Source organism: Dactylosporangium sp. CS-047395 (assembly GCF_050942185.1).
Taxonomy (GTDB): domain Bacteria; phylum Actinomycetota; class Actinomycetes; order Mycobacteriales; family Micromonosporaceae; genus Dactylosporangium.
In genome coordinates this window covers 1,027,294-1,084,964 of sequence record NZ_CP192015.1, presented here as the reverse complement: position 1 = coordinate 1,084,964, position 57,671 = coordinate 1,027,294, and the positions used below count along the sequence as shown (strand labels likewise).

The following is a 57,671-nucleotide window of genomic DNA, read 5'->3' as shown; positions in this document are numbered from 1 at the left end:
GCCATGAACCGGCCCAGGCTCGGCTCCGGCCCGTCGGTCCGCTCGACCGTGGACGAGCGGCCCGCCACTTCCCAGCCGCCCTCGGGATCCTTGATCCGTTCGCCGGTACCGTGCACCGCCGTCACGATCCGCGCCAGCTCCTCGGCGCGGTACTTCAGGAAGAAGTGCCCGGCCTCGTCCAGCACCACGAGCGCGGTGGCGCCGGTCAGGAAGTGCCACTCCCGGTAGCGCTCCTGGTAGAACTCGGTCTGCGTGTCCTGGCTGCCGACAACCGAGACGATCGGCGCCCGCAGCGGCGTCACCTGCGCGCCGAGCAGGGCGGTGAAGTACTCCTCGGCCAGCCGCGTGTGCTCGCGCATGTTGCGGATGATGAGGTCGGCCTCGTCCTTGTCGAACTCGGCCATCTCCACGCCCATCGAGCGCAGCCAGTTCTCGTACACCCGGTTGGACAGCAGCGCCTCGCGCCCGGCCAGCTTGGCCAGCAGCCCGCTGAATCGGCCGGTGGGGCGGGCGAACGGGAACACGGCGCCGATGTAGACGGCGTCGACGGTACGGCCGGCCGCTTCGAGCCGCCGGGCCAGCTCGACGGCGACCGAGGAGCCGACGCCGCAGTGGCCGTAGACGATGAGCGGCCCTTCGACCTTCTCCAGGACCTCGGCGGTGAGCCGCGCGGCCAGTTCCTCGAACGGCAGCGCCTCCTCGCGCACGCCGATGTCCTGGCCGGGAATGGCGACCGCGTAGAGCGACCAGTCTTTCGGCAGGGCGTCGGCGAGGGGCTGGTAGACGACCGCGCTGCCGCCGCCGTAGGGCACCGCGACGATCGACGCCGTTCGCGTTCTGGCCGCGGTCAGCTCGTGCAGCAGCGGCCGCGGGCCCCGATCCGGCTCGGACAGCAGGCGGGCGAGGTCGCGGACCGTCTTGTACTGGAACACGTCCAGCACCGACACGCCCCCGCCCGCCTTGCGCAGCCGGGCCACGACCTGGGTGGCGATGAGCGAGTGCCCGCCGAGGTCGAAGAAGTCGTCCTCGGCCCCGACCCGCTCGACCCGCAGCAGCTCCTGCCAGACCCCGGCGACCAGGCGCTCGGCGTCGGTGGCCGGCTCGACGAACGCGACGCCGGCCCGGCGGGTGACGGTCGGGGCGGGCAGCGCACGGCGGTCGAGCTTGCCGTTCGGGGTGAGCGGCAGCGCGTCGAGGTGCACGAACGCCGACGGCACCATGTAGTCGGGGAGCGTCTTCTTCAGGAGGGACCGGAAGTCCTGCTCGGGGCCGACCACGTAGGCGACCAGGCGGTCCTCGAGCACGACGACCGCCGCGTCCTCCGCCGAGACCCGGATCGCCGTCTCGATCTCGCCCAGCTCGATTCGCAGGCCGCGCAGCTTGACCTGGGTGTCGAGGCGGCCGAGGAAGTCGATGGTGCCGTCGGGGCGGCGGCGGGCGAGGTCGCCGGTGGCGTACATCCGGCTGCCGGCCGCGCCGTAGGGATCGGGCAGGAACTTCTCCGAGGTCAGGGCCGGGCGGCCGAGGTAGCCGTTGGCCAGCGCGACGCCGGCGATGAACAGCTGGCCGGGCACCCCGACCGGGCACGGGCGCAGCCGCGCGTCGAGGACGTGCAGGGCCACGTTCTGGATCGGCGCCCCGATCGGCACCCGGGCCAGGCCGGCGAGGGCGTCACCGTCGCAGTGCCAGGCGCTCACGTCGATCGCGGCCTCGGTCGGACCGTAGAGGTTGTGCAGCTCGGCCGGGAGGGTGGCCAGGCAGCGGCGGGCCAGGTCGGCCGGGAGCGCCTCGCCGCTGCAGACGATCGTGCGCAGCGACGTGCACGTGGCCACGTCGTCGGTGGCCAGGAACACCGCGAGCATCGAGGGCACGAAGTGCAGCGTGGTGACCTGCTCGGCGCGGATCAGGTCGCGCAGGTACTCCGCGTCGCGGTGCCCGCCCGGCGCGGCCAGCACCAGCCGGGCCCCGGCCATGAGCGGCCAGAAGAACTCCCAGACGGAGACGTCGAAGCCGGCCGGGGTCTTCTGCAGCACCACGTCGCCGGGGCCGATCCTGAACCGGCGCTGCATCCAGTCGAGCCGGTTGAGCAGGCCGCGATGGGTGTTCGGGACGCCCTTGGGCCGCCCGGTCGAGCCGGACGTGTAGATCACGTAGGCGATGTCATCGGAAATGTCATCGGATACCCGGCGTTCGCCCTCCCGAAGGTCCTCAATGGGCCGGGCGCCGGAGTCGGCGCGCATGAAGTCCAAGCGGTCGGCCGGGTACTCGGGGTCCAGCGGCACGTACGCCGCGCCCGCGCGCAGCACCGCCAGCAGCGTGATCACCAGCTCGAACGAGCGCTCGGCGGAGACCGCGACGAGGCTGCCGCGCGGGATGCGGGCGGCCAGCGCGGCCGAGCGCTCGTCCAGCTCCGCGTAGGTCAGGTGCTTCCCGCCGAACGTGACCGCGACGGCGTCGGGCTGCTCGCGCATCCGCGCCTCGATGAGCGCCGGCACGGTGCCGTCGGGCAGCTCCACCGCCTCGGGCGCCGGCAGCACCAGCACCCGCTCGGCCGGGTCGAGCAGGTCCACATCGGACAGTCGCAGCGACGGGTCGGCGGCGACGGCGGCGAGGAAGCGCCGGAAGTGCCCGGCGAAGCGCACCGCGGTGTCGTGCGAGAACAGGTCGGTGTTGTAGACGACCGTCGCCCACAGCTCGTCGGGCGCCTCCTTGACGTACAGCTCCAGCTCGAACCGCGTCGCCGACACGGGCGCCGGCCAGTGCCCGAGGGTCAGCCCGCCCCAGTCGCGCCCGTCGTACTCGGCGTAGTTCTGCAGCGCGAACAGCGTCTGGAACACCGGCGAGCGGCGCACGTCGCGCGGCACGTCGAGCTCCTGCACCAGCTGCTCGAACGGGAGGTCCTGGTGCGCGTACGCGTCCAGGCACGCCTCCTTCACCCGCCCGAGCAGCTCGGCGAAGGTCGGGTCGCCGTCCAGCGGCGCGCGCAGCGTCACCGTGTTCACGAACATGCCGATCAGCCGCTCCAGCTCCGGCCGCTGCCGCCCGGCCACCGGCGAGCCCACCGCGAAGTCGGTCTGCCCGGTCAGCCTTCCCAGCACCGCCTGGAACGCGGCCAGCAGCGTCATGTGCAGGGTGACGCCGTGGTCGCGGGCCAGCGCGGTCAGCTCGTCGCGCAGCCCGAGGGCCAGGCTGTGCTCGGCCCCCGCGAAGGTCTGCCGGGGCGGGCGCGGGTGGTCGGTCGGCAGGTCGAGCGGCTCGACCCCGGCCAGCGTGCCCCGCCAGAACTCGACGCTCGCCGCGAACCCGGTGTGCGCGCGCTGCCAGGCCGCGTAGTCGCCGTAGCGGACCGGCAGCTCGGGCAGCGTGCCGCCGGCGTACAGCGTGGCCACCTCGCCCGCGAACAGGTCCATCGACCATCCATCGGTGACGATGTGGTGGATCGCGATCGCGAGCAGGTGGTCGTCCGGGCCCAGCGCGATCAGCGCGGGCCGCAGCAGGTGGCCGGCGGCGAGGTCGAAGGGCGCCGCGAGGTGCGCCTCCAGCTCCTCAAGATCCAGAAGCGGCAGTTGTACCGCCTGTGCCTCCTCCACCCGCAGCTCGGGCCGCCCGTCGCCGGGGTCGACGAACCGGCTGCGCAGCGTCTCGTGCCGCGCGACGACACCGGCGATGGCGGTGGCCAGCCGGTCCGCGTCGAGCTCGCCGTGCAGGCGCAGCACGATCGGGATCACCGCCGCCGTGTTGCCCGGGGCGAGCTGCTCCAGGAACCAGAACCGCTCCTGCGCGAACGACAGCGGCGCCGGCGTCCCCGCGGGCCTTCTCGGGATGGTGGCGGTCGCCTTCCCGGCCAGGCGCCGTTCGAGCAGGGCCCGCTTCGTCGGTGAGAGCGTCATCGGGCCTCCCCCAGCAGCAGCGCCGCCTCGTCGTCGGTCAGGGCCTCCAGGTCGGCCACGATCAGCTCCTCCACGGCGGCGGCGAGGTCGGCGAGGACCGGATGGGCGAACATGGTCCGCAGCGGGACCGTGGTGCCGGTCGCCGCGCGGAGGCGGCCGGCCACCTTCATGGCCAGCAGCGAGTGGCCGCCGACGGCGAAGAAGTCGTCGTGCACCCCGACCCGCTCCAGCCCGAGCACGTCCTGCCAGACCCCGGCGACCAACTCCTCGGCCGCGTCGCGGGGCGGGACGTAGGTCGTCGTCGCGCTGGTCACCGCGCCCGGCCGCGCGGCCCGGCTCAGCGCCGCCCGCGCGGACGCGTCGCCGCCGGCGTCGACCGTCGACAGTGGACCGTCCGGGTTGGACAGCAGCGCGGTGGCGAGCGCCTCGAACCGCTGGGTCAGCCCCTCGGCGGTGGCCCGGTCGAAGAGGTCGGCGCGGTAGCCGAGCACCAGCCGCAGCGCGTCGGCGGTGCGCCACACGTCGAGGCTCAGCTCGAACTTCACCTGCCGCACGCCCGGGTCGTGGAAGTCCGCCGCCACCCCGGGCAGCACGTCGGTGCCGGCCGCCTCCTCGGTGTGCAGGGTGAACATGGTCTGGAACAGCGGGGTACGGTCCAGCCGGCGCGGCACGTCGACCGCGCTCAGCAGCCGGTCGAACGGCACGTCCTGGTGCGCGTAGGCGGCCAGCGCGGTGTCCCGGGTGCGGCCCAGCAGCTCCCGGAACGTCGGGTCGCCGGCCAGGTCGGCCCGCAGCGCCAGGGTGTTGACGAAGAACCCGACGAGGTCCGCCACCTCGACCCGCGGCCGGTGCTCGATCGGGGTGCCGACGCAGAAGTCGTCCTGGCCGCTGAGCCGGGCCAGCAGCACCTGGTACACCGACAGCAGCACCATGAACGGCGTGCACCGGGCCTCGGCGGCGAGCCGGCGCACCCCGGTGGCCAGGCTGGCCGGCAGGTCGTGGACCACGAAGCCGCCCTCGACGCCGGTCATCTCCGGGCGGGGCCGGTCGGTCGGCAGGTCGAGGATCGGCACGCCGGTGAGCCGGTCCCGCCAGTACTCCAGCTGGTCGCCCGCCGCGCGGGCGCGCTGCCAGACGGCGAAGTCGGCGTACTGCACCGGCGGCGCCGGCACCTCCTCGCCCGCGTAGGCGGCCCGCAGCTCCCGCACCAGCACGCCGAGCGAGCGGCCGTCGGCGGCGATGTGGTGCACGACCAGGCACAGCACGTGGTCGTCGGGGCCGTTCGGGACCAGCCCGGCCCGCAGCAGCAGGCCGGCCTCCAGGTCGAACGGCTCGTTGGTCCAGGCCGCGACGTCACGTCCGCGCTCCAGCGTCAGGCGGCTGTCGGTCACCTCCTGCACCGGCTCGTCGTCGCCGGCCACGAACCGGGTGCGCAGCGACTCGTGCCGCGCCACGACGACGTTGAGCGCGGCCTCCAGGCGGGCCGGGTCCAGGGGGCCGCGCAGCCGGTACGCGACGGCGATGTTGTACGAGGCATCCCCGGGATCGAGCTGCTGGAGGAACCAGAGGCGCTGCTGGCCGTACGACAACGGGGCCCTGGAAAGCGCGCACCGGATGACCGGGGCCTCCGCGCGGTAGTCGTCCACCGCCGCCGCCAGCCCGGCGACCGTCGGGGCGAGGAACAGCGCCCGCACCGGCACGTCGCGCCCGGTCGCGGCGCAGAGCCGGGCGACCGCCGCGATGGCCAGCAGCGAGTGTCCGCCGAGGGCGAAGAAGTCGTCGTGCGCACCCACGCGTTCGACGCCGAGCACGCCGGCCCAGATCTGCGCGACCAGGTCCTCGGCCGGCGTGCGGGGCGCGACGTAGCCGCCGGTCGCGGTGGCCGGGGCGGGCAGCGCGGCCCGGTCGACCTTGCCGTTGACGGTGAGCGGGATGCGGTCGAGCACCGTCAGGTGGGTCGGCACCAGGAACGCGGGGAGCCGCTCGGCGAGCGCCCGGCGCAGCTCGGCCGGGTCCAGGGTCTCCGGGGCCGCGTACGCCGCGAGGGCGCCGTCGCGGACCACCACCGCGGCCTGGTGCACGCCGGGCAGGCTCCCGAGCACCGCCGCCACCTCGCCCGGCTCGACCCGGTACCCGCGGATCTTCACCTGCTCGTCGAGGCGGCCCAGGAACTCCAGGCGGCCGTCGGGGCGCCAGCGGGCGCGGTCGCCGCTGCGGTACAGGCGGGCGCCGGGCGGGCCGAACGGGTCGGGGCGGAACTTGTCGGCGGTGAGGCCGGGGCGGCCGAGGTAGCCGCGGGCCACGCCGTCGCCGGCGATGCAGAGCTCGCCCGGGACGCCGCGGGGCTGCAGCCGCAGGCCGTCGTCGAGGATGTACACGCGGGTGCCGGCGATCGGGGTGCCGATCGAGGTCTCGGCCGGGCCCAGGGTGCCGGTGGTGGCGATGACCGTGGTCTCGGTCGGGCCGTAGGTGTTGAGCAGCTCGACGCGGTCGCCGACCTCGGCGTGCCAGGCGGCCAGCTTGTCGGCGCGCACCGTGTCAGCGCCGAGGATGAGCAGGCGCAGCGACTCGGGCCAGGTGGCGGTGCCGACGAGCTCGTGCCAGTAGGGCGTGGGGAGGTCCAGGACGGTGACCGGCTCGCGGTCGAGGAGCTCCTGGAGGTCCTCGTCGGGCGGCAGCAGCACCAGGCGGGCGCCCGCGGTCAGCGTCGGCCACACCTCCTCGACGTGCGTGTCGAAGCTGACGGTCGCGAACTGTGCTACCGCGTCCGTTTTGCTGATGTCGTACCGCTCGCGCATCCACTTGGTTCTCGCGTTGAGCGCGTGCCGCGAGATCCCGACCGGCTTGGGGGTGCCCGTCGAGCCGGACGTGTAGATGACGTAGGCCAAGTTGCGCGGGTCCACTGTGGACTCGTGCTTCTCGTGTTGCGTGACCGTTCTGATGACTTTTGTACATTCGTTGGCCAGCAGGTCTTGGCGGGCCTGCGGGTAGCGCGGGTCGATCGGCACGTAGGCGGCGCCGGCCTTGAGCACCGCGAGCAGCGCGACGATCAGGTCGAGCGAGCGCGGCATGAGCACGGCCACCCGGTCGTCCGGGCGCACTCCCTGCTCGTGCAGCCGGCCGGCCATCCGCGCCGCGCGCTCGTTGAGCTGCCCGTAGGTGAGCGACTCCGCGTCGCAGGACACCGCGACCGCGCCCGGGTCCTGCGCGGCGATCAGGCCGACGACGTCGGGCGCCTCGCCGTCGTCCGGGCCGGTGCCGAGCGCGATCAGCTCGTCCCGCTCGCCGCTCGCCAGCAGGTCCACTTTGGACAGCGGCAGGTCCGGATCGGCGGCCAGGAGGCGCTCCAGGCGGGCGAGGAGGCGGTCGGCGGTGGCCGCGTCGAACAGGTCGGTGCGGTAGTTGAGCGAGAGCTGCAGGCCGTCCGGTTCCCGCCAGGCGTCGAGCATGAGGTCGAACTTGGCCTGGGCCAGCCCGTCCTCGGCGTGCTCGGCGGCGAGGCCGGGCAGCGGTTCCGTCGTCGCGCCCGCCTCGGTGTGCAGGATGAGCATGGTCTGGAACAGCTCGGTGCGCGACGGGTCCCGGGCCAGCCCGAGCTCGGCGGCGAGCCGCTCGAACGGGATCTCCGGGTGCGCGTACGCGCCCAGCGCGACCTCGCGCACCCGCACCAGCAGCTCGGCCAGGGTCGGGTCGCCGGACAGGTCGGTGCGCAGCACGAGGGTGTTGATGAACATGCCGATGAGCCCGGCCAGCTCGGGCCGGGCGCGGTCGGAGACGGAGGTGCCGACGCTGATGTCGGTCTGGCCGGTGTGCCTGGCCAGCAGCGCCTGGTACCCGGCGAGCAGCACCATGAACGGCGTGCACCCGTGCGCGGCCCCGAGCCGGTCGAGGGCGTCGGCGAGCTCGGCACCGAGGCGGCGGCGGGCGAACGCGCCGCGCGAGCTCTGCACGGCCGGGCGGGGCCGGTCGGTGGGCAGGTCGAGGTGCGGCACGCCGGCCAGGCGCCGCGTCCAGTACGTCAGGTCGCGCTCGTCCCCGCGGGCCCGCTGCCAGGCGGCGAAGTCGGTGTACCTGACCGGCAGCTCGGGCAGTGCCGCGCCGGCGTAGGCCGCGTGCAGCTCCTCGGTGAGGATGCCCAGCGACCGCCCGTCCCCGGCGATGTGGTGCATGACCAGGCACAGCACGTGCTCGTCACTGCTCTTGGCCACCAGCCCGGCCCGCAGCAGCATCCCCGCGCCGAGGTCGAACGGCGCGTTGGTCCACCGGGGAACGTCCATCTCGCCCCCGGTTTCGAGGACCGGCCGCCGCGCGGTCACGACCTGTCGCGGCTCGCCGTCGGCCTCGAAGAACCGCGTCCGCAGCGTGTCGTGGCGCTCGACGACCAGCTCCAGCGCGCGCCGCAGCCGGTCGACGTCGAGCGGGCCGTCGAGGTGGTAGACGAGCGCCATGTTGTACGCCGCGTCGTCCGGCTCCAGCACCTGCAGGAACCACAGCCTGAGCTGGGCCGGCGTCAGCGGCGCGGGTGCGGACGCGTCCGCGCGCACCGTGACCGGCACGTCGCGGGTGTGGTCCGGGGCGTTGACGAGCTCGTCCACGGCGGCGGCGAGCGCCTCCACCGTCGGGTGCGCGAACACGGTGCGCACCGCGATCTCGTAGCCGGTGGCGACGGAGAGCCGCGCCGCGACGGCCATGGCGGGCAGCGAGTGCCCGCCGAGCGCGAAGAAGTCGTCGTCCACGGCGATGCCGTCGCGCCCGAGCGCCTCGCCCCAGACCTCGGCGACCAGCCGCTCGGTCGCGGTGCGGGGCGCCGCCCCGGTGCTCACGACCGGCGCGGGATCCGGGAGCGCGGCCCGGTCGAGCTTGCCGTTGGGGGTGAGGGGGAGGTCGGGGAGCTCGACGTACACCCGCGGGATCAGGTGTTCGGGGATCTTCTGCCCCAGGTCGTTCCGCTCGGGCCGCCCGACGAGATAGCCGACCAGGCGCCCGTCGCGCACGGCGACCGCGGCCTGCCGCACGCCCGGGAGCGCGGCCAGGTGCGCCTCGATCTCCCCCAGCTCGATCCGGTGCCCGGCCAGCTTGATCTGGTCGTCGGCCCGCCCCACGAAGCGCAGCCGCCCGTCGCCGCCCCACCGGGCCAGGTCGCCGGTGCGGTACAGCCGGCTCCCGGGCGCCCCCCACGGATCGGGCCGGAACCGGTCGGCGGTGAGGGCGGGCCGCCCGAGATAGCCCCGGGCCACGCCGAGCCCGCCGATGCACAGCTCCCCGACCGCCCCGTGCGGCAGCTCGCGCCCGTCCTCGGCACAGATGCGGATGTGGGTGTACCCGATGGGCTCCCCGATCGCCACCTCGTCCACGTCCACGGGCACCGGCCAGCTCGCTGACCAGATCGTGGTCTCGGTCGGCCCGTACACGTTCAGCGTGGCCCGGCTCTTCGCCCGCAGCTCGCGGGCCAGATCGAGCGGCAGCGCCTCCCCGCCGACCAGCGCGACGACGCCGGGCCGGTCGAACCCGGCGGCCAGCAGCAACCGCCACCGCGACGGCGTGGTCTGCACGTGGGTGACGCCCCGGTCGGCGATCAGCGCGTCGAGGCGGTGCCCGTCCCGCTGCGCCTCCTCGTCGGCGAGCACGATCCGCCCGCCGGTGGCCAGCGGCAGGAACAGCTCCAGCCCGGCGATGTCGAAGTTGAGCGAGGTGACGGCGAGCCAGCGGTGCCCGGGCCGCGCCTCCAGCCGCGCGGCCATGTCGAGCACGAAGTTGGTGAGCGCGTGATGCTCGACGACGACCCCCTTGGGCCGCCCGGTGGAGCCGGAGGTGTGCAGCACGTAGGCCACGCCGCCGCCCGGGTCCAGGTGCGCGTCCTCGCGGATGAGCGCCTGCCGGGCCGCGGGGTACTCCGGGTCGATCGGCACGTACGCCGCCCCGGCCCGCCAGACCGCGAGCACCTCCTCGACCAGCTCGGGCGTCCGTCGCAACGCGATCGGCACCAGCGCACCACCGATCGCGGCGGCCCGCCTGTCCACATTGGACATGAGCTCGGCGTAGGTGCGGGTCTGTCCGTCGGCGGCCTCCAGCGCGATCGCGTCGGGCGTCCGCGCGGCCTGCGCCTCGATCAGGTCGAGCACCGTGCGCGGGTCCTTGCGCCAGTACGTCGTCCGCGGCGGCTCGGCCGGCCGCCCCTCCGCCAGCCGCCGCACGTGCTCGGCGAAGTGCTCGAGCGCCCCGTCCTCCAGCGCCGAGGGCCGGAAGGCCAGCTCCGCACCCCCGTCGGGCCGCGGCAGCGCCTCGACGACGAGATCCTGCTCGACGGCGGGCACGTCGTGGTGCCAGGTCTCGACGTCGAGCCCGGCCCACTCCTCGACCGCCCGCGGCTGGTGCAGATGCAGGGCGACGCGGAACAGCGGCCCGGCGCCCCCGACGGTCTCGAACGGCACCTCGTTGGCCAGCGCCGCGGTCACCGTCCGCCGCACCCGCATGGTCACCTCGGCCAGATCGCGCGCGCCGGCGAGGTCGGTGCGCAGCGGAACCGGGTTGAGAAAGCACCCGACGATCGGCTCCAGCTCGACGCGCGGACGCCCGGACGAGATGGTCCCGATCGACACGTCGGTTTCGCGGGTGTACCGCGCGACGGCGTCCGACAACACCGCCAGCAGCGCCGCGAACGGTGTGGCCGGCCGGAACCGGTCCAGCGCGCCCGGGGCCAGCTCCAGCCGCAGCGCCCGGGTCACCGTTCCGGCCGCGCGGTCGCGGGCGAAGGGCAGGCGGGTGACGCCCAGGCCGGCCAGCCGGTCGCGCCAGTAGCGGGTGCGGGACTCCGGCACCGGGCGGCCGGCGATCCAGGCGGCGTAGTCGGCGTACTGCAGCGCGGGCGGCGCCCCGAGGTCGTGGCCGCCGTACGCGCGGGCGACCTCGCCGCGGAGCAGTCCCACCGAGTGCTCGTCGAACGCGATGTGGTGCCCCACGAACAGCAGGACGTGGTCGTCGGGGGCGGTCTCGACCAGGGTGACCCGGAAGATCGGGCCGGTGGCGAGGTCGAAGCGCTCCCGCACGGCCGCGGCGGCGATCACGTGCGGGTCGCCGGTGCGGACGTCCAGCCGTACCTCGGTGCGGTCCAGCACCCGCTGCCACGGCGCGTCGCCGACCACCTCGTACACGGTGCGCATGGCCTCGTGCCGGGCGGCGACGGTGGCGAACGCGCGGCGCAGGGCGGACACGTCCAGGCGGCCGCGCAGGCGCAGGCCGAACGTAGCGGGCGGGGCCACGCCGAGCTGGTCGGCGACCCAGATGCGCCGCTGCGCGGGCGAGCACACCACGAGCCCGTCGCCGCCCGGGCGCGGGGTGATCGCGTCCGGGGCGGCGGCCCGATCGGCGGCGACCAGGCGGGCGAGCGCGGCGCGCTGGGCCGGGTCGAGACGGGCTAAGGCAGGCGTGACCATCAATCGTCCCCCGGAAACGATTCGAGCCGGAATGAGCGCCTTTGATGGGGTTGGGAGCGCTTCCAACCGCTCGCACGCTACGCAGCGCGGCGGCGCATCGTCAAGGTCTACGAATTTCGATGCTCCGATTTCATGAGTCTTGTTTGACGCCCGGCGGGATGGTCATACTCGTCCGCCATGGCCGTCTTCTTGCTCGTCGCGCACGGCTCGGCCGGCGACGTGCTGCCGTTCGCGCGCATCGGGGCGACGCTCGCCGCGCGCGGCCACGACGTGACGCTGGTGAGCCATGCGCCGTTCGCTCGGCACGCGCCCTACGGCTTCGCCGCCATCGACACCGAGGAGCGCTACCGCGCGGACCAGGCCCGCTCGGCCGACCTGCTGGCCGTGCGCCGCCCCGACGACCTGCGCCGGTACTACCAGGACCGCGGCCTCTTCGACGAGCTCGGACGCGAGGTCGCGCTGCTCGCCGAGCGGCACCGCCCGGGCGAGACGGTCCTCGTCGGCCGGCACACCTCGGCCCTGTCGGTGCTGGTCGCGGCCGAGCTGCTGGGCGCGCCGGCGGTCTGGGCGGCGGTCGCCCCGGTGCAGCTGATGGTGGCCCCGGTCGCCCGGATGCACGCGCGCAAGGGGCTGGCCGACGGCATCGACGCGGTCCGGACCGGCCTCGGGCTCCCGGCCGTCGCCGACTGGGCCGAGTTCCTGCGCGTCCCGACGCTGGGCCTGTGGCCGGGCTGGTTCGACGCGGCCGGCACCCGCTCCCGCGCGGCCCTCACCGGCTTCGTCGCCGGGGACGAGGACGGCGAGTCGGTCGACCTGCCGGGGCGGCCGATCCTGGTCACCGGCGGCACCGGGCAGATGCTGCACCCCCGCTGGTACGAGGTCGCGCTGGCCGCCGCCGGGCTGGTCGACCACCCCGTCGTCGTGGTCGCGCCCGAGCCGGTCGACGGCTTCGCGTGGTACCGACGCCTGCCCTTCCCCTCGGCGCTGCCCCAGTGCGGCGCGATCCTGCACCACGGCGGGATCGGCACCGCCGTGCGCGCGCTGCTGTCCGGCACCCCGCAGGTGATCCTGGCCCACGGCGCCGACCGCCCGGACGTGGCCCAGCGCCTGGCCCGCCACGACCTGGCCCGCTGGCTGCCGGCCGAGTCCTGGACCGCCGAGGCGACCGCCGACCGGCTGTGGGCGGCCCTGACCGACACCGGCTACGGCGGCCGCGCGGCCGCCTTCACCGAGCCCACCACGGCGGGCCCGGAACGCGCCGCTGACCAGCTGGAACGCCTCCTGCCCACGAACTGACCGACCCGCACGCCGCGGCCGCGCGCCGGCGGCCGCCCGCGCGGGTCCGCATCAATCGCGGATGGTCGATGCCTCGGGAGCCGTCGCGGGTGTAAGTTTCACCGCCGCCGCCCGGGCTGCCGTGCGGGCCGAGTTCAGGGCGACCTCGGCCAGCATGCCCGGGGCGGCCACGCTGTCGCCGATCAGCCAGACGCCGTCGCCCCGGTCGATCGCGGGGCGGTCGCGCCACGTCGCCCCCGGCGGGTCGACGGCGCCGGTGCGGCCGTTGGCGAAGGCGTCGCGGCGCCAGGTCACCCGCTCGCGCCAGCCCGGCAGCGCGAGATCCGCGAGGGATTCCGCGCGTGCGGTCGCGGCCGGGATCGGCTCGGACTCGTCGGCCGGGAGCTCCAGCTGCACCAGGGCGTGGCCGGGCGGGGCGAGGGAGGGGTCGGGCAGCGAGTACCGCTCGACGAACCCGCCCTCGTCCAGGTCCGACACCACGAACGGGTCGCGCCGGTCCGCGCGCAGGCCGAGGTCGATGAGCGCGGCCCGCCCGCTCGGCCAGCGCAGCGCGTCGTCGCCCAGCAGGCCGCGGGCCGCGTCCAAGCCGGTCGCCACGATGACCGGGCCGTCCGGCAGCGCGTCGACCCGCGAACCGGTGACGACCGTGGCGCCCAGCGCGCGGGCGCGGTCGGCCATCCGCGTGACCATGGCCGACCAGCCGCCGTGCACGTACCGCACCGCCGGCCACGTCGGCGCGACCGCGCGCAGCAGGCGCTCCCACACGAACGCGGCCGAGAGCCGGCCCGGGTCCGCGGTGTACGTGATCACGCCGACCAGCCCGGCCGCGGCCGCCGTCGCCTCCGGGCCGAAGCGGCGGGTGGCCCAGGCCCCGAACGGCTCGTCGACCGGCGCGGCCAGGCGCCGGTGCGCGGTCATGCGCAGCAGCGAGACGGGCGGCAGCGCGCGGATGCGTCCACCGTGCCGGAACCGGAACTTGGCCAGCTCCCCCAGCGTCGGCTTGCTGAACGGCTGCACGAGGCGGCGCTCGGCCAGCCACGTGAAGGGCTCCCCGTCGCTGTACAGCACGTGCGTCCCGTCATTCGCCACGTAGGGCCCCGGCGTGGAGCGCGCCCGCCCACCCAGGCTGTTGTGCGCCTCGTGCAGCGTCACGGCGAGCCCGTGCTCCGCGCACGCGATGGCGGCGGTCAGCCCGGCCACACCCCCGCCGACGATGGTGATGGAGTTCGTCATGCCGAGGCAGACGCGGCATCCCCTCCGGAACGTGACACGTGCGCGAGCTTCTCCGGGTTGGCCACCAGGAAGACGGTGCCGATCCGCCCGCCGTCCAGCGGCTCCACCGAGAACACCAGGATCACCCGCCCGGCCGCCCGCACCACGATGGCCGGCACCCCGTTGACGTCCTCGATCGCCACGCCGAACTCGGCCGGCGTCGCCATCCCGATCGACTCGAGGAAGCGCTGCGCCCCGTCGTCGTTGGAGATGGAGGTGAGGAAGCGCCCGACGCGGTCCGCGCCCTCGATCACCCGCAGCGGCGCCTTGGCCCGGCCGCCGCCGTCGCTGACCAGCCGTACGTCGGCCGCGAGCAGCTCGACCAGCCCGGCCAGGTCGCCGCCGAAGCAGGCGCCGAGGAAGCGCTCGGTGAGCCGGCGCCGCTCGGCCCGGTCGGCCTCGAACCGCGGCCGCGCCTCCCGCACGTGGTCGCGGGCGCGCCGGGTGAGCTGGCGGGTGGCGGCCTCGCTGCGGCCGATGATGTCCCCCACTTCGGCGTGCGCGAGTCCGAAGGCCTCGTGCAGTACAAACGCGGCACGTTCCAACGGCGAGAGGGTCTCCAGCACGACCAGCAGCGCCAGCTCGACGCTCTCGGCCAGTTCGGCGCGGCCCTGCGGGTCGGGCTGGGTGCTCACGAGTTCCGGGAGCCAGGGGCCGGGGTAGGCCTCGCGGCGGGCCCGCACCTGGCGCAGCCGGTCGATCGCGAGCCGGCTGGTCACCGTGACCAGGAACGCCTGCGGGTTGCCGACCGCCGCCCGATCGGCCGCGGACCAGCGCAGCCAGGCCTCCTGCACGACGTCCTCGGCGTCGGTGACGGTCCCGAGGATGCGGTAGGCGACGTCGAGCAGGCGGCGGCGGTGCGGCGTGAAGTCATCGGTGCCCATGCGTGACAAGACGGTACCGTGCCGCGGTTCGTGACATCGGGGTGAGGGGCGCCGCGCCACCCGGTGTCACCGTTGCTGGTCATGGGCATGTTCCTGACCCTCGCGCTCACGCTCGCCCTCGCCCCGTCGCCGGCCGCGTGCGCCCCGAAGCCGACCGTCGTGCTGGTGCACGGCGCCTGGGCCGGCACCTCGAGCTGGAACGGCGAGATCGAGCGGCTTCAGCGCGCCGGGTACGTCGTGCGCGCCTACGCCAACCCGCTGCAGGGCCTCACCTCCGACGCCGCCGGCCTGGCCGCGTTCCTCAAGACCATCGACGGGCCGATCGTGCTGGCCGGGCACTCCTACGGCGGCTCGGTGATCACCAACGCGGCCGCGAGCAGCCCGAACGTCAAGGAGCTGGTCTACGTCGACGCGGCCGCGCCCGCCGTCGGGGAGACCACGGGCCAGCTCAGCGGGGCTGGTTCGGCGCTCAGCAAGCCCGCGTCCACCCTCTATGACAAGGTCGGATCGCAGTTGTACCTGAAGGAGCCGGTCTTCGTGGGCTCGTTCGGCCCGGACCTGCCGAAGAACACCGCGCGTGAGCTGTGGGCCGGACAGCGCCCGGCCAACATGGCCGCCTTCACCACCCCGTCGCAGGCGGCGGCCTGGCAGAAGATCCCGTCCTGGTACGTCATCGGCGCGTCCGACAAGATCATCACGCCGCAGTCGCAGCAGGCGATGGCGAAGCGCGCGCACGCCAAGGTCCGCACCGTGCCGGGTGGGTCGCACCTGACGCTGATCACCCACCCGGACCCGGTGACGGAGCAGATCCTCGCGGCCGCCCGGGCCGCCTGCTGAGGCTCAGCAGCGGACGGTCTTTCCGGCACTGTCGGATACCGTGCGATGTCCTGAACAACAGTGGGGGAGCAAGCTCCACCCACACCCCCTCAACTGCGCACCGGGTCCTGACGCGGCAACAGTCCTTCTGGAAGAAAGCCTAGAGGTCCACCACCTCGCCGAGCTCGGCTGACCTCCGGGCCGCCTCGAGCACCTTGAGCGCGGCGATGGAGTCGGCCGGGTCGACCGGGGCCGGCCCGCCGTCGCGCAGGGCCGCCGCGAAGCCCGCATAGAAGTCCTGGTAGCGCCCGGCCTCCGTCGGCACCGTGCGGTCCACGCCGGCGTAGTCGGTGAGCACGCCGTACGCGCTCTCGGGCTCCAGGCCCCAGCCGGCCTCGGTGGGCAGCCGGCCGGCGCGCAGGGCGTCCTCCTGGACGTCGAGGCCGAACTTCGTGTAGGCCCCGCGGTCGCCCAGCAGCCGCAGCCGGGGCGCGGCCTTGGCCACGAGCGCGCTCATCCACAGGTGCGAGCGCGCGTCGCCCTCGTGCCGCAGCGCGACGAACGTGTCGTCGTCGACGGTGAGGCCGGCGCGGCGGGTGTGCACCTCGGCGTACACCTCGGTGGCCGGGCCGAGCAACTGCAGCGCCTGGTCGACGAGGTGACTGCCGAGGTCGTAGAGCAGGCCGCCCGCCTCGGCCGGGTCGCCGCTCTCCCGCCAGCCGCCCTTGGGCACCGGCCGCCAGCGGTCGAAGCGGGACTCCAGGCGCAGCACCCGCCCGAGCTCACCCGCGGCGACGAGCTTGCGCGCGGTCAGGAAGTCGCCGTCCCAGCGCCGGTTCTGGTAGACGGTCAGCACCAGGTTCCGCTCGGCGGCCAGCGCCGCGAGCTCCGCGCCCTCGGCCGATGTCGGGGTGAGCGGCTTGTCCACGACGACCGACAGCCCGGCCTCGAGCGCGGCCCGGGCCAGCGGCGCGTGGGTGCGGTTGGGCGAGGCGACGACGACGGCGTCGAGGTCACCCGCGGTCCAGAGGTCGTCGGCGCGCTCGACGAGGCGGGCGTCCGGGTACCTTTCGCCGGCACTCTTGCGCCGCTCGGGGTCGGACGTCACGATCGCGGCCAGGCTCAGCCCGGGGGTGGTGCTGATCAGCGGCGCGTGGAACGCCGAACCGGCCAGCCCGTAGCCGACGAGCCCGACGCGCAGGGTGGTGTCGCTCATGGGGCCAGTCTTCCAAATCGGCGGCCGTCGCTTTAGGGTCGACGCGCGATGCCAGTGGGAGCCGGCGTACCGCACCCTCGCCTGCCCCCAAGGAGTTTCTTCCCATGCTTCGCCGTACGTTCCTCCCTGTCCTGATCGCGGCCGTGCTCGCCGCGGTCGCCGCCGTCGCGGTCCAGCCGGCCGGATCATCCGCCGCGGCCGCCCCCGTGCGGATCATGCCGCTCGGCGACTCCATCACCGCCGGCCCCGGCTGCTGGCGGGCCAAGCTCTGGCACCGCCTCCAGCTCGCCGGCTACACGAACATCGACTTCGTCGGCGGCGTGTCCGACGGCGGCGGCTGCAACCCCGGCTACGCGTACGACTTCGACCACGAGGGCCACGGCGGCTTCTCGGCCACCGGGATCGCCGACAACAACCAGCTCCCGCCCTGGCTGGCCGCGGCCCGGCCGGACGTGGTCCTGATGCACCTCGGCACCAACGACATGTGGGGCGGGTACATCCCGCTGGCCACCAAGCTCGCCGCCTTCACCAAGCTCGTCGGCCAGATGCGCGCCCAGAACCCGGCGGTCAGGATCGTCGTGGCCCAGATCATCCCGATGAGCGCGTCCGCCTGCGCCACCTGCCCGGCGGACGTGGTGGCGCTGAACAACGCGCTGCCGTCCTGGGCGGCCGGCCTGACCACGGCGCAGTCCCCGATCACCCTGGCCGACCTGTGGACCGGGTTCAACGCGACGACCGACACCGGCGACGGCGTGCACCCCAACGACGCCGGCTTCGAGAAGATGGCCAACTCCTGGTACCCGGCGGTCGTCCAGGCCCTGAGCGGCGTCGCGCCGTCCACGTCCCCCTCGCGCTCCACCTCCCCCTCCCCCTCGCGCTCCACCTCCCCCTCCCCCTCGCGCTCCACCTCCCCCTCCCCCTCGCGCTCCACCTCCCCCTCGGCTTCCTCCGGTGGCGGCAAGTGCACCGCCACGTACAAGGTGATCTCCCAGTGGGGCGGGAACTTCCAGGGCGAGGTCGCGGTGACCAACACCTCGGCCGCCGCGTCGACCGGCTGGACGGCCACCTTCACGTTCGCCAACGGCCAGCAGGTCCGCCAGGCCTGGAACGCCACGGTGACGCAGACGGGCGCGGCGGTGACGGCGCGCAACGCGGGGTACAACGGCGCCCTGGCTCCTGGAAGCGGCACCTCGTTCGGCTTCCTCGCCTCGTGGAACAACAGCACGAACGCCGTTCCCGCGGTGAGCTGCACGCTGTCGTGACCATGCGGGGCGGGCCGGACGAAGCACCGGCCCGCCCGAGCCTGTATCGTCCGCCGGTACTCTCACCGTGGAGGAGCGGCGACGTGCAGACCGAAGCCATTGGCGAGCCCGCGCTGGCGTCCCCGGCCGCCGACGAGGCGGACCGGAAGGCGACCGGCCGCCGGTGGCACGCCTGGACCGCGGCCGGCCTGGTCGCGCTGGGCGGCCTGATCCGCCTGATCCTCATCGCCTGGGACTGGCCGGAGACCAACAGCGACGAGGGCTACCAGGGCCTGCAGGCGCTGCACATCGCGGCCGGCGCCGAGCGCCCCACGTTCTTCCCGGGCCAGGCGTACATGGGCCCGCACGAGGCGTACCTGGGCGCGGCCCTGTTCCACCTCTTCGGCAACTCACTGTTCTCGCTGCGGCTCGGCCTGGTGCTGATGTTCGTGCTGTTCCTCGTGAGCAGCTACTGGTTCGCCCGCATCGTGTACGGCCCGCGCTGGGCCCTCATCTCGCTCGCCCTCCTGGCCCTGGGCTCACCGTACGTGCTGAGCCGCGAACTGACCGCCATGGGCGGCTACGGCGAGACCCTCCTCTTCTCGTCGCTGATGTTCCTGATCGCGGCCCGCCTGGTCACGACCTACGAGCCCTACCGCGTCCTGCGCGAGCAGCGCTGGCGGCTGGCCCTCTACGCCGCCTGGGGTGTGGCGGCCGGCACCGGCCTGTGGGCCGACCTGCTGGTGGCCCCCTTCGCCCTGGCCTCGGGCCTGGCCCTGCTGATCCACTGCCGCCGCGAGTTCCTCCAGCTGGTGGCCCCGCTGGCCGCCGGCGTGGGCCTGGCCGTCGGCATGCTCCCGCTGCTCGTGTACAACCTGAACGCCCCACCCGGCGGCGACTCCATCTCGACCCTGACCGTCCTGCGCGGCGAGGCCCCGGCGGGCCTGTCGGCCAAGGCCCACGCGCTCTGGAACGCGGTCACCCAGAGCGTCCCGATGATGACGGGCAACCCGGTCTGCCCGGTCGACGAGCTCCCGGCCCTGAACCCGGTCACGTCCTGGTCCTCGTCCTGCTACTGGACCCGCGTCTCCTGGGGCACGGGCTACATGCTGCTGCTGGGCCTCGGCACCCTGCTGGCGGCCTGGGCGGTCTGGCAGGCCTGGCGCCGCCGCGGCTCCGACCGGTCCGCGACGCTGCACCTGGCGATGCTGGTGGGCGGTTTGATCACCTTCTACCTGTACGCCAACAGCGACGCCGCCGTCGGCTACCCCGGCGGCCACTCGCGCTACCTCATCGGCCTGGTGGTGGCCCTGCCCGCGGTCTTCCACCCGCTGGTCGCGGTGGCCAGGCCCCGCTTCCTGCGCGTCGCGGGTGTGACGATCCTGGCGGCGTACACGGCGGCCCTGGCCTTCGGCACGGTGCGCACGTTCACCGAGATCCCGCGCACCCACGCCGACGCCAAGCGCAGCACGGCCCTGGTGGACACCCTGCACGCGCACGGCGTCAAGCACTTCTACGGCGACTACTGGACCTGCGCCCGGATCGCCTTCCGCGCCGAGGAGTCCATCACCTGCGGCGCGGTCACCGACACGCTGGAGATCGCGCCGAACAACCGGTACTACGAGCAGTGGACAGCCACGACGGCCGACCCGAAGGCGGCGTACGTCTTCTCCGACAACCCGTGCCGGTCACTGCCGTACTACAAGTGCGACAAGCCGACCACGTTCCTGGAGATCGCCAACGGCACGTACCGCCTGCCGGTGGTCGAGGCCAAGCTGGAGAAGGCCGGCACCCCGTACCAGCTCGTCCACATCGACGGCTACGTGATCTACCTAATCTCCTGAAACCAGTGCCGTGCCGGCTTTCAGCGCTCGCCAACCCTGGCCGCGCTGTCCGGCGCCTGCGAGTAGCGCCCCGCGCTCAGTCGCGGAAGGTCACCGACCAGAACGCCGTGATCCGGCGGATGTCACCTTGATACCGCACGCCCCCGTCCTGATCCCACGCACACCCGCGGGCCACCGCCACGACCGGCTCGCGCCCGGCGTACTCGAACACGATGGCGTGCTCGGTCCCCGCGCTGAGCAGGCACTCCGAGTCCTTGCGGGGCTCAGCCGGCAGCCCGTTCAGATAGCCGGTGAGCTCGTCGACGCGCTCGCTGACGCGACGCGAGGCACCGATGGCGTACTGCGGGTCGGCGTAACTGCACAGCACCGCGCTGCGCGCCCCGGTGGGGACCAGCGGCCCCTTGCGAGTGGCCTTGGGCGCCTCCCCCGACCAGGCGGCCGGGCATTCCCCCGCGATCGCCGGCCCGTCGGCCACCGCCGCGGCGGCATCGTCATCGGTCGCCATCCGCGCGGCCACCATCCCACCGCCGGCGAGCACGACAACAGCGGCGACGATCGCGATCGGCCAGAGCCTCATGGTCGTCACTTCCCTTCCCGGACTGCCCGGACGGCGCCCGGAAGGAAATCAAAAACGCGGCCCCCGGATTCGGGAACCGCGCTCTGAACTGCACTTCTCTGTAGCGGGGACAGGATTTGAACCTGCGACCTCTGGGTTATGAGCCCAGCGAGCTACCGAGCTGCTCCACCCCGCGTCGGCAAAGCCAACTCTACCGCAGCGTCCCAACCCATTTACCGGCGGGGCAGTAATAGGTGCGGGCCATCGCTACCGTTCAATCGTGTCGACCCCGAGCGATACCCCGCCGAAGCCCCGCCTCCGAAGTGCCCTGGTCCTGACCGCGGCGGCCGCCGTCCTGACCACCGTGGTCCTGGCGGTGCTGCTCGGCGTGGTGGTGCGGACGAACAGCAAGCAGCAGCAGACCATCGCCGATCAACAGGCGACGATCGACGCGCTCCAGGCCAAGGGTCCGATCGTCGTCTACAACCAGCCGGCCGGCCCAGCTCCGTCCGCGTCCGCCTCGGTCGAGCCGCTGCCGCAGGTGGGGCAGCAGCGCCGAGCCGGGACACTCGTGCTGCCGTTCTCGTACTGTGCCGACCTGGAATCCGATGCGGAGGACTGGGCGATGACGAACGCGGACTGCGGCAAGGGCCGCGACATCCTGCTCGGCCAGGACTTCCAGGGCCTGAAGGCAGCCGCTTCGGTGGCGATCGCCGTAGCGCCACGGGAACAGGCCACCTACGCGGGTTGCCCGGCCGGCACGCCCGGCGGATCGGTCCCGTACAGCGACCTGAAGCCAAAGACCTTCGTCTGCGTCCGCCCCGGCGGCGGGGTCGTGGCGATCCTGGAGGTCGTCACGGTCGAGGGCGGACCGACAGCGCCGGCGAAGGTCACTTTCAACGTGACCGTTTGGAATCGGGCCTGACGAACGGCGAAGGCCCTCAGCGCAGGGCTGAGGGCCTTCGATTTGTAGCGGGGACAGGATTTGAACCTGCGACCTCTGGGTTATGAGCCCAGCGAGCTACCGAGCTGCTCCACCCCGCGTCAGCTTGTTCACATTAGCGCACCGGCAAAGCGGGATCCAAATTGCGTGTCCGGTGTCACCCGGGCCGGGAGTCGTTACCCCCGGCCCGGGTGAACAATCAGCCTGCGGAAGGTGAAGGCGAGGCACCCGCCGATGTTGCGTTGCTCGGGGACGCGCCCGGCGAAGCCCCTGGCGAGGGGGTGGCGCCGGCGGCCTTGGTGGCCTCCTCGTATCTTGCGACGGCGTCCTGCAGGGCCTTCAGCGCGCGGCCGTAGGCCTCGAAGTCGCCGGACTGCTGGGCCGCCTTCAGGTCCGCGATCGCCTTGTTCATGGCGGCTACCGCGTCCTGGACCTGCGGGGTGCCCGTCGTACCGGTGCCGGGCTGGCCCGTGTTCTGGTCGGTGTTGCCGTTGTCGGTCTGCGGGACCGGGGCCTGGCCGGTGACCTGTTTGACGAGCTGGTCCAGGCCGTCGGCGAGGGTGTCGGCGTACGCCATGTACTTCGGGCCGTACGCGACGAGGACCTTCTGCAGGCGGGGGAACGCGGTTTCGTTCTTGGCCTTCAGATAGATCGGCTCGACGTACAGCATGCCGTTGGCCACCGGCAGGGACAGCAGGTTGCCGTAGAAGACGTCCGAGTTCTGCGAGCTGAACTGGGTCAGTTCGCGTCTGGCGTCGGCGATCGAGGTCATGCTGCTGTGGGTCTGGTTCGGGCCCTGGATCGCGGTGTTGGCCGGTAGCTCCAGCACTTCGAAGCGGGGCTGGCCGTTGACGTACGACGCCGACATGAGGGCCGCCAGGTTGCCGCGTTTGCGGGGGGCCATGGCCGCCGTCAGCTGGAAGCGGGCGTCGTTCTGGCCGGGCAGCTGGGCGACGAGGTAGTACGGCGGCTGGTCGGCCGTGGAGTTCGCCGGGTCCTTCGGGACCTCCCAGAAGTCCTGACCGGAGAAGAAGCCCTCGGGCGTGGTCACGTGGAAGCGGCTGAGCAGGTCACGCTGGACCTTGAACTGATCTTCCGGGTACCGCAGGTGGTCCATCAGGCTCGCCGAGATCGCCGAGCGCGGCTGGACCAGCTTGCCGCCGAACGCCTTGTTCCAGGTCTTGAGGATCGGGTCGTTCTCGTCGAACGCGTAGAGCTTGACCTCGCCGGTGTAGGCGTCGACCGTGGCCTTGACCGAGTTGCGCAGGTAGTTGACGTCCTGGCGGGGCTCCGGGAAGACCCGGCCGCCGGTCGAGGAGTCCTGGATCGCGGTGTTCCAGTCCAGCTTCTGCGCGTACGGGTAGGTCGCCGACGTGGTGTACCCGTCGATGATCCACAGGATCTTGCCGTCCACGACCGCCGGGTACGGGTCGCTGTCCAGGGTCAGGAACGGCGCGATGTTGCGGACGCGGGTCTCCGGGTCGCGGTTGTACAGCACCTTCGAGTGGTCGTTGAGCACCCCGGAGAGCAGGAAGTTCGTCTCGCGGAAGTAGGCCGCGTAGAGCAGCCGGCGCCAGAAGGTGTTGACGTTGACGCCACCGCTGCCGTCGTACGTCGAGTACTGGTCCTCGTTGCCGGTGCCGCCGGTCGGGCGGTCGAACTCGGCGTTGCGGTCGGCCGCCTTGGACTTGCCGGTGATCGCGTAGACGTCGCCCATCTGCTCCCCGAAGTAGATCTGCGGGTGGTCGACGGGGATCTGGTCGCTGTCCGAGGCGCACTGCTCGCCGGCCTGGTCGTCCGGCTTGGTGTTCTCGCTCAGGAAGCCCGAGACGTAGAACGGCTGACCGGAGCAGACCACCTGGTTGGCCGGGGCGGCGACGAAGCCGTAGCCGTGCGTGTACACACTGTGCCGGTTCTGCCAGTTGTTCTGCTGCAGCTGGTCGTAGCGGATCTCACGCACGCCGACGATGTAGTCCTGGGTGCGCGCCTTGCCGGTCTTCGGGTCGGTCAGCGCGTAGCGGTCGATGTCCAGCTTCGGGTTGAACTCGTAGAAGCCGCGGACCTGCTGCTGCTGGGTGTAGGTGTCGCCGACCACGGCCGGGTCGAGCAGCCGGATGTTGTTGACGGTCGGGTCCGAGCCGTTCGTCAGTGATGCGGGCGGATTCGTGTTGTCCGCGCCGTACTGGACGGTCTGCACATCCTTCAGCCCGTACGCCTCGCGCGTGGCGTCGATGGCGTACTTGAAGTACGGCGACTCCTTCTGCAGCTGGCTCGGCTTGACCGTGAACGACTGCACCGCGGCCGGGTAGATGCCGCCGACCGCCACCGCGGACAGCGCCAGCAGGCCGAGGGCCAGGCCGGGCCAGACGAGGTTGCGCATGAAGGCGTTGGAGAACACCAGGATGGCGATCGCGACCACGATCGAGATCCAGGCCAGGATCTCCTTGGCCGGCAGCAGGGCGTTGATGTTGGTGTACCCGGCGCCGTAGAGGTCCTGGGTCGGGAACTTGTCGAGCAGCAGCCCGCGCCGGTCCAGGAAGTAGGCGGCCGCCTTGAGCAGCACGAACAGCGCGACGAGGGCGGTCAGGTGGGCCCGCGCGGCGGCGGTCATCCGCTCGCCGGCGCCCTGCAGCCGCACGCCGCCGAACAGGTAGTGCAGGGCGAGCGCGCCGATCAGGGAGAAGACCACGGCGGTGAAACCGACGCCCAGCAGGTACCGCCAGAACGGGTACTCGAAGACGTAGAACGACAGGTCGACGTGGAACTGCGGGTCGGTCTGGCCGAACGGGGTGCTGTTGCTGAACAGCATCCAGTCCTGCCAGTGCCCCTGCGCCGAGAGCCCGGAGAACAGCCCGATCAGGCCGGCGACCAGCAGGATCCAGCCGGTCATGTGCGGCAGCAGGAACAGCCGGTAGCGATCCAGCGCGTGCTGCTCGGCCGAGTGCGGCCGCAGCAGCGGACGGGTGCGGTAGGCCAGGTAGAGGTTGCCGGCGATGACGAGCCCGACCGCCACGCCGAAGATCAGGAACATCCAGATCCGGGTCGTGAGCACCCCGGTGAAGACCTGGGTGTACTTGACCTCGGAGAACCACAGATAGTCCGCCCACGCCCCGACCACCCGGTCGAACAACGTGAACAGCAGGAAGACGACCACCAGGACGGCGATCGTGACCCGTCCCCGCCGGCTCACCCTCGTCATCGGATTACGCATTACCACGGTCGGCTCCGCCCGTTCGCGTATGGAAACTCGTCCAGCGTAGTCATCTACTACACAGCGTCGGCGTCCGACCGGCCCGCAGCGTGTCGAGGGCGGTCAGCGCGTCGTCGATGTTGTTCACTTTGATCAATGGAAGGCCCGGCTGCGGGTTGTCCATCGCCTCGGCGCAGTTGGCCGCGGGGGTCATGAACACCTTGGCCCCGGCGGCCTTCGCGGCCACGAGCTTCTGCGGGATGCCGCCGATCGGCCCGACCTCGCCGGCGTCGTTGATCGTCCCGGTCCCGGCGATGATCATGCCGCCGGTCAGGTCCTCGGGCTTGATCGTGTCGATGATGCCCAGGGTGAACATCAGCCCGGCCGAGGGCCCGCCGATCCGGTCGAGCTGGATCGTGAGCTTGAACGGGTGCGGCTGGCTGGTGCCGGCCTGGATGCCGATGCGCGGGTTGCCGTCGTCGCCGGCCTTGGTCGCGACCTCGACGGTCTGCGTCTGCCCGGCGCGCACGATCTCGATCTGGTGGGCGGTGCCGGCCGGCTTGGCCCGCACGAGCTCGGTGAGCTTGTCGGGACTGCTGACGGCGGTGCCGTCGACGGTCTTGATGACGTCGTCCTTCTGCAGCTTGCCCTCGGCCGGGAAGCCGGCGGTGACCTCGGCGACCGTGACCATGACGGGGTAACCGAGCTCACGCAGCGCCACGGTCTCGGCCGAGGTCTGCGACGCCTGGAAGTCGCGCTTGTTGTCCTCGTCGACCTGCTGCTGGGTGCGGTCCGGCGGGTAGATGAGCTCGCGCGGCACGACCGCGCGGTCCTGCTGCCACCAGCCGATCATGGCGTCGAGCAGGGTCATGTTCGGCTGGACGGAGACGGTGGTCATCCGCAGCTGGCCCTTGGACTTGGTCGCTTCGGCGCCCTCGACGCTGATGATCGCGTGGCCGCCGGGCTTGCCCGTGTCCGTGCCGAGGGTGTCGTAGGTCGGGCCGGGGCCCATCTCGACGTACGGCACCTTGACCACGGTCGCCTGCCAGGCCAGCACCAACAGCAGCAGCGCGCCGAACAGCACGGTCAGCCCACGACGTCTCATGGCGGCGAGCCTAGCGCTCCCGGCCCACCGCACCTGGAAGCGAGTACCTTTGTGGAATGCCAGCAGACATCCCGTTCGGCTTCGGTCCGTCCGGCGGCGACGTGCCGGATCCCAATGATCCGCGCCAGATGCAGCAATTCCTGAGCCAGCTGCAGCAGCTGTTCGCCACGCCCGGAGGCGGTCCGGTCAACTGGGATCTGGCTCGACAGCTGGCCCAGGCCCACCTCACCGGGGGCGGCCCGGCGGCCGGCGTCTCGCAGTTCCCGGTCGGCTTCGCGATGCCCGGCGCTCCGGTGCCCACGCCCGACGCGACCGACCCCGATGCCCCGAAGCCCGTCGGCGACCCGTCGGTGACGGCGGTGGAGCGCGCCGCGGTGATCGAGGCGCTGCGCCTGGCCGACCTGTGGCTCGAACCGGAGTCGTCCCTCCCGTCCGGCGTGCGGTCGACCGCCGCCTGGAGCCGCGGCGAGTGGCTCAACCAGACCCTGCCGATCTGGCGCAAGCTGTGCGACCCGGTGGCCGCGCGCATGGTCTCGGCGATGACCGAGCTGGTCCCCGAGGAGATGCGGGCCCAGATGGGGCCGATGACCTCGATGGTGGCCTCGCTGGGCGGCGCGCTGCTCGGCGGGCAGCTGGGCACCGCGCTCGGTTCGCTGGCCGCCGAGGTGCTGTCCGCCGGTGACATCGGCCTGCCGCTCGGCCCGGCCGGGACGGCGGCGCTGCTGCCGGCGAACATCGCGGAGTACGGCAAAGGGCTGGAAATCCCGGACGACCAGGTCCGGCTCTATGTCGCCCTGCGCGAGGCGGCCCACCAGCGGCTCTTCGGGCACGTGCCGTGGCTGCGCGGGCACGTCTTCGCCGCGGTCGAGGCCTATGCGGCGGGCATCCACGTCGACCGGGAGGCGATCGAGGAGGCGATGAGCCGCATCGACCCCTCGACGCTCGGCAACGACCCGCAGGAGCTGGTGCTCGAGGGCATCTTCACGCCCGAGGACACGCCTCAGCAGCGGGCCGCGCTGGCCCGGCTGGAGACCGCGCTCGCGCTCGTCGAGGGCTGGGTCTGCCACGTGGTGGACCGCGCGGCCGGCGACCGGCTGCCGGATGTGGTGAAGCTCTCCGAGGCCTTCCGCCGCCGCCGCGCGGCCGGTGGGCCGGCCGAGCAGACGTTCGCCGCGCTGGTCGGGCTGGAGCTGCGCCCGCGCCGGCTGCGCGAGGCGACGGCGCTGTGGAACGCGCTGACCGAGCACCGCGGGGTCAGCGGGCGCGACGCGCTCTGGGGGCACCCGGACCTGCTGCCGGACGAGGAGGCCTTCGCCGACCCCGACATGTTCGCGCGCACCCAGCTGGACCTCGGCGACCTGGGCTTCAGCGAGGAGTTCGGCGAAGAGCCGACGACCGGCGACGAAGAGAAGAAGACCGGCGACGAAGAGAAGAAGCCCGACGAGGACTAGGCGCCCGGTTGCGGCATGACACGCCGCCGCCCGTAGGACCCGGTGCGGTGTTGAGGGGGTGTGGGTGGAGCGAAGCTCCCCCACCGCTTTTCAGGACATCGCACGGTAGCCAACGGTGCCCGAAAGACCATCCGCCTTCTACGTCAGCATCGCGCGAGTCGCTTCCCAGCCGTCGAGGCCCGGGTCGAGACGGCGGAGGTCGTCGGGGCCGCGCAGACGGTGCCAGCCCGGCGCCGAGACCACCATGGTGGGATCGGGGGCCGGGCGGCGGGCCGCGGCCACATCGCCCTCCACGGCGTCGAGCTCCGGCACCCACGTGGGCAGCGGGAGGTTCGCCGACGCGCCCAGCAAGCCGCCGTTGTGCGCCGGGGCGACCGCCAGTGCGCGCGTGGACAGCGGCCGCAGCAGCTTGCCGATGAGCATGGCGGGCAGGTCGGGGGCATCGGCCAGTACAACTGCGGCTTTGTCGTGTCCGTCATCGAAAGCGGCCGTCAGCGCGGCGCGGATGGTCGGGGCCGGCACCTCGTAGATTCGCGTCGACGGCCAAGCGATCTTGGCGGCCAGCGGCAGGTCGGCGGCGACCGCGGCGATCGCGGGCTGGACGCGCGGCAGCGGTGTGAGGAGGTCGACCAGGTCCTCGGCCATGGCGGCGCGCCAGGCGGCCAGGTCGGAGCCGGGCGGCGCCCACTCCACCGGGACCAGCAGGGCGACGACTGCGGCCACGGTCATTCGGTGATCCCCAGACCGGCGGCCGCTGACACCCCCTCAAGATACCCCCGGGCCCGTTCGGCCTTCGGGTAGCGCGCGACCAGGGCCCAGAAGGCGGTGCTGTGGCTGGGGATGACCAGGTGTGACAGCTCGTGCAGCAGCACGTAGTCGATCACCCAGTCGGGCATCTCCTGCACGCGGTGCGAAATCCGGATGGTACCGTCTGCCGGCGTGCAAGATCCCCAACGGCCGTTCTGGTTCTGCACCCACCGCACGCTGGCCGGACGGCCGGCTTCCGGGTGGTCGGGCAGGTAGCGGGCGGCCAGGCGCTGCGCCCGGGAGGCCAGTTCGACATCGGTACGCCGGGCCCGCTGCTCCCGCACCGCCAGGCGCTCGAGCATGCGGTCGACCCACTCGCGCTCCTCGGCGCGGGAGAACTGCGCCGGGATCAGCACCACGACGCGCTCGCCGTCGCGGTAGGCCGACACCGTGCGTCGGCGGCGCTTGCTGCGCCGCACCTCGATGACCGGCTTGCGGGTCATGCCGCCCCCCTCGGGTCCCGCTCACGGAGGAACGCTAGCCGGAAGCGGCCATCCCTTCGCAAGGCCCAATCTCCGCGAGCGCGTCCGTAAGTCACCCATTCGTGGGCACTCGCCGGAAAGATTCCGCCGGAAGTCCGGCCTGCTCCGGGTCCTTGTGCGATTTCATCCACAGCAACCCACACCGTTGCCCACACAGTTATCCCCAGGCTGTGCATAGTGTGTACGGTGCGGTTGGAGGAAGATCTTCCGATTACGCTCGGCGTGTCCCGTCTAACCGCACTTTCCCCGAGTGTCCGACAAGGCACACTCACCACGTTGGCCTAGCTGGTCAGCACCGGTGCGCGGAACGTGCCGGACCGAGATGAGGAGGGCATCGTGGCCGAGACCTACAACGGCTACTGCGTCAAGTGCAAGGAGAAGCGGGACTTCGAGGGCGAAATCGCCATCTCGAAGACCGGCATGAAGATGGCGAAGGGCGCGTGCCCGGTCTGCGGTACGACGGTCAACCGGATCCTCGGGAAGGCCTGAGCTAGCGAGCAGCTCCGCTTGCCGATCTACCTCGCACGACGACACGACCTCGGACTGGCTCGCGGCGCAGTACCGCGGCCGAGTGCGCACACCCGCCCGGCATTCGGCCCGGATGAGTCCGCCCGTCGGGCGGACAAATCCGAAATTCCGGTCAAGCGGCAATCGGCAAGTCGAGTACATCCACCCCGGGGGGACCGAAGCTTCACCTTCTCGCGCGAACCCCGCGCGGTACGCGGCCTTTGCACCTTTCCCTGTGGATAACCGGCTCGCAGGCTGTGGATAACGCCGGCCGACGGTGGACCGTCCTGTGGACAACCGCCGTCGGCCCGGCGCCGGCGTGCAAGCGTGGCAGCCATGCGACCGAGGCTGCTTCCGGGGCTACGGCGCCTCTGGCGCGGCGAGCGAACCATCCAGCTGGGCACCGACCCGGCCAGCGCCGTCGTGCTCGAACTGCGCCGCCCGGAGCTCGCCCGGGTGCTCGACCTGCTCGACGGCTCGCGCACGCTGCCGCGCGTGCTGGCCGAGACCCGGCCGTTCGGGCTGGCCGGGGCCGATGTGCTGGACCTGGTGCAGGCCCTGCGCGCCAGCGGACTGGTCGTCGCGGCCCACGCCCTGGTGCCGACCGGCCTGGCACCTGAGATCGGCGCCGGACTCCTGCCCGAGGCGGCCGCGATCAGCCTCCGCCTGCGCAGTGGCGCGCGGGCCCCTTCGGATCAAACTGCCGCGGGTGTACTGCGCAGACGCAACGGATCCCGCGTGCTCGTAGCCGGCGACGGCCCGCTCGTGGCGCCCCTGGCCACCGTGCTCGCCGGGGCCGGCGTCGGGCACGTGGAGCCACTCGTCGAGGGCAGCGCGACCGATGCCGACGTGGCGGTCGGCGGCCTCGCCCGCGACGACGTCCAGGCCTCGCGCGCCCTGGCCACCTCGACCGCCATCGCGCGGCAGGCACCCTGGATGCGGCTCGAAGCGGCCCGCGGGGACGGCATCGACTTCGTCGTGCGCGTCGGCGAGCGCAACGGCGACGCCCTGGCCCGGCGCGGAGTGCGGCTGCATCTTCTGCCACGACTGGAGGTACAAGTGCGGCTTGGAACTGTTCTTGTGGGTCCGCTCGTGCGTCCGGCGCGCTCGCCGTGCCGGATCTGCCTCGACCTGCACCGCCGCGACCGTGATCCGGCGTGGCCCGCCCTCGCCGCGCAGTTGGCCACCGCACCGCCGGGCCTGGGCGAGCCGTGCAGCCTGACCACGGCCATGGCGGGTGCGGCCTTCGCGGCCGACGAGGTGCTCTCCTACCTCGACGGCGGGGCCGTGCGGACCGAGGCGGCGATCGTCGAGATCCCGCGTCCCGGCGAATTTCGGCGGCGGGAATGGGCGGCACATCCCCGCTGTGACTGCCGTCGCCGTCGTCGAGGTGGCAAGAGCGGGTAAGAATGACATGTGACCGAGATCCCTAGGGGCGCAGTCGCCCGCACCGCACGACTGGCGTCGCTGCCCCTCGGGCTGGCCGGCCGGGCCGCGCTCGGGCTTGGCAAGCGCGTCACGGGCATGGCCGCCGAGGTCGTCTCCGCCGACGTCCAGCGCCGCACCGCCGAGCACCTCTTCAGCGTCCTCGGGCAGCTCAAGGGCGGCGCCATGAAGATGGGCCAGGCGCTGAGCGTGTTCGAGGCGGCGCTGCCGGAGGAGCTGGCCGGGCCGTATCGCGCCGCCCTGACCAAGCTGCAGGAGGCCGCGCCGCCGCTGCCCGCCGCGAGCGTCCACAAGGTGCTCGCCGAGTCGCTCGGCCCCGACTGGCGCGACCTGTTCACCGAGTTTGACGACAAGCCGGCCGCGGCCGCCTCGATCGGCCAGGTGCACCGCGCGGTCTGGACCGACGGCCGCCCGGTTGCGGTCAAGGTGCAATATCCCGGCGCCGGCGAGGCCCTGCGCTCCGACCTCAACCAGCTCGCCCGCTTCGCCGGCCTGTTCAAGGCGATCCAGCCGGGCCTGGACGTCAAGCCCCTTGTGGCCGAGATCCGCGACCGCGTCACCGAGGAGCTCGACTACGAGCTGGAGGCGCGCTCGCAGACCGCCTTCGCCGAGGCCTTCGCCGACGATCCCGACATTTTCGTACCGCCAGTGCTCGCCTCGTCCCCGCGCGTCCTCGTCACCGAGTGGGTGGAGGGCACGCCGCTCTCCACGATCATCGCGAGCGGCACCCAGGAACAGCGCGACCGGGCCGGGCACCTCATGGCGCTCCTGCACTTCTCCGCCCCCGCGCGCGCCGAGATGCTGCACGCCGACCCGCACCCGGGCAACTACCGCCTGCTCGCCGACGGCCGCCTGGGCGTGCTGGACTTCGGCGCCGTGGCCCGCCTCCCCGGCGGCCACCCCGAGATCATCGGCCGGCTGACCCGCCTGGCCCTGGCCGGCGACGCCGAGGCGGTCCTGGACGGCTTGCGGCAGGAGGGCTTCATCAAGGGCGACGCCAAGGTGGACGCCGCGGCGGTGCTGGGCTACATCCGCCCGATGCTGGACCCCCTGGCCGAGGACGAGTTCCAGTTCACGCGGGCGTGGCTGCGCTCGGAGGCGACGCGGCTGGCCAACCCGAAGAGCCCCGCCTATGCGCTGAGCCGGCAGCTCAACCTGCCGCCGTCCTACATGCTGGTGCACCGCGTGACGCTGGGCTCGATCGGCGTGCTGTGCCAGCTGGAGGCGCGGGCGGCGTACCGGTCGATCCTGACGGACTGGCTGCCGGGCTTCGCCGAGCCGGTGGCGGCCGCGCCGGTCAAGAAGGCGACCCGCCGCAAGAAGAGCACAGCGCCGGACGACGAAACCGCCTGAGCGGCCTTCTCAGGACACGGGAACGGGCCCCTCGCGTCGGCGAGGGGCCCGTTTGCTCGTGGTGGATCACTATCGGGTCAGGAAGCGCTCCTGCTCGCGGCGTGCGCGCATGGCGACCTGGCGGGCGGACGGGTAAGCCTCAGAGTGGTTCGCAGTCTGAGGCCGACGCATTCGCGCTCGTGATAGGGCTTCGTGGAGAAGTTGCAAGGTCATCGCGGAACTCCTGGGTCGGGTCGGAACGAAGTCGGTGGAACGAAGAAGCCGGGTCGGCTGCGCGGCGCGCAGTCCTCGGCTGGCCGGTCGGCGATGTGCGCTCATCTCAGGCCGCCACACCGGCGACCACGGCCGCCGTGCGGGCAGCGACCTCGCCGCGCAGGACGGCGTCGCGGGCGACGTCCTCCTTGCGCGGGCGGCCCCGCGGACGCTTGCGCGGCACGACGGCGCCGCGCTCGAAGATCTCGCCACCCCAGACACCCCAGGGCTCGGCGCGCTCGATGGCGCCCGCCAGGCACTCGGCGCGGAGCGGGCACTCCACGCAGAGGGACTTCGCGAGCTCGAGCTCCGCCGGCGAGTCGGCGAACCACAGGTCCGGGTCGAAGGTGCGGCACGGCAGGTCGGACTTGACGCCCCGTGCAGCCGCACGCAGACGCTCGTCCGAGGCCGGGTCGACGCGCACGTCGATCGATGCCAAGGCCAGGCTCATCCCGGTCACCCCTTTCTGTTTGTCGATCGTTTGGTGTGATCGTTTGGTGCAAATGAATGAGGCCGCGGATCCCGGTGTCGGGTTCCGCGGCCTCGAGGTGAGCCGGTGGTGAGTCGGTCTTGTTAGACCGGCCTGCCTCGAGGTGGTATGCCGCGGACTCCGCCATTGGGCTTCGGAGCCGTCATGCTGTGCTTCGCGCTGAATCCAGTGGTCCCCTGAACCCGGATTCCGCGCTGGTCGAGCAGAGCCGCCGAGGCGACGTGGATCTCATCGGTGGTAACGGTGGCGACGACGTCGGTCCGGTCCGCCGATTCGGTCACCCGAACCGTCAGATCGCCCCGGACCGACCCGGTAGCGCCCGCGACATGCGCGGCCGGAACCAGAGCGGACGGAACCAGAGCGGACGGAACAACCAGGGCAGCCGGAACCCGGGCCGGGGCCGGGGCAGCGGCGGCGACGGTCAGGACAGACTCCTGCCATTGCGGGGCAGCAGTCGGCGACAGACGGCGGGCCGAGCAGAGGGCAGGCGTTAGCGCGCGCCGCTCCAAAGTCAGATAGAGCTTCACGTGGACCCACCTCTTCTCTAGCAACTCGTCGTGCGTCGGCCACCGGTCGTCCGGCGTCGTGTTCGCAGGCTATGCCGTGCCTCAACGGTAGGGCAAACGATTTTCCGGGGAAAGTTTTCTGTCAGTTTCCAGCCCCCGGGCAACCACGTGCACCGGCACTCAGTGTGCCATGTCGGCGCAGCTCATGGTGCCCCGAATCGATAGATAATCTTCAGTCACTCTCGCGGGCGAGGGCATCCACGCTCGTGCCGCGGACGAGGGCGATGACGTCGTCGCCGTACAGCATCAGCTTCCGCGGCCCGATGCCCGCGATCGCCGCGAGCTCCTCCCGCCGCGACGGCCGCCGCTCGGCGATGGCCGCCAGGGTCACGTCGGTGAAGACCACGAACGCGGGCACCTTCTGGATCGCGGCGAGCCGGGCGCGCCAGTCGACCAGCCGGGCCAGCAGGTCCTCGTCGAGGTCGGACGGGCAGGTGGAGCAGCGCCCGAGCTTGCGGTCGGCCCCGTTGACCAGGCCGGTGCCGCACACCCGGCAGGACACCGCCATGATCCGCTTGGCCCGGCCGGCGACCGTCGCCTTGTCCAAGGATCGGCGCGGGTAGCCACCGGCGCTGTGGCCCGCGGAGGTGGCGGCCGCCACGCCCGCGGGGGTCGTCGAGGGCACGAACCGGCTCTGCCGGCGCATGCGGCCGCCCGGGGTGCGTGCCGCCGCGTGCGACAGCCAGAGCGTGTGGCGGGCGCGGGTGACTCCGACGTACAAGAGCCGCCGTTCTTCTTCGACGGCGTCCGGCGTGCGGGCGTGGATCACCGGGAGGGTCCCCTCGGAGAGCCCGACGAGGAAGACCGCATCCCACTCGAGGCCCTTCGCCGAGTGCAGCGACGACAGGGTCACGCCCTCGACGGTCGGCACGTGCTGGATGGCCGCGCGCCGCTGCAGCTCGGTGTTGAACTCGTCGAGGGTGAGGGTGGCCATGCCCTCGGCGAGGCTGACGAGCGCGGAGACCGCCTCCCACCGCTCGCGCTGGGCGCCACCGGCCGGCGGGTTGTCGGGGCGCCAGCCGACCCGGTCGAGCGCCGTGTGCACGGTCTCGATCAGACCGGTGTCCTCGCCGCGGTAGGAGCGCAGGGCGATCATGGCCTCGCGGACCTCGGCCCGCTCGAAGAAGCGCTCGGTGCCGTGCACCACGTAGGGGATGCCGGCCTCGGCGAGGGCCTCCTGGTAGACCTCGGACTGCGCGTTGACCCGGAACAGCACGGCGATCTCGCGGGCCGGGGTGCCGGCCGCGATCAGCTCCGCGCAGCGCGCCGCGACCGCCGTGGCCTCCTCCGGCTCGTCGGCGAAGGTGCGCACGGTCGGCTCCGGCCCGGCCGGGCGCTGCCCGACGAGCTCCAGCCGCAGCCGGGACAGCTCGCCGCGGGCCCGGGAGATGACCGCGTTGGCCAGGTCGACGACCTGCGGGGTGGAGCGGTAGTCGCGGGTCAGCCGGACCACGGTGGCGGCGGGGTGCCGGCGCTTGAAGTCCACCAGGTACGACGCGCTCGCCCCGGTGAACGAGTAGATCGTCTGGCTGGCGTCGCCGACCACGGTGAGGTCGTCGCGCTCGCCCAGCCAGGCGTCGAGGAGGCGCTGCTGCATCGGGTTGACGTCCTGGTACTCGTCCACGACGAAGTGCCGGTATTGCGCCCGGACCTGCTCGGCGACGTCGGGGTGCTCCTCCACGGCCCAGATCGCGGCCCGGATCATGTCCTCGAAGTCGATCACGCCCTGAGCCCGCTTGGCCCGCTCGTAGTGCGCGTAGACCTTGGCCACCAGCGCCCCGTCGAACGGCGGCTCGCGCAGGGCCTTCCTGGCCGCCGCGGCGTAGTCGTCCGGCTCGATCAGCGAGGCCTTGGCCCACTCGATCTCGCTTGCGAGGTCGCGGGAGACCTCCCGGTCGGTCTTCAGCCCGGCCTTGGTGGCGGCCAGGCCGACCAGCCGGGCCTTGCTGTCCAGCAGCTGGGGCATGTCCCGGCCGGAGAAGAGCCGGGGCGCGAAGTACCGCACCTGCCGCAGCGCCGCCGCGTGGAACGTGCGCGCCTGAACTCCGGCCGCCCCGAGCAGGCCCAGCCGCTCGCGCATCTCGGCGGCCGCCCGGGCGGTGAACGTGACGGCCAGCACGTGCTGGGCCCGGACCTGCCCGGACCGGACACGGTGGGCGATCCGGTGCGTGATCGCCCTGGTCTTGCCGGTCCCAGCACCGGCGAGGATGCACAGCGGTCCCGCCGGGGCGGTCACGGCGATGGACTGGTCCCGGTCCAGTCCCGCCAGAATCTCTGAGGAGTCCGCCACAGCTGGACATCATTCCAGTTGGGTACGACGTTATGCGGTATCGCCTTGTGTGACCCCGCCGATGCTTTCTGGAGGAACCACCCCATGCTCACCATGTACTCCACCACCTGGTGCGGTTACTGCCACCGGCTCAAGACCCAGATGGACCGCGAGGGCATCCAGTACCAGGTGATCGACATCGAGCGGGACCCGGAGGCGGCCAAGTTCGTCGAGACCGTCAACGGCGGCAACCAGACCGTGCCGACCCTGCGCTTCGACGACGGTACGTCGATGACGAACCCGACGATCGTGCAGGTCAAGAAGCACCTGGAAACCGTCGGTAGCTGAACGGGAGCAAATCCGTTACGGTGGCTGGCTAGAACGCCGGGACGCGCCTGGGGAGGCCGGCCACCATGCGGGTTGCCCGTCTGTACGCGGTACGCAACGCGCCCGAGCGCCCGCGGGTCGCCGACCCCGAGCGGCGCCGGTTGATCGCGGAGTACCTCGCCGGCGGCACGACGATCGGGCACGGCCACGGACCGGCGGTGCTGCACACCGACGGGCAGTGGCTGTGGCCCGAGCGCTTCGTGGGCGAGATCCTCGACGAGGGCCTGGCGCCCGAGCCGGACCTGCTCACGCGCATGCACGCGCTCTCCTACCGCCCCGACTCGCCCAAGCCCGGCGAGCAGCTCAACGACGAGGCGATGCACTCCTGGCGGGCCGGACCGCCCGGGGATCCGAGACTGCTGATCTCGTACTTCGTGCGGGTCAGCCCGGAGACCACGGCGGAACGGCCGCTCTCGCTGCTGCGGCGCACGGTGACGCCGGCGGGCGAGGTGACCGAGGAGGCCGTCTGGCGCGACCTGGCCTGGCACCCGACCAACGCGTTCGGCAGCCCGCGCATCGACGACGAGCTGCGGGAGGTCTCCCCCGCGCACGCCGCCGACGTGCTGGACCGCTGGTGCTCGACCTGGCATCGCGAGGCTTTGAGCCGCACCGCGACCCGCCGCTGAAATCCGGACAAAACTCGCAAAACGCCCAGATCGCAAAAAATCACGAAATTGGCGATAAGTCGCGGCGCGCCAGCGCCCGACTTATCGCCCCAACCAATGAGTGATCAAGAAATGCGCGATCGAAGCCGGAAACGGCAGCCCGAACTCCTCGGAAGACCCGTCGAGCACAGCGCCGATCTCCCGCCGGGTCAGCCACCGCGCCTCCGCGATCTCGTCCTCGTCCACGGTGATCGCCGCACCTTCAGGCGCATGCGCGTGGAACCCCAGCATCAGCGACCCCGGGAACGGCCACGGCTGGCTGGCGAGGTACGTGACCGAGTCGACCCGCACCCCCACCTCTTCCAGCACCTCCCGCGCCACCGCCATCTCCGCCGACTCGCCCGGCTCCACGAACCCGGCGAGCGTCGAGAACCGCGGCACGGTCGCCCCGAGGGCCTTCCACTGCGCGTTGAACCCGAGCAGGCAGCGCCCCTCCGGCCCGGCGACGCCGTCGTGCACGAGCATGATCACCGCGGGGTCGGTGCGCGGCCAGAGCGTCTCCTCGCCGCCCTCGGTCACCCGCACCCACCCGCCCTGCGCCGCGCGCGTCAGCTTGCCGCTCAGCGGGCTGTACGGGTGCCGTGAGTGCCAGTTGGCCAGCGCGACCGAGGTGATGAACAGCTCCGCCGACAGCGCGTCCAGCGCCGCACCGACCTGGCGGATGGTGACCCGGCTGGTGTCCTCGGCCTCGGTGACGTCGGCGGCGACCGCGAAGTACACGGTGCCGTCGGGCTCCTCGCCGAGGAAGAACCGCTCCCCGTCGGGCGCGTCGGCCGGGTCGATCAGCACGAGCTCGGGCTGGTCGCCGGGGTGGACCAGGACGTGGCCGTCGTCGACCACCACGACCCGGGCCCGCTCGAAGGCGGCCTTCAGCCACTCGTCGTCGGTGCGCCGGTGCGCGGCCCGGTCGAGCGGGCCGCGCGCGAACGGCGGAGCGCCAGGCGTCATGACCCCTCGGCGCGCTGGACCGGGGTGAGCGCCGCGAGCGAGGCCTCGACCCGGCTCGCGTCGCCGAGCACGACCGCAGCGGCCCGGGACGGGGCCAGGTATTGCGCGGCCGCCGCGGCCACGTCGTCCTTGCCCGCCTTGGCCAGCCGGGCGGCGTGCTCGGCCAGGTAGTCCAGCCGCAGCCCGAAGCCCGCGTAGGTGGAGACCAGCCCGGCCAGCCCGGCCTGGGTGGACATGCCGAGCTGGAGGGTGCCCAGCGCGTACTGGCGGGCCTGCTCCAGCTCCTCGTCCTTCGGCGGGAGGCTGGCGATCCGGCCCAGCTCGTAGAGCGTCTCCAGCAGGGCCGGGCCGGTGACCTCGGTCGCCACCTCGGCCGAGACGACCAGCGCGGAGCCGGCGACGGCGTGCTCGATCAGCGAGTGGGGGCCGTAGGTGTACCCCTTGTCCTCGCGGATGTTCTCGACCCAGCGGGAGGAGAAGTAACCGCCGAAGATCAGGTTGGCCAGCTGCAGCGCGGCGTGGTCCGGGTGCTGCCGCGAGACCGCCGGCAGGGCCAGGCGCAGCGAGGACTGCACCGAGTCGGGCCGGTCGACCAGGGTCAGCGGGCCCGGCTGCAGGGCCGGGGCGGGCGGGAGCTCGGCCAGCGTGCCGCCGCCGTTCCACTTGCCCAGCATCCGCTCGGCCGAGGCGATCGCCGCCTCCGGCTCGAGGTCGCCGACGATCACCAGGATGGCCCCGTTGGGGTGCAGCCGCTCGGCGTGCAGCCCGCGCAGCTCGTCGGGGACGACCGCCTCGACCAGTTCCGGGGCGGGGGTCTGGATCGCGTACGGGTGGCTGCCGTACATCCGCTTGAGCAGCGCGACCCGGGCCAGGTGGCTCGGCTGGCTCTGCGCGACGCGGATCCGGTCGACGAGGCGGGCCCGCTCGGTGTCGACCTCCTCGGCCGGGTAGGCGGCGTCGGTGAGCACCGAGGAGAGGATGTCCAGCAGCCGGTCGAGCCCGTCGACCAGCGCGTTGCCGGAGATCATCAGCCGGTCGGGGTCGGCCCCGGCGGACAGCCCGCCGCCGACCTTCTGCAGCTCGGCCGCGATGTCCACGGTCGACATGGTCGAGGTGCCGGACAGCACGGTCTGGGTCAGCAGGGCGGCCCGGGCCAGGTCGGCCTGGGCGAAGGGCACCCGGAGGCGGACCTCGACCAGCGGCACCGACGAGCGGCGCAGCGCGATCACGGTCAGCCCGTTGTCGAGCGTGCGCTCGACGGTGCCGGGCACCTTGAGGGCGCGGTTCGGCCCGAGGATCGGCAGGGCGCGCAGCGGGGTTGTCACAGTCACTTGGCTCCTCCGGCGATGACCTCGACCGCGGCCCGGCGGGACGGCACGAGCCGCGCGGCGGCCGCGACGATCTGCTCCTCGGTGACGTCACCGATGAGCGTGTGCAGCTGGTTGAGCAGCTCCGGCTCGCCGCGCTGCTGCTCCAGCACGGCCATCTGCAGGGCGCGGCCGAGCACCGCGTCGGTGTCGCGCAGCAGGTGGGTGGCCATCCGGGCCTGGGTGCGGCTCAGCTCGTCGGCGGCCAGGCCGTCACTGGCCATCCGGGCGCACTCCTCCTCGATCGTGCGCAGGACCTTGTCCACGTCGCCGCCGGGAGGGAGATGGGCCTGCAGCACCAGGGCGGTTGGGTCCCGTACCGCGAACGGCTCACCCATGAACCCGATGTAGCCCCCGACGCTGGTCACCGACCGGTCGCGCAGCACCAGCCGCTCGACCAGCCGCGAGGCGTCGCCGTCGGTGAGCACCTCGGCCAGCACGACGTACGGGAGGTAGCCCTCCAGGTCGCTGATCGGGTCCGGCACCCGCCAGGCGGCCGCGATGGCCGGCAGCGGGGCCAGCCGGTCCTCGTAGGAGGCGCGCCGCTCGGCGGTCAGGTCTGGCTCGGTGAAGTCCGGGCGGACCGGCGCGGGCCGGGCCGGGACGTCGCCGAAGTGCCGCTCGACCAGCTGGGTCGCGGTGGCCACGTCGAAGTCGCCGGAGACCGCGAGGACCGCGTTGCCGCAGGCGTAGTACCGGTCGAAGAAGTCGGCCGCGTCGGCCACGGTCGCCGACTCGAGGTCCTCGAACGAGCCGTAGCCGTCGTGGGCGTTGGCGAACGTGTCGAACATGACCGGGGGCAGCCGCAGCCAGGGGAAGCCGCCGTAGGGCCGGTTGAGCACGTTGACCCGGATCTCCTCCTTGACCACGTCGATCTGGTTGCGGAGGTTCTCCTCGGTCAGCCGCGGCGCGCGCATGCGGTCGGCCTCGAGGAACAGCGCCCGCTCCAGCGCGTTGGAGGGCAGGGTCTCGAAGTAGTCGGTGTAGTCGAAGTGCGTCGAGCCGTTGAAAGTTCCGCCCGAGCCCTGCACGTGGCGGAAGTGGGCGAGCTTCTCGAGGTTCTCCGAGCCCTGGAACATCAGGTGCTCGAACAGGTGGGCGAAGCCGGTCCGCCCCTGAGGCTCCGATCTGATGCCGACGTCGTAGACCACCGCGACGCCGACGACCGGCGCGGCGCGATCTGGGGTCAGCACCACCCGCAGGCCGTTGGGCAGGGTGAAGCGCTCGACGGGGTACTTGGAAGCCGGGATCCGCACAGCAGGGCTACGACTGGACACCCACCGAATCTACTTCGTTCCGGCCCGAAAGCCTGACTCGGCGTTCTGCCAGTCCCGCGTAGACGCCGACTCCGGCGAGGACGGCGAGCAGCGGCAGGCCCAGCAGCCAGCCGTAGGGCCCGCGGGAGCGCGGGGCGGCGGGCGCCGCCAGCGGCGTGGCGGACGGCGACACGCCGGGATTGACCGCGGTGGCCCGCGAGGGTGACGGCGAGGGCGCGGGCAGCTTCCGGGTGAGCGCCTGGACCAGTTCGAGCCGGCCGAGTCCGTTGTCCGGGTCGGGGCCGGCCGGTCCGGCGTCGACCGCGGTGATCGTGAGGCGCCGAACGACCTCGTCGGCCTTGGCCCCGGGGAAGGCCGAGCGCACCAGGGCCACCGCGGCGCCGAGCACGGCGGGCGAGGCCGAGCCGTCGTCCACGCGGTACCGGTTGCCGCTGTTGGTGGTCATGATCTGGAACCCGGGGACGCCCAGGCCGAGCTTGCGCCCGCTGCTGGAGGGCACCCGGACGTCGCCCGAACGGGTGAGCGGGACGGCGGCCAGCACGCCGTCGTAGGCCGCCGGGTAGGGCTCGAACGCGCGGCCGGGCTGGTCGCCGTCGGCCGCCACGATGATCGCGTCGGCCGCCTGCGCGTCGCGGACGGCCTGCTGGAGCCGGTCGCTGCGGGCCACCGAGTAACCGATCACGATCACCGCGGTGCGCTGGACGACCGCCGCCTCGATGCCGGCCGCGATCTCGTCGGCGGTGGGCTCTTCGCCGGCCGGGGTGCTCAGCACGACCGGCAGCACCTTGGCGCCGGGCGCGATCCCGACGACGCCGTCGGCGCGGTCGGTGCCGTGGCCTTGACCGGCGATGACGCCCGCGAGGGCGGTGCCGTGGCCGTCCGGGTCGACGGGCTCGTCCTGCGCCGCCGGGCCGTTGACGAAGACGGGGTCGAGCACGGCCCCGCCGAGGTCGGCGTGCGAGCGGTCGACGCCGCGGTCGATCACCGCGACCGTCACGCCCTCGCCCCGGGTCACGCGGTTGGCTTCGGGGACGCTCAAGTACCGCAAATGCCACTCATTGTCGCGAATGACATCGGCCCGGGCGACGCCGGCGGGCGCCACCAGTGCCAGACCTGCGCCCAGGACCACCGCGGCCAGCCGCTGCTTCATGCGGGCTAGCGTGCCGGATCAATGCAAGTGGCGCCACTCTCCTGGTCAGCCCCGCCTGATCAGCGCGAGCGTCAGACCGGCCGGATGCTCTCCGGGGCCTCGTCGGCGACGTAGTCGAACTGACGGTGCGTGTCGGGGATCGACACGTACAGGATCGCCGCCTCCGGCTTGCCCAGGTCGACCAGCGCGATGGAGACCAGCTCGCTCTTGGCCCGCAGCCCGCTCTGGCTGAAGTGCAGCCGGAACTTGATCAGCCGGCCCGGGCGGCCGCCCAGCGTCAGGTCCCGGGCCTCGAGCTGCTCGAGCTGGTTGCCCTTGGGGTAGAAGCTGACCCGCACGTCCGCCGCGATCTGGTCGCCGACGCAGTGCAGGTCGAGCACCATGCCGTCGTTCACCGCGGCCGGCACGTGGCCCGACAGGATCGTGGCGTGGTAGTCCGAGCCCACCCCGTCGTAGTTGGGCTCGGTCACGAAGTCCTGGCCGATGCGGTACGTGATCTTCAGTTCGCCCTGGTCGCGCCAGTTCTCGGCGAGCGGGCGCCACGGGTCGCCGAAGGACTTGTAGCTGATCCCGGACTCGCTGTCGGAGGTCCGCGGCCCCGGCGGCACCTCCTCGCCGCCCTGGTTGGGGTTGTCCGGCGGGATGGTCGGCGGCGGGCAGCGGCGGGCGAGCTCGGGCCGGGTGTCGCTGGGCCCCTCGGCCTGCCGGTTGAACAGGCCGCCGGGCGTGGTGGCGTTGTTCGTCATCACCGACACGAGGATCACGATCAGGCCGATCGCGACGACGAGGATCGCGCCGCCGCCGAGCCACTTCAGGATCCGCTGGTTCCGCTTGATCGGATCGTCGTCGTCGCTCCGGCCATATTCCAGAAGATCCGGCGGCGGTACGACCGGTGGGGTCCCCGACCGCCCCACGCGCCCGGACGCGTAGCCCGCCGCCGCCCGCCGAGGGGCCGGCTGCAGCGGTTCGGAGGGTGCGGCGGACGGCGACGCGGGCACGGTGACCGGCTGAATCACGGTCTGTGTGTCCGGCGTCGCCCACGGCGAGGGCTGCTCGGTCATCTCGCACCCAGTGTCGCAGCCGAATGCGACGACGGCCAGCAGCCCCCGCCCCGCTCAGCTGGGGGTTTGCTGGGCATTCCGGGTCACGGTTGCGGGTGCGGCGGCGGGTGCAGCTGCGTGACCTGCGGATACCGGTGCGAATCGGCGGCCGCGACGGGCCCGATGACGATCAGCGCGGCGGTCAGCACCCCGGCGGTGGCCACGCCCACCACCAGAGCGACCTCGCGAACCTGCGGTGCCTGCATGTTGAGCACTCCCCCTCGCATGCCCTCTTGGACAGCTTCGAGGAGGACCCGGTTCCACCGACAGCCGCATGTCGGAACCTTGCCAAATCATTGAGACAAAGCCGTGATCCAACTGTCGTGATCTAGGTGGCGGGCACGCTCGTGATCAGCGCCAGCAGACCGTCCTGGTCGAGCAGGTCGGCCGGGCGGACCGTCTCGCCGCTGCGCACGTAGAAGAACGCGGCCCCGACCGTGTCCAGCGGCACCCCGCGCAGCTCCGCCCAGGCCAGCCGGTAGGCCGCGAGCTGCACGGCGGCCGCGGTGGCGTCGGCCCCGCCCGGGCGCCCGCCGGTCTTCCAGTCCACGACGTCGTAGCGGCCGTCGGCGTACCGGTAGACGGCATCCATCCGCCCCCGCACCACGACCCCGGCGATCACGGACGCGAACGGCACCTCGACGTCCAGCGGCACCCGGTCGGCCCACTCGCTGTCCAGGAACTTCGCCTGCAGGTCGGCCAGGGCCGAGTCGGGCGCGGCGTCCTCGTCGGCGGCACCGGGCAGCTCGTCGAGGTCGATCAGCCGCTCGGCCCGGAAGCGCTGTTCGAGCCAGTGGTGGAAGGCGGTGCCGCGGCGCGCGTACGGGTCGGGGCGGGCCGGCAGCGGCCGGCGCAGCGAGCGGGCCAGCCGCTGCGGGTCCCGGCGCAGCGACACGAGCTGCGACACCGAGAGGTGCCCGGGCAGGCTGACCTCGACCGCGCCGCCGGCCCGGGGTGCCAGCCGGGCCTGCTCGGCCAGCAGCAGCTCGGTCTCGGCGGCCCAGCGGTCCACGAGCGGGTCGGCGGCGAGCTCCGCGTCCGGGTCGGCCGTGCGGACCAGGGCGGCGGCCGCCTCCAGCAACGGGCGGCGATGGCCGAGCGGGTCGGCGGGCCAGCTCGCGGACGGTACATCCGCGGCGGTTGGATTCTGCGCGTCGGCATCGGGCTTGGGCGCCCAGACGTCGACGACCCCCGCCCCGGCCACGCAGCGCTCGCGGATCTCGTCCAGGAACACCGAGGCGCCGCGGGCCCGCTTGACGCCCTCGCCCCACCAGTACCCGCTGGCCAGCAGCAGGCGGCGGGGGCGGGTCACGGCGACGTACGCGAGCCGCCGCTCCTCCCGGACGTCGTGCTCGCGCCAGTCCCGGGTGAACTCCTCCAGCGCGGTCACGACGCCCTTGATGTCGTCGGCGGCGCTCAGATCCAGCTTCGGCAGCCCGTCGTGGTCGCCGCGCAGCGGGAACGGCAGCACGCCGAGGCCGCGCAGCCAGTGGTCGCCCGCGTTGCTCGGGCCCGGGAACACGTCCGCGCACAGCCCGGCGACCGCGACGACGTCCCACTCCAGGCCCTTGGCGGCGTGCGCGGTGAGGATCTGCACGGCGCCGTCGAAGACCTCGACCTCACCGGGGGCGAGCCCGCGCTCCTCGTTCTCGGCCGCGGCCAGGAAGGCCAGGAACGCGCTGAGCGTGGCCCCCTCCGACTCGGCGGCGAACCGGGCGGCGATGTTGCTGAACGCGTCGAGGTGGCCGCGGGCCAGGCCGGCGTCGCCGGGGCGGGCCGCGACCTCGACGTCCAGGCCGGTGACCCGCTCCAGGTCGGCCACCAGGTCCGGCAGCGGCTGGTCGAGGCGCCGGCGCAGGGCGCGCAGCTCGGCGCCGAGGCGGACGAAGCGGCGGTGGCCCTCCTCGGAGTACCGCTCGGGGTCGCCGAGGTCGTCGAGCGCCTCGACCAGCACCGCCTCGTCCAGCCGGTCGGCGAGCTCCGGCTCGGCCGCGCTGTCGCCGGCGCGGCGGGCGGCGGCCAGCGAGCGGGCCCGGCGGTACAGGGCGACCAGGTCCCGCGGGCCGATCCGCCAGCGCGGGCCGGTCAGGATGCGCAGCAGCGCGGCGCCCTCGGCCGGGTCGGCGAGCACCCGCATGGTGCTCACCACGTCGCGGACCTCGGGCGTGTCCAGCAGCCCGCCCAGGCCGACCACCTCGACCGGCAGGCCGCGCGAGCGCAGCGCGTTCTCCAGCGCCGGGATCTGGGCCCGGGTCCGCACGAGCACCGCCGTCGACGGGCGGTCCTCGACCGGGATGTCGTAGGGGAACGTGTCCGGATCGACCTTGGCCGCCAGCCGCCACGAGGCGAGCACCCGGTCGGCGACCCAGGCCGCCTCCTCGGTGTACGTGTCGAGCAGCGCGCAGTGCACGGTCGCGGTCGAGGCGGGCTCGGCCAGCACGTCGGCCGGGGCGAGCTCGCGCACCCGCGCGCCGTAGGAGCGCAGCGGGGCGGACAGCGTGTTGGCCACGTCGAGGATCTCGGGCCGGTTGCGCCAGCTCGTGGTCAGCTCCCGTAGCGGCGCCGGCTCGCCGTCGGCGAGCGGGAACTCGGTCGGGAAGCGGTCCAGGGTGCCGGCCGAGGCGCCGCGCCAGCCGTAGATGGACTGGCACGGGTCGCCGACCGCGGTCACCGGGTGGCCGCCGCCGAACAGCGCCCGCAGCAGCACGACCTGGGCGTGCGAGGTGTCCTGGTACTCGTCGAGCAGCACCACCCGGAAGCGGTCCCGCTCGACCTGGCCGACCTCGGGATGCGCGGTCGCGACCCGGGCCGCCCGGGACAGCTGGTCGCCGAAGTCCATGGCCTCGAGCAGCGCCTTCTTTTCGCCGTACTGCCTGATCAACGGCAACAGCTGCAGCCGCGCCTGCTGCCGGGACAGCACGTCGCGCACCGGCTTGGCCATCTTGCCCGTCCGGCCGCTCACCTCGGCGAAGAACCGGCCGGTCCACGCGGCCACGTCGGCCGGCTCGCGCAGGTGCTCGGCCAGGTCGCCGGAGAGGTGCAGCACGGCGTCGACGACCGTGGACGGCGCGGACGAGACCGCGGTCATGTCCCCGTCGTAGGCGCGCACGACCGTGTCGGCGAGCTGCCAGCACGCGGCCTCGGTCAGCAGCCGGGTCGACGGCTCGAACCCGGCCCGCACGCCGTGCTCGCGCACCACCCGGGCCGCGTACGAGTGGTAGGTGGCCACCGTCGGCTCGCCCGCGATGAGGTCGTCCCGCCCGAGCCGGCGCACGAGCTGGCCGAGGCGCTGGCGGATGCGGTGCGACAGCTCGCCGGCCGCCTTGCGGGTGAAGGTCAGGCCGAGGATCTGCTCCGGCCGCACGTGCCCGTTCGCGACCAGCCACACGACCCGGGCCGCCATCGTCTCGGTCTTGCCCGAGCCGGCCCCGGCCACCACGAGCAGCGGCCCGACCGGCGCCGCGATGACCTGGGCCTGCTGCGGCGTGGGCGCGGGGAGCCGGAGCAGCCTGGACAGTTCCAGCGGGGTCATGTGACGTGCCGGCCCTTGCCGGAGACCGGGCAGGACGTGCGCACCGGGCAGACCCGGCACTTGTTGTTGATCACGGCGCTGAAGGTGGAGGCGGCCATGGTCTGGGCGGTGCGGCGGACCAGCGCCTGGGCCCAGTTGGGATCGTCGGCCTCGCCGAGCGGGGGCTGGACCTGCTCGCGGGCCGTGTTGGTCTCGCCGCCGAGCTGCACCAGCGAGGCCCCGCCGGCGACCGTGGACTCCTCGAACGCGCCCAGCTCGATCGCCGCCTGGTAGGCCGCCAGCTGGGGGTGCTCGGCCAGGTTGGCGTTGGCCGGGATCGACTTGCCGGTCTTGAGGTCGACCACGACGAGCCGGCCCTGCTCGTCGAGCTCCAGCCGGTCGACCCGCCCCTTGATCTCCACCGGCGCCTCGGGGTCGGCCAGCTCGACCAGGAAGTCCTGCTCGATCGCGACGAGCCGGCGCGGGTTGCCGGCCAGCCAGCCGATGAGCTTGTCGAGCATGGTCTCGGCCCGCTCCCGCTCCCGCCCGGCGAGCCAGCGGGCGGAGAGCTCGATCGCGTCGAAGCGGTCGGCGACATACGCCACCAGCTGCGCCCGGTCGGCCGAGGCGTCGGACGCCAGCATGGCCGCGGCGTGCACGAGGTTGCCGATGGACTGCTCCGGCGACGGGGTCAGCGCGCCGCCGTGCCGCTCCAGCAGCCAGCGCAGGCTGCACCGCTCGACGCTCTCCACGGTCGACGGGGTCACCTGCACCGGCTCGCCGGGATCGACGAGCGGCCGCTCGTCCGAGAGCACCGGAAGGCCCCACCACGAGTCCGGATCCGCACCTGGTACTTCCCGTTGCGCGAGCTTCGCCAGCAGCGCCGCGGCCGAGCGGCGCCGGGGCTCGGGCGCGTCGGGATCGACCAGCGCGACCCGCAGCTCGGCGACGAGCGTCGGCAGCGTGAGCGCGCGCGGCGCCTCGAACGCGGGCTGCTCGTCGTCGATCGAGAGCTCGGTGAGGAACCGGCTGGGCTGCTCCTCGCCGTCCCCGGAGGCGACCGCGGTGACCAGCACGTGCTCCCGGGCCCGCGTGACGGCCACGTAGAACAGCCGCCGCTCCTCGTCGAGCAGGGCCGACAGCCGCCCGATGGTCTCCATGCTCCGCCCGGCGAGCACCTCGACCAGCAGCTCGGAGCCGAGCACGCTGCCGCGCAGGCGCAGGTCGGGCCAGACGCCCTCCTGCACCCCGGCCACCGCGACCACGTCCCACTCCAGGCCCTTGGCGGCGTGTGCGGTCAGGATGCGCACCGCGTCGCCGCGGTCGGCCGACGGCGCGAGGTTGTCCGCCGGCAGGTCCTGCCCCTCGACGTGGTCCAGGAAGACGTCGGTGCCGGCCCCCGGCAGCCGGTCGGTGAAGCGCGCGGCCGCGTCGAAGAGCGTCACGACCGCGTCCAGGTCCCGGTCGGCGGCCGCGCCCCGGTGCCCGCCGCGGGCGCTCAGCGCCGACCAGCGATCGGCCAGCCCGCTGGCGTGCCACACGGCCCACAGCACCTCCTCGGCCGTCGCGCCCGGCCGGGCCGCGGCGTCCCGGGCCTGCTGCAGGAGCCCGGCCACGGCCCGCGCCGGGGTGGCCCAGCGCCGTTCGATCATGGCCAGCTCGGCCGGGTCGCGCAGCGCCGCGAGCAGCAGGATGCCGGACGGCCGCCGGTCCCCCGCGGCCAGCGCGAGCGCCCGCAGCCCCTGCCGCAGCCGCCGCTCGGCCAGCGGATCGGCCCCGCCCAGCGGCGAGTGCAGCAGCGCCACGGCGGCGTCCTCGTCGAGCCGCGCGCCGTCCAGCGCGCAGCGGAGCAGGAGCAGCAGCGGGGCGATCGCCGGCTGCAGGTGCAGCGGGAGATCCTCGGACTCGGTCGTCGTCGGTACCCCGGCCGTGTGCAACGCCCGCTGCAGCGGCGCCAGTTGCCGGGCCGTCGAGCGCACCACGACCGCCATCCGCGACCACGGCACGTCCCGCAGCAGGTGCGCCTCGCGCAGCCGGTGCGCGATGAACGCGGCCTCGGACGTCTCCGACGCGAACGTCCGCGTCTCCACCGCGCCGCTGTCCCTGGTGGGCCGCATCGCCCGGTGCCGCGCGGGCCCCCGCAGCCGGACGGCGACCCGCTTGACGGGGGCCAGCAGTCCTTCGCCGAGCCGCTGCGAATGCGGAAGCGTCACTTGTACCGCGCCGGGGAACCGCAGCTCGAAGTCGCTCACGATCGCGGGGTCGGCGCCGCGGAACGCGAACGTGGAGGAGTCCGGATCGGCGAACCCGACGAGATGCTTCCCGTTGCCCGCCACGAGTTCGAGCAGTTCCACCTGGGCCGGGTCGGTGTCGTGCAGCTCGTCGACGTAGACGTACCTGACCCGCCGCCGCTCGCTCTCCAGCAGGTTGGCGTCGTCGGCGAGCATGCTCCCGGCCGCCCGGACCAGTTCGGCGTAGTCGTAGGCGACGGACCCGCGGCCGGTGGCGTCGCGCAGCGCGAGCACCTGGAGGTACTCCCGGAAGAACGCCGCGGCGGCGTCCCAGTCCGGCCGCCGGTGCACCCGCGCCAGCTCCTTGAGCCCCTCGGGCGAGACCCCCCGCTCGACGGCGCGCAGCAGCAGATCGCGCAGCTCGGTCGCGAACGCCCGGGTGTTGAGCGCGGAGCGCAGCGCCTCGGGCCACGGCGCCGCGGACTCCTGCAGCAGCTCCCGGATCACGAGGTCCTGCTCGGGGCCGGTGAGCAGCCGCGGTGACGTCTCGCCCCGCTCGACGGCGGCCCGCCGCAGCAGCCCGAAGGCATATCCGTGGAACGTCCGGACCATCGGCTCGGCGGTCGTGCGCAGCCCGCTGGACCGCCCGAGCCGCCCCTCGATGCGATCCCGGAGCCGGACCGCGCCCCGGCGGCCGAACGTGAGGACCAGGATCGACTCGGGGTCCTCGCCGTCCACGACCCGCTGCGCGACGGCCTCGACGAGCGTGCTGGTCTTCCCGCTGCCGGGGCCGCCGACCACGAGCAGCGGCCCCTGCGTGTGCTCGACGACGAGCCGCTGCCAGGGGTCGACCTGCACCGGGACGGCCTTGACCGGGGCCCGCCGCACGAGCCGATAGGCACGGCGAGGGCCCGCGGGGGAAGCGGTCGCGGTCACGGCGCCAATGCTATTGCCGGGACGCGCCGAGCAGTGACGCCTCGATGAGGTCCAGCGATTCGTGGACATTGCGCGAGGTGAGCAGCATCGCCAGGGCCGAGCTGCGGACGAACTCCTGCTGCGTCTTCTCCCGCAGCCAGCCCAGCAGGCCGCCGTAGAAGCCGTCGTAGTCCAGCAGCAGGATCGGCTTGCGGTGCAGGTCGAGGGTGGCCGTGGTCCAGACCTCGAACAGCTCGTCCAGCGTGCCCAGCCCGCCCGGCAGCGTGATGAAGGCGTCCGCCCGCTCGATGAGCAGCGTCTTGCGGGAGGCCATGCCGTCGGTGACAACGAGCTCGTCCGACTTGGTGTCGGCGACTTCGAGGTCCACGAGGGTCTGCGGGATCACGCCGTACGTGCGGCCGCCGCCCTCCCGCGCGCCGTCCGCGACCGCGCCCATCATGCCGACGCAGCCGCCGCCGGAGACCAGCTCGTGGCCGCGGCGGCCGATCTCCATGCCGAGGTCGTGGGCGAGGTCGAGCCAGCGCCGGTCGAGCCGCTGCGAGGAGGCGCAGAAGACACAGATCCGCGCCATCAGCTGCCGCCGCCCAGCTTGTGCTCGTCGACCTGCTCGGCCGATTCCTTGATGTGCTGCACGGCGTCCTCGACGTCGTCGGTGAGGTAGAGCAGCTGGAGGTCCTCGGGGCCGATCTTGCCGTCGGGCAGCATGGTGTTGTTGATCCAGTCGAGCAGGCCCTGCCAGTAGGCGGTACCCATGAGGACGACCGGGAAGCGGGTCACCTTGCGCGTCTGGACCAGCGTGACCGCCTCGAACAGCTCGTCCAGCGTGCCGAAGCCGCCGGGGAGCACGACGAAGGCCTGGGCGTACTTCACGAACATCGTCTTGCGTGCGAAGAAGTACCGGAAGTCGATGCCGATGTCGACCCAGTCGTTGAGGCCCTGCTCGAACGGCAGCTCGATGCCCAGGCCGATGGAGAGCCCGCCGGCGTCGGCCACGCCCTTGTTCGCGGCCTCCATGACGCCGGGGCCGCCGCCGGTGATGACCGCGTAGCCGGCCCGGGCGAGGGCGCCGCCGAGCTGCTCGCCGAGGCGGTACTCGGGGCTGTCGGGCTTGCTGCGCGCGGAGCCGAACACGCTCACCGCGGGCGGCAGGTCGGCCAGGGTGTCGAAGCCCTCGACGAACTCGCTGAGGATGCGCAGCGCGCGCCAGGCGTCCTTGGTCTTCCACTCGTGGCGCAGGTGGGAGTCCAGCAGTCGCTGATCCGCGGTGCTCGGCGGGATGGCGTCGCGTCGGAGGGTCACCATGCCCCGATGCCGCTCCCGCGGCCGGCCGCGCTTGGGCTCGCTCATGCTGTCACCGTACGTCGATCACGACCATCAGGGCCCACCGGCACGGCCTTCCCGTGGTCCAATACCGCCATGGGGAGACGGGTCTGGCTGCCGATTCTGGCGGCGTGCGCCCTTCTGGCCGGTTCTTCCCTGATTTGGTACTCCCTGAGCGCTTCCTCCGCCACCGGTTCCATGGTCGCTGAGGCGCCGTCGCCGGACCTCGCGTCCTCGCCGGCCGCTGCGGAGTCGCCGTCGGCCACCGCTCCGTCGGCCGCCGCCTCGCCGTCGCCGGCCGGGTCGCCGACGCCGGTCGTGGTGCCGGCCAAGGGCAACGGCAAGTTCGACCTCGCGGCCAGCGGCGGCGACCGGGTCGGCACCGCCGGGCACCTCGTGCACTATGTCGTCGCGACCGAGCAGGGTTCGGGCGTCGATCCGGAGGTCTTCGCGGCGGCGGTCCAGCACACCCTCGGCGACAACCGCAGCTGGATCGCGGGCGGGAAGTTCTCGTTCCAGCGGGTGCCGGCCGGCAGCGCCTCCGAGCTCACGGTGCACCTGGCCACGCCGTCGACCACCGACACCATGTGCGCGAAGCGCGGCGTGCGGACCAAGGGCGAGGTCTCCTGCCGCGGCGGGCGGGACGTGATCATCAACCTGAAGCGCTGGCTGCTCGGCGTCGCGTGGTATCCGAGCCTCGCGGCGTACCGCGACATGGTCGTCAACCACGAGGTCGGCCACTTCCTCGGCAACGGCCACGCGATCTGCCCGCGCAAGGGCGCGCCCGCCCCGGTCATGGCCCGCCAGTCGTTCGGGCTGGAGGGCTGCGTCGCCAACGCCTGGCCCTATCCGGACGGTAAGACCTTCGTCACAGGTCCACCCGCGCCGCGATGATCGGACATTCTCGGTAGGAAAACGGGTGCAGAGCGCAACGTTTCCGCCTACCGTCGCGTCCTACCCGATATACCGGTGGTCACGGCGTGGGGGGTGTGACCGACATGACACGTACCGATCAAGATCGTCAGAAGCGGCAGATGAACCGGCGGATCCGCGAGGTGCTCGCGGTCCGGCGGATGCTGCGCACGCTCGACCCAACCGCCGAGGAGCAGCCGCCCTCAGCCCCGTAGCCAGCGGCGCAGCACTTCGGCCCCCTCGGTGATCTTGTCGATCTCGACGTGCTCGTCCTGCTTGTGCGCGAGGTTGGGGTCGCCCGGGCCGAAGTTCAGGCCGGGGATGCCCAGCACCGCGAAGCGGGCCACGTCGGTCCAGCCGAGCTTGGCCCGCGGCGGCTTGCCGATCGCGCCGAGCAGCTCCTGCGCGGCGGGCGCGTCCAGGCCGGGCCGCGCGCCGGGGGCCGAGTCGACGAACTCGAGCTCGAACCCATCCAGTACCTCACGCACGTGCGCCTCGGCCGCCGCCTCGTCCCGGTCCGGCGCGAACCGGAAGTTGACCTCGACCTCGCAGCCGTCCGGGATCACGTTGCCGGCCACGCCGCCGGAGATCCGCACCGCGTTCAGCCCCTCGTGGAACTCGCAGCCGTCGACCACGACCGTGCGGGCCTCGTACTCCGCCAGCCGCCGCAGGATCGGCGCCGCCTTGTGGATGGCGTTCTCCCCCAGCCACGACCGGGCCGAGTGGGCGCGCTTGCCGGAGGTCCGGGCCAGGATGCGCTGGGTGCCCTGGCAGCCGCCCTCGATCAGGCCGTGGGTCGGCTCCAGCAGCACCGCGAACGAGGCGTCGGTCAGCAGGTGCGGGCTGCGCCTGGCCAGGATGTTCAGCCCGTTGCGCGCGGAGTCGACCTCCTCGCACTCGTAGAAGACGTACGTCACGTCGTGCCGCGGCTCCGCCTCGGTCACCGCCAGGTGCAGGGCGATCGCGGTGCCGGCCTTCATGTCGGCGGTGCCGCAGCCCCACAGCAGGTTGCCCTCGGTCCGCGACGGGAAGTTGTCGTGCAGCGGCACGGTGTCGAGGTGCCCGGCGAGCACCACCCGCTGGGCCCGGTTGAGCTCGGTCCGCGCGACGATCGTGTGCCCGAAGCGCTCGACCTTGAGCGCGGTGCCGGCCAGCGCCTCCTCCACGCGGTCGGCGATCTCGGCCTCGTTGCCGGAGACCGACTCGATGTCGACGAGCGCCCGGGTCAGGGCCACGGGATCGGTGAGAGTGGCGCGCGTGAGCATGACTCGACCTTAGTCGGACGGGCGATCGAGCGCGTGCGGTAGCGTTCGACCACGTGACGACCGCACACATCGACTCGCCCGCGTGGGGGCTTGGCCTGGCCACCGTGACCGCCTCCGGCCAGGTGCTGGACGCCTGGTTCCCGGCCGGCAACCTCGGCCTCGGCCCCGCACCCTTCGCCTCGGCCGACGCGACCGCGACCGGGCTCGACCCGGCCACGTCCGCCGCCGCGACCGCCGCCTCCGTCCTCGATCCCGGCAGCGCGGCCGCCGCGGTCTCCGCCGCCGTGGCCGCCTCCGGCCCGACCGGCGTCGGTACGCAGTTCGCGGACCTGCCCGAGGGCGACGGCCCGCTCGGCTCGCGCACCGAGGTGGTGCGGGTGGAGATCGGCTCGCTCGGCGACGCGCCGGGCAGCACGGCCGAGGCGTACCTGCGGCTGCACCTGCTGTCGCACCGCATCATCCGGCCGCACCAGGCCAACCTCGACGGCCTGTTCGGGCTGCTGCCCAACGTCGCCTGGACCTCGGCCGGCCCGTGCCTGCCCGAGCAGGTCGACGAGCTGCGCGTGGCCGAGCGCCGGGCCGGCCGCCGGCTCAACATCTTCGGCGTCGACAAGTTCCCGCGCATGGTCGACTACGTGACCCCGTCGGGCGTACGCATCGCCGACGCCGACCGGGTCCGCCTCGGCGCGCACCTCGCCCCCGGCACGACCGTCATGCACGAGGGCTTCGTCAACTTCAACGCCGGCACCCTCGGCAACTCCATGGTCGAGGGCCGCATCTCAGCCGGCGTCGTGGTCGGCGACGGCACCGACGTCGGCGGCGGCTCGTCGATCATGGGCACCCTCTCCGGCGGCGGCAAGGAGACCATCGCCCTGGGCGAGCGCTGCCTGCTCGGCGCCAACGCGGGCATCGGCATCTCGCTGGGCGACGACTGCGTGGTCGAGGCCGGCTGCTACATCACGGCGGGCTCCAAGCTGACCCTGCCGGACGGCCGCGTGGTGAAGGCCCGCGAGCTCTCGGGCGTGCCGAACCTGCTGTACATCCGCAACTCGGTCTCGGGCCGCTTGGAGGTCCGCGAGCGCCAGGGTCGCGGGATCGAGCTGAACGCCGCGCTGCACGCGAACTGATCGCTTCCTTTCGGGCGGGTCCTTTTGGGCCCGCCCGTTTTGGCATGATATGTCGGGCGCTGACGCGCCGCGACATATCCGGATTTATACCCCGACAGGGGACATGTCGCTTTCAAGCTGCGCAGCGATCTTCATAGCCGCAGGTCAGAGCCGCGATGCCGCCGAATCGACGCGCTCGTCGGTGGCCGTGAGCGCCACCCGGACGTACTCCGCGCCCGCCGGACCGTAGAACGCCCCCGGCGCCGCCAGGATCCCGCGCTCGGCGAGCCATTCGACGGTGGTCCAGGAGTCCTCGCCGCGGGTCAGCCAGAGGTACAGGCCGGCCTCGGAGTGCTCGACGGTGAACCCCGCACGCTGGAAGGCCTCGCGGAGGACGGCGCGGCGCCGGGAGTACCGTTGCCGCTGTTCTTGCACGTGTCCCTCGTCCCCGAGGGCGGCGATCATCGCGGCCTGCACCGGTGCGGGCACGATCATGCCGGCGTGCTTGCGTGCGGCGAGGACCTCGTCGATGAGTGCGGGGTCGCCGGCCACGAACCCGGCGCGGTAACCGGCGAGGTTCGAGCGCTTCGAGAGCGAGTGCACGGCGAGGACCCCGTCGAAGTTCCCGTCGCAGACCGACAGGATCGACACGGGCTCCGACTCCCAGGGCAGCGGCAGGTAGCACTCGTCGCTGACCACGATCGCGCCGCGCTCGCGGGCCCAGGTCACGACCTTGCGCAGGTGCGCCTCGGGCAGCACCTTGCCGGTCGGGTTGGACGGCGAGTTGACCCACACCATGCTGATCCGCTGCGGCCCGAGGGCGGTGAGCGAGTCGGCCCGCACCACGCGCGCGCCGGCGAGCAGGACGCCGACCTCGTACGTCGGGTAGCACACCTGCGGAATCACCACGGTGTCGCCCTCGCCCAGCCCGAGCAGCGTCGGCAGCCAGGCGACGAGCTCCTTGGAGCCGATCGTGGGCAGTACGCCGAAATCCTGGGACGCCGGCCCGCACGAGCGCGTCACCCAGTCCCGGATCGCCTCGCGCAGGCGTGGGGTGCCGGCGGTCAGCGGGTACCCCGGCGCGTCCGACGCCTCGGCCAGCGCCGCCCGGATCAGCGGGGGCACCGGGTCGACCGGCGTGCCGATCGAGAGGTCGACGAGGCCGTCGGGGTGGCGGGACGCGGTGGCCTTGGCCGGCTCGAGCCGGTCCCAGGGAAAGTCGGGAAGCCCGGCCGCGAGTGCGCGCCGGGCCCCGAAAGCCGTGCCGGTCAGTGTTCGCGCTCCTGCGGCGGGAGGGAGGCCACGAACGGCGCGTCCTTCTCGATCTTGCCGACCTTCGACGCGCCGCCGGGCGAGCCGAGGTCGTCGAAGAACGCGTAGTTGGCGCCGGTGAAGTCTTTCCACTTCTCCGGGACGTCGTCCTCGTAGAAGATCGCCTCGACCGGGCACACCGGCTCGCAGGCGCCGCAGTCCACGCACTCATCCGGGTGGATGTAGAGCATGCGGTTGCCCTCGTAGATGCAGTCGACAGGGCACTCCTCGATGCAGGCCTTGTCGAGCAGGTCCACGCAAGGTTCGGCGATGATGTATGTCACGGGTCGCCCTCTTTCGCGCCTGAGGCTGCCAGCCTGGGGCTGGCAAGCCCCGCCGCATCCCTACCGCGGCGGTACGAGCCTAGTATCCAGGTTCACGGGAGGTCGATCGTGCTCGGGCCACAACATGTGGGACAACGCGTTGTGGTACGCCGAATCGTCGGGATGCGCGACGCACGACCCGTGTTTTCGGACATTCTGGGCCAACTTCTTGAAGCGACCGAGACGCATATCACAGTCCGTGCCCGCACCGGCGCGGTGCGCGTTCCATTGCATGAGATCGTCCGGGCCAAGCCGGTCCCGCCGCGCCGCCGTTTCACCCCCACGGAGGCCCTCGAAGCGGCCGCCGCCCAGGGCTGGCCGGCCCGCGAGCAGTTCCGCCTCGGCGACTGGCTCCTGCGCGCGACCGACGGGTGGACCCAGCGCGGCAACTCGGTGCTGGCGATCGGCTCCCCCGACCTGCCGACGGGCGAGGCGATCGATTTCGTGCGGCATTGGTACCTTGCGCGCTCCCTCACCCCCGCCTTCTCCATCCCGGTGCCGCTCTTCCAACGCCTCGACGCCGAACTGGAGCACCGCGGCTGGACGGCGATGCCGGTCTCGCAAGTGATGACGATCGCGCTCGCGAAACTGACCGCAGCCGTCCCGGTCCGCGCCGACGAGCCCACGGGACGCTTGGAGCTGGCCACCGAGCCCACCGCGGCGTGGCTGGCATCGGTCGCGGGGCGCAAGGGCGAGCTGCCGGAGTCGGCGCTGCACGTGCTGACGGCGGTGCGGCACGTGCGATTCGCCCACTGGTACGACGAAGCCGGCGCCCTCCTCGGCACCGCCCGCGGCTGCGTGGCCGACGACGACTCCCGCTGGCTGGGCCTGTCCCTGATCGGTGTGGACGAAAGCATGCGCCGCCGCGGCCTGGCCCAGCGCATGATGGCGGCCCTGGCCGAATGGGCGCTCACGGTCGGCGCGCGCGACGTCTACCTGCAGGTGGAGCAGCGCAACACGGCCGCCGTGGCGCTGTACGAGCGCCTCGGCTTCACCGTGGACCACGCCTACTCGAGCCGCCGCCTGCTGACCTAGGGCCTCGGCAGGACAGGGCCTAGCGGCGGACGGCCTTGCGGGGCTTGGTGTCGGTGCGCTCGATGTACCGCTTCCAGGACTGCGACTTATAGTCCAGCCCGGTCGTCATCAGGATCCCGAGCCCGATCACCGCGCCGATCGCCGACAGCCCGACGAAGTAGAAGAACTGGCGGAACACCAGTCCCACGCCGTTCTCGAACGGGCCCACGCCGGACACGAACGGGCCGATCAGCACCGCGAACAGGCAGGCGACCACGACGGCCAGCCCGAGCTCGCCGACGACGCGGATCATCGGGACGCGCCGGCCGTACCAGAAGGCGACCGGAATCATCACCGCCCCCACCGCGAACAGCGCCCACAGGCCGATGGTGATCTGCTTGGCGTCATCGTCGCCGGCCGCGAGCCGCACCACGAGCCGCGCGATGACATTGACCACGAAGAGGCCCGCCGCGACGAGCCCGACGGGCAACCACCGCTCCTTCATCGCCAGCCTCCGTCATGACTAGTTCCCCGATTCGCCGAACCCTGGCAATCCCGGCGCGGGAACGTGTTTACCCGTCTACACTGCGTGCGCGCAAGACCTGCCGCCTCAAAGTTCGCTGAACCCCGTCTTCCCGACACTTGACCGCGCGCACGAGCCCGCGCACACAACCCGGCCCGAGGCGCCCACCCACCACGGGCCGGAACCGTCAGGGCGCGGCCGGCGCAGGCGGAGCGGCATCCGGCGCCCGAGGCGGAACAGGCCGCGGCCGCATCGACGAGATGTAGATGCCGATGGCGAACGCGAGCGGCCCCGCGAACAACGTCATCAGCCCCACCCAGTTGTCCTCGGTGATGATCAGGTCACCCTCGGACGTACGCCCGGCCGCGAGAATCCACACCACGCACCACCCCGCCGCCGGCAGCAGCGCGGCCAGCCGGCTCCGCGTGGTGGTGAACGCGAACCACCCCAGCAGCGGATTCGTCACGACCGCCATGAGCAGCGACACCGGCACCCGGACCCCGTGCACGCGCAACGGCGAGTAGAGCGCCTCCACGATCGCCAGCCCGATCCCCAGCAGCGTGGCCACGATCAGCCCGCCGACCGTGATCGCGATGTCGAAGGCCCGCTCCAGCTCCGGCGAGAGCCGCCTCCGGGGCGGCGCCGCCTCGACCTCCGGCCAGACCACGCCCGCCGACTCCAGGGGCTGCTCCAACGCGGGAGACAGCGCCGGCGCCACCGGAGCGGGCCGCGGCGGCCCGTTGCGCTTCGCGCTCACGACGCCCCCGGCTCCAGCCCCGCCGACCCCAGCGCCGAGGTCCCCAGCACCGCGTGCGACGCCTCGGACGCCTCCAGCCCCGCGGAGCCCAGCGCCGCCGTCTCCACCCCCGCCCGCGGCTCGGGCGCCCGCACCGCGTCCGGCACGTCGAGCCCCGCGAACAGGTCCTCTTCCCAGCCGAACGGCCCCACGCCGGGCCCCTTGGTGCCGCGGGCCAGCTGGTAATACTCCACACCCATGAACTCGGCGCCGAAGTTCC

General features: G+C 72.9%; 44 protein-coding genes and 2 tRNA genes (2 of these 46 only partly in view). 15 read left to right on the top strand and 31 right to left on the bottom strand.

Going from position 1 to position 57,671, the window contains the following annotated elements; all coding sequences use genetic code 11:
• Nucleotides 1-3,890 carry the 5' portion of an amino acid adenylation domain-containing protein gene (locus ACQP00_RS05005; RefSeq protein WP_433214969.1) on the bottom strand. Its footprint begins 1,312 nt before the window's first position, so 3,890 of the gene's 5,202 nt are visible here — the first part of the coding sequence; its start codon is at nt 3,888-3,890; the stop codon falls past the left edge of the window.
• Entirely contained in the window at nt 3,887-11,323 is a 7,437-nt protein-coding gene (locus ACQP00_RS05000; RefSeq protein ID WP_433214966.1) for an amino acid adenylation domain-containing protein, read from the bottom strand. Before ACQP00_RS05000 ends, ACQP00_RS05005 begins: the two co-directional genes overlap by 4 nt.
• A gap of 177 nt (nt 11,324-11,500) precedes the next feature.
• On the opposite strand from ACQP00_RS05000, the gene ACQP00_RS04995 reads away from it, so the two are divergent.
• On the top strand, nt 11,501-12,619 hold the full coding sequence (locus tag ACQP00_RS04995) for a glycosyltransferase (protein ID WP_433214963.1): 1,119 nt from the start codon (nt 11,501-11,503) through the stop codon (nt 12,617-12,619).
• A 51-nt stretch (nt 12,620-12,670) separates the two neighbouring features.
• On the opposite strand, the gene ACQP00_RS04990 is transcribed toward ACQP00_RS04995, so the two are convergent.
• Nucleotides 12,671-13,852 carry an FAD-dependent oxidoreductase gene (locus tag ACQP00_RS04990; RefSeq protein ID WP_433214960.1) on the bottom strand — a complete coding sequence of 394 codons (1,182 nt, stop codon included), beginning with the start codon at nt 13,850-13,852 and terminating at the stop codon, nt 12,671-12,673.
• Nucleotides 13,849-14,775: an RNA polymerase sigma factor SigJ gene (gene sigJ / locus ACQP00_RS04985; protein ID WP_433214957.1), complete on the bottom strand. Its 927-nt coding sequence runs from the start codon at nt 14,773-14,775 to the stop codon at nt 13,849-13,851. Before sigJ ends, ACQP00_RS04990 begins: the two co-directional genes overlap by 4 nt.
• Nucleotides 14,776-14,856: 81 nt before the next feature.
• On the opposite strand from sigJ, the gene ACQP00_RS04980 reads away from it, so the two are divergent.
• Nucleotides 14,857-15,612, top strand: a complete 756-nt coding sequence (locus tag ACQP00_RS04980) for an alpha/beta fold hydrolase (RefSeq protein WP_433214954.1) — start codon at nt 14,857-14,859, stop codon at nt 15,610-15,612.
• Nucleotides 15,613-15,751: 139 nt separating this feature from the next.
• Here the strand turns inward: ACQP00_RS04980 and ACQP00_RS04975 are convergent, their stop codons facing one another.
• Entirely contained in the window at nt 15,752-16,807 is a 1,056-nt protein-coding gene (locus ACQP00_RS04975; protein ID WP_433214951.1) for a Gfo/Idh/MocA family protein, read from the bottom strand.
• A gap of 104 nt (nt 16,808-16,911) precedes the next feature.
• Here ACQP00_RS04975 and ACQP00_RS04970 point away from each other — a divergent pair, with 104 nt between their 5' ends.
• Both ACQP00_RS04970 and ACQP00_RS04965 read left to right on the top strand, forming a co-directional pair.
• A complete protein-coding gene (locus ACQP00_RS04970; RefSeq protein WP_433214948.1) occupies nt 16,912-18,069 on the top strand; it encodes a cellulose binding domain-containing protein in 1,158 nt (385 codons plus the stop codon).
• A gap of 83 nt (nt 18,070-18,152) precedes the next feature.
• Complete coding sequence (locus ACQP00_RS04965; RefSeq protein ID WP_433214945.1) at nt 18,153-19,892, top strand: ArnT family glycosyltransferase; 1,740 nt, start codon at nt 18,153-18,155, stop codon at nt 19,890-19,892.
• A 76-nt stretch (nt 19,893-19,968) separates the two neighbouring features.
• On the opposite strand, the gene ACQP00_RS04960 is transcribed toward ACQP00_RS04965, so the two are convergent.
• Together ACQP00_RS04960 and ACQP00_RS04955 are read right to left on the bottom strand one after the other, a co-directional pair.
• Nucleotides 19,969-20,469, bottom strand: a complete 501-nt coding sequence (locus ACQP00_RS04960) for a hypothetical protein (RefSeq protein WP_433214942.1) — start codon at nt 20,467-20,469, stop codon at nt 19,969-19,971.
• Nucleotides 20,470-20,570: 101 nt separating this feature from the next.
• Nucleotides 20,571-20,644 (bottom strand) — tRNA-Met (locus ACQP00_RS04955).
• 84 nt (nt 20,645-20,728) lie between these two features.
• Between ACQP00_RS04955 and ACQP00_RS04950 the strand changes: the two genes are divergently transcribed.
• Entirely contained in the window at nt 20,729-21,373 is a 645-nt protein-coding gene (locus ACQP00_RS04950; protein WP_433214939.1) for a hypothetical protein, read from the top strand.
• A gap of 45 nt (nt 21,374-21,418) precedes the next feature.
• On the opposite strand, the gene ACQP00_RS04945 is transcribed toward ACQP00_RS04950, so the two are convergent.
• The 3 genes from ACQP00_RS04945 to ACQP00_RS04935 all read right to left on the bottom strand — a co-directional run bounded on the left by ACQP00_RS04945 (nt 21,419) and on the right by ACQP00_RS04935 (nt 25,686).
• Nucleotides 21,419-21,492 (bottom strand) — tRNA-Met (locus ACQP00_RS04945).
• A gap of 98 nt (nt 21,493-21,590) precedes the next feature.
• A complete protein-coding gene (locus tag ACQP00_RS04940; protein ID WP_433214936.1) occupies nt 21,591-24,590 on the bottom strand; it encodes a UPF0182 family membrane protein in 3,000 nt (999 codons plus the stop codon).
• Nucleotides 24,591-24,651: 61 nt separating this feature from the next.
• Nucleotides 24,652-25,686: a YlbL family protein gene (locus tag ACQP00_RS04935; protein WP_433214933.1), complete on the bottom strand. Its 1,035-nt coding sequence runs from the start codon at nt 25,684-25,686 to the stop codon at nt 24,652-24,654.
• Nucleotides 25,687-25,742: 56 nt separating this feature from the next.
• Between ACQP00_RS04935 and ACQP00_RS04930 the strand changes: the two genes are divergently transcribed.
• Nucleotides 25,743-27,137, top strand: coding sequence for a zinc-dependent metalloprotease (locus tag ACQP00_RS04930; RefSeq protein ID WP_433214930.1), 1,395 nt, complete (start codon nt 25,743-25,745; stop codon nt 27,135-27,137).
• 138 nt (nt 27,138-27,275) lie between these two features.
• On the opposite strand, the gene ACQP00_RS04925 is transcribed toward ACQP00_RS04930, so the two are convergent.
• Together ACQP00_RS04925 and ACQP00_RS04920 are read right to left on the bottom strand one after the other, a co-directional pair.
• Nucleotides 27,276-27,866 (bottom strand): hypothetical protein, encoded by a 591-nt coding sequence (locus tag ACQP00_RS04925; protein WP_433214928.1) that lies wholly within the window; start codon nt 27,864-27,866, stop codon nt 27,276-27,278.
• Entirely contained in the window at nt 27,863-28,387 is a 525-nt protein-coding gene (locus tag ACQP00_RS04920) for a M48 metallopeptidase family protein (RefSeq protein WP_433056583.1), read from the bottom strand. Before ACQP00_RS04920 ends, ACQP00_RS04925 begins: the two co-directional genes overlap by 4 nt.
• Before the next feature lie 372 nt (nt 28,388-28,759).
• On the opposite strand from ACQP00_RS04920, the gene ACQP00_RS04915 reads away from it, so the two are divergent.
• From ACQP00_RS04915 to ACQP00_RS04905, 3 genes are all read left to right on the top strand, one after another.
• Nucleotides 28,760-28,915, top strand: coding sequence for a DUF5679 domain-containing protein (locus tag ACQP00_RS04915; RefSeq protein ID WP_425516560.1), 156 nt, complete (start codon nt 28,760-28,762; stop codon nt 28,913-28,915).
• Nucleotides 28,916-29,269: 354 nt separating this feature from the next.
• Nucleotides 29,270-30,340 carry a hypothetical protein gene (locus ACQP00_RS04910; RefSeq protein WP_433214925.1) on the top strand — a complete coding sequence of 357 codons (1,071 nt, stop codon included), beginning with the start codon at nt 29,270-29,272 and terminating at the stop codon, nt 30,338-30,340.
• A gap of 9 nt (nt 30,341-30,349) precedes the next feature.
• The gene (locus ACQP00_RS04905; protein WP_433214922.1) at nt 30,350-31,732 is read left to right on the top strand and encodes an ABC1 kinase family protein; all 1,383 of its coding nucleotides are present in this window, start codon (nt 30,350-30,352) and stop codon (nt 31,730-31,732) included.
• A 319-nt stretch (nt 31,733-32,051) separates the two neighbouring features.
• Here the strand turns inward: ACQP00_RS04905 and ACQP00_RS04900 are convergent, their stop codons facing one another.
• The 3 genes from ACQP00_RS04900 to ACQP00_RS04890 form a co-directional block, all read right to left on the bottom strand.
• A complete protein-coding gene (locus ACQP00_RS04900) occupies nt 32,052-32,435 on the bottom strand; it encodes a WhiB family transcriptional regulator (protein WP_433214919.1) in 384 nt (127 codons plus the stop codon).
• Between the two features lie 122 nt (nt 32,436-32,557).
• Nucleotides 32,558-33,001 (bottom strand): hypothetical protein, encoded by a 444-nt coding sequence (locus ACQP00_RS04895; protein WP_433214916.1) that lies wholly within the window; start codon nt 32,999-33,001, stop codon nt 32,558-32,560.
• Between the two features lie 211 nt (nt 33,002-33,212).
• Nucleotides 33,213-35,330, bottom strand: coding sequence for an ATP-dependent DNA helicase UvrD2 (locus tag ACQP00_RS04890; protein WP_433214913.1), 2,118 nt, complete (start codon nt 35,328-35,330; stop codon nt 33,213-33,215).
• Between the two features lie 84 nt (nt 35,331-35,414).
• Here ACQP00_RS04890 and ACQP00_RS04885 point away from each other — a divergent pair, with 84 nt between their 5' ends.
• Entirely contained in the window at nt 35,415-35,657 is a 243-nt protein-coding gene (locus ACQP00_RS04885; RefSeq protein WP_433083479.1) for a mycoredoxin, read from the top strand.
• Nucleotides 35,658-35,722: 65 nt separating this feature from the next.
• Nucleotides 35,723-36,322 (top strand): hypothetical protein, encoded by a 600-nt coding sequence (locus ACQP00_RS04880; RefSeq protein ID WP_433214911.1) that lies wholly within the window; start codon nt 35,723-35,725, stop codon nt 36,320-36,322.
• Nucleotides 36,323-36,403: 81 nt separating this feature from the next.
• Here ACQP00_RS04880 and nudC read toward each other — a convergent pair whose 3' ends face one another.
• The 10 genes from nudC to ACQP00_RS04830 form a co-directional block, all read right to left on the bottom strand.
• Nucleotides 36,404-37,309 (bottom strand): NAD(+) diphosphatase, encoded by a 906-nt coding sequence (gene nudC, locus ACQP00_RS04875; protein ID WP_433214908.1) that lies wholly within the window; start codon nt 37,307-37,309, stop codon nt 36,404-36,406.
• On the bottom strand, nt 37,306-38,640 hold the full coding sequence (locus ACQP00_RS04870) for a M16 family metallopeptidase (RefSeq protein ID WP_433214905.1): 1,335 nt from the start codon (nt 38,638-38,640) through the stop codon (nt 37,306-37,308). Before ACQP00_RS04870 ends, nudC begins: the two co-directional genes overlap by 4 nt.
• Nucleotides 38,637-39,932: a M16 family metallopeptidase gene (locus tag ACQP00_RS04865; protein ID WP_433223704.1), complete on the bottom strand. Its 1,296-nt coding sequence runs from the start codon at nt 39,930-39,932 to the stop codon at nt 38,637-38,639. The genes ACQP00_RS04870 and ACQP00_RS04865 overlap by 4 nt, the downstream gene beginning before the upstream one ends.
• Before the next feature lie 7 nt (nt 39,933-39,939).
• On the bottom strand, nt 39,940-41,103 hold the full coding sequence (locus ACQP00_RS04860) for a S8 family peptidase (protein ID WP_433214902.1): 1,164 nt from the start codon (nt 41,101-41,103) through the stop codon (nt 39,940-39,942).
• 71 nt (nt 41,104-41,174) lie between these two features.
• On the bottom strand, nt 41,175-42,164 hold the full coding sequence (locus ACQP00_RS04855) for a hypothetical protein (RefSeq protein WP_433214900.1): 990 nt from the start codon (nt 42,162-42,164) through the stop codon (nt 41,175-41,177).
• 83 nt (nt 42,165-42,247) lie between these two features.
• Nucleotides 42,248-42,430: a hypothetical protein gene (locus ACQP00_RS04850; protein WP_433214897.1), complete on the bottom strand. Its 183-nt coding sequence runs from the start codon at nt 42,428-42,430 to the stop codon at nt 42,248-42,250.
• Nucleotides 42,431-42,531: 101 nt separating this feature from the next.
• The gene (locus tag ACQP00_RS04845; RefSeq protein WP_433223702.1) at nt 42,532-45,786 is read right to left on the bottom strand and encodes an ATP-dependent helicase; all 3,255 of its coding nucleotides are present in this window, start codon (nt 45,784-45,786) and stop codon (nt 42,532-42,534) included.
• A complete protein-coding gene (locus ACQP00_RS04840) occupies nt 45,732-48,833 on the bottom strand; it encodes an ATP-dependent helicase (protein WP_433223700.1) in 3,102 nt (1,033 codons plus the stop codon). Before ACQP00_RS04840 ends, ACQP00_RS04845 begins: the two co-directional genes overlap by 55 nt.
• Before the next feature lie 58 nt (nt 48,834-48,891).
• Entirely contained in the window at nt 48,892-49,452 is a 561-nt protein-coding gene (locus tag ACQP00_RS04835; protein ID WP_433214894.1) for a TIGR00730 family Rossman fold protein, read from the bottom strand.
• Nucleotides 49,452-50,228 carry a TIGR00730 family Rossman fold protein gene (locus ACQP00_RS04830; protein WP_433214891.1) on the bottom strand — a complete coding sequence of 259 codons (777 nt, stop codon included), beginning with the start codon at nt 50,226-50,228 and terminating at the stop codon, nt 49,452-49,454. Before ACQP00_RS04830 ends, ACQP00_RS04835 begins: the two co-directional genes overlap by 1 nt.
• 69 nt (nt 50,229-50,297) lie before the next feature.
• On the opposite strand from ACQP00_RS04830, the gene ACQP00_RS04825 reads away from it, so the two are divergent.
• A complete protein-coding gene (locus ACQP00_RS04825) occupies nt 50,298-51,095 on the top strand; it encodes a DUF3152 domain-containing protein (RefSeq protein ID WP_433214889.1) in 798 nt (265 codons plus the stop codon).
• 104 nt (nt 51,096-51,199) lie between these two features.
• The gene (locus ACQP00_RS04820) at nt 51,200-51,328 is read left to right on the top strand and encodes a hypothetical protein (protein ID WP_433214886.1); all 129 of its coding nucleotides are present in this window, start codon (nt 51,200-51,202) and stop codon (nt 51,326-51,328) included.
• Here the strand turns inward: ACQP00_RS04820 and dapE are convergent.
• Entirely contained in the window at nt 51,317-52,378 is a 1,062-nt protein-coding gene (gene dapE / locus ACQP00_RS04815; protein WP_433214883.1) for a succinyl-diaminopimelate desuccinylase, read from the bottom strand. The two genes, ACQP00_RS04820 and dapE, sit on opposite strands and share 12 nt — an antisense overlap.
• Before the next feature lie 53 nt (nt 52,379-52,431).
• Here dapE and ACQP00_RS04810 point away from each other — a divergent pair, with 53 nt between their 5' ends.
• A complete protein-coding gene (locus tag ACQP00_RS04810; protein WP_433214880.1) occupies nt 52,432-53,505 on the top strand; it encodes a DapH/DapD/GlmU-related protein in 1,074 nt (357 codons plus the stop codon).
• A 144-nt stretch (nt 53,506-53,649) separates the two neighbouring features.
• Here the strand turns inward: ACQP00_RS04810 and dapC are convergent, their stop codons facing one another.
• Together dapC and fdxA are read right to left on the bottom strand one after the other, a co-directional pair.
• Complete coding sequence (gene dapC / locus ACQP00_RS04805; RefSeq protein ID WP_433223698.1) at nt 53,650-54,756, bottom strand: succinyldiaminopimelate transaminase; 1,107 nt, start codon at nt 54,754-54,756, stop codon at nt 53,650-53,652.
• Entirely contained in the window at nt 54,753-55,079 is a 327-nt protein-coding gene (gene fdxA, locus ACQP00_RS04800; RefSeq protein ID WP_433214877.1) for a ferredoxin, read from the bottom strand. Before fdxA ends, dapC begins: the two co-directional genes overlap by 4 nt.
• Before the next feature lie 108 nt (nt 55,080-55,187).
• Here fdxA and ACQP00_RS04795 point away from each other — a divergent pair, with 108 nt between their 5' ends.
• A complete protein-coding gene (locus ACQP00_RS04795) occupies nt 55,188-56,153 on the top strand; it encodes a GNAT family N-acetyltransferase (protein WP_433214874.1) in 966 nt (321 codons plus the stop codon).
• Between the two features lie 19 nt (nt 56,154-56,172).
• Here ACQP00_RS04795 and ACQP00_RS04790 read toward each other — a convergent pair whose 3' ends face one another.
• From ACQP00_RS04790 to mshB, 3 genes are all read right to left on the bottom strand, one after another.
• Nucleotides 56,173-56,637: a hypothetical protein gene (locus ACQP00_RS04790; protein WP_433214871.1), complete on the bottom strand. Its 465-nt coding sequence runs from the start codon at nt 56,635-56,637 to the stop codon at nt 56,173-56,175.
• 205 nt (nt 56,638-56,842) lie between these two features.
• The gene (locus tag ACQP00_RS04785; RefSeq protein ID WP_433214868.1) at nt 56,843-57,412 is read right to left on the bottom strand and encodes a hypothetical protein; all 570 of its coding nucleotides are present in this window, start codon (nt 57,410-57,412) and stop codon (nt 56,843-56,845) included.
• Nucleotides 57,409-57,671, bottom strand: the final stretch of a protein-coding gene (gene mshB / locus ACQP00_RS04780; protein WP_433223696.1) for an N-acetyl-1-D-myo-inositol-2-amino-2-deoxy-alpha-D-glucopyranoside deacetylase. The gene runs 694 nt beyond the window's last position; 263 of the gene's 957 nt are visible here — the last part of the coding sequence; the start codon falls outside the window, past its right edge; the stop codon is at nt 57,409-57,411. Before mshB ends, ACQP00_RS04785 begins: the two co-directional genes overlap by 4 nt.

Excerpts from the sequence above, each read along its gene's own strand:
- ACQP00_RS04920 (WP_433056583.1), bottom strand. The coding sequence starts at position 28,387 with ATGACCCGCAAGCCGGTCATCGAGGTGCGGCGCAGCAAGCGCCGCCGA.
- ACQP00_RS04825 (WP_433214889.1), top strand. The coding sequence starts at position 50,298 with ATGGGGAGACGGGTCTGGCTGCCGATTCTGGCGGCGTGCGCCCTTCTG.
- ACQP00_RS04910 (WP_433214925.1), top strand. The coding sequence starts at position 29,270 with ATGCGACCGAGGCTGCTTCCGGGGCTACGGCGCCTCTGGCGCGGCGAG.
- ACQP00_RS04860 (WP_433214902.1), bottom strand. The coding sequence starts at position 41,103 with ATGAAGCAGCGGCTGGCCGCGGTGGTCCTGGGCGCAGGTCTGGCACTG.
- ACQP00_RS05000 (WP_433214966.1), bottom strand. The coding sequence starts at position 11,323 with ATGGTCACGCCTGCCTTAGCCCGTCTCGACCCGGCCCAGCGCGCCGCG.
- dapE (WP_433214883.1), bottom strand. The coding sequence starts at position 52,378 with ATGCTCACGCGCGCCACTCTCACCGATCCCGTGGCCCTGACCCGGGCG.
- ACQP00_RS04850 (WP_433214897.1), bottom strand. The coding sequence starts at position 42,430 with ATGCGAGGGGGAGTGCTCAACATGCAGGCACCGCAGGTTCGCGAGGTC.
- ACQP00_RS04975 (WP_433214951.1), bottom strand. The coding sequence starts at position 16,807 with ATGAGCGACACCACCCTGCGCGTCGGGCTCGTCGGCTACGGGCTGGCC.
- ACQP00_RS04900 (WP_433214919.1), bottom strand. The coding sequence starts at position 32,435 with ATGAGCCTGGCCTTGGCATCGATCGACGTGCGCGTCGACCCGGCCTCG.
- ACQP00_RS04790 (WP_433214871.1), bottom strand. The coding sequence starts at position 56,637 with ATGAAGGAGCGGTGGTTGCCCGTCGGGCTCGTCGCGGCGGGCCTCTTC.
- ACQP00_RS04885 (WP_433083479.1), top strand. The coding sequence starts at position 35,415 with ATGCTCACCATGTACTCCACCACCTGGTGCGGTTACTGCCACCGGCTC.
- ACQP00_RS04835 (WP_433214894.1), bottom strand. The coding sequence starts at position 49,452 with ATGGCGCGGATCTGTGTCTTCTGCGCCTCCTCGCAGCGGCTCGACCGG.
- ACQP00_RS04935 (WP_433214933.1), bottom strand. The coding sequence starts at position 25,686 with ATGAGACGTCGTGGGCTGACCGTGCTGTTCGGCGCGCTGCTGCTGTTG.
- ACQP00_RS04940 (WP_433214936.1), bottom strand. The coding sequence starts at position 24,590 with ATGACGAGGGTGAGCCGGCGGGGACGGGTCACGATCGCCGTCCTGGTG.
- ACQP00_RS04830 (WP_433214891.1), bottom strand. The coding sequence starts at position 50,228 with ATGAGCGAGCCCAAGCGCGGCCGGCCGCGGGAGCGGCATCGGGGCATG.
- ACQP00_RS04820 (WP_433214886.1), top strand. The coding sequence starts at position 51,200 with ATGACACGTACCGATCAAGATCGTCAGAAGCGGCAGATGAACCGGCGG.
- ACQP00_RS04995 (WP_433214963.1), top strand. The coding sequence starts at position 11,501 with ATGGCCGTCTTCTTGCTCGTCGCGCACGGCTCGGCCGGCGACGTGCTG.
- nudC (WP_433214908.1), bottom strand. The coding sequence starts at position 37,309 with ATGACGCCTGGCGCTCCGCCGTTCGCGCGCGGCCCGCTCGACCGGGCC.
- ACQP00_RS04855 (WP_433214900.1), bottom strand. The coding sequence starts at position 42,164 with ATGACCGAGCAGCCCTCGCCGTGGGCGACGCCGGACACACAGACCGTG.
- ACQP00_RS04925 (WP_433214928.1), bottom strand. The coding sequence starts at position 27,866 with ATGACCGTGGCCGCAGTCGTCGCCCTGCTGGTCCCGGTGGAGTGGGCG.
- sigJ (WP_433214957.1), bottom strand. The coding sequence starts at position 14,775 with ATGGGCACCGATGACTTCACGCCGCACCGCCGCCGCCTGCTCGACGTC.
- ACQP00_RS04970 (WP_433214948.1), top strand. The coding sequence starts at position 16,912 with ATGCTTCGCCGTACGTTCCTCCCTGTCCTGATCGCGGCCGTGCTCGCC.
- ACQP00_RS04930 (WP_433214930.1), top strand. The coding sequence starts at position 25,743 with ATGCCAGCAGACATCCCGTTCGGCTTCGGTCCGTCCGGCGGCGACGTG.
- ACQP00_RS04880 (WP_433214911.1), top strand. The coding sequence starts at position 35,723 with ATGCGGGTTGCCCGTCTGTACGCGGTACGCAACGCGCCCGAGCGCCCG.
- ACQP00_RS04960 (WP_433214942.1), bottom strand. The coding sequence starts at position 20,469 with ATGAGGCTCTGGCCGATCGCGATCGTCGCCGCTGTTGTCGTGCTCGCC.
- ACQP00_RS04980 (WP_433214954.1), top strand. The coding sequence starts at position 14,857 with ATGGGCATGTTCCTGACCCTCGCGCTCACGCTCGCCCTCGCCCCGTCG.
- ACQP00_RS04990 (WP_433214960.1), bottom strand. The coding sequence starts at position 13,852 with ATGACGAACTCCATCACCATCGTCGGCGGGGGTGTGGCCGGGCTGACC.